Annotated in this window: 61 protein-coding genes and 1 pseudogene (1 of these 62 cut by a window edge); 26 read left to right on the top strand and 36 right to left on the bottom strand. The window is 62.4% G+C overall.

Features of this window, described 5'->3' with window-relative positions; translation table 11 throughout:
- A partial coding sequence (locus I6F38_RS06180) for a GDP-mannose 4,6-dehydratase (protein ID WP_225159476.1) occupies positions 1–243 on the bottom strand: 243 nt, incomplete at its 3' end.
- 574 nt (positions 244–817) lie between these two features.
- Between I6F38_RS06180 and I6F38_RS06185 the strand changes: the two genes are divergently transcribed.
- Positions 818–1,003: a hypothetical protein gene (locus I6F38_RS06185; protein ID WP_038375575.1), complete on the top strand. Its 186-nt coding sequence runs from the start codon at positions 818–820 to the stop codon at positions 1,001–1,003.
- A gap of 99 nt (positions 1,004–1,102) precedes the next feature.
- Here I6F38_RS06185 and I6F38_RS06190 read toward each other — a convergent pair whose 3' ends face one another.
- The gene (locus I6F38_RS06190) at positions 1,103–1,405 is read right to left on the bottom strand and encodes a hypothetical protein (protein WP_075968249.1); all 303 of its coding nucleotides are present in this window, start codon (positions 1,403–1,405) and stop codon (positions 1,103–1,105) included.
- Between the two features lie 213 nt (positions 1,406–1,618).
- On the opposite strand from I6F38_RS06190, the gene I6F38_RS06195 reads away from it, so the two are divergent.
- The gene (locus tag I6F38_RS06195; RefSeq protein ID WP_050383887.1) at positions 1,619–1,879 is read left to right on the top strand and encodes a hypothetical protein; all 261 of its coding nucleotides are present in this window, start codon (positions 1,619–1,621) and stop codon (positions 1,877–1,879) included.
- 27 nt (positions 1,880–1,906) lie between these two features.
- Here the strand turns inward: I6F38_RS06195 and I6F38_RS06200 are convergent, their stop codons facing one another.
- Positions 1,907–2,260 (bottom strand): phasin, encoded by a 354-nt coding sequence (locus I6F38_RS06200; RefSeq protein ID WP_249794084.1) that lies wholly within the window; start codon positions 2,258–2,260, stop codon positions 1,907–1,909.
- 218 nt (positions 2,261–2,478) lie between these two features.
- Here I6F38_RS06200 and I6F38_RS06205 point away from each other — a divergent pair, with 218 nt between their 5' ends.
- The gene (locus I6F38_RS06205; protein WP_016847365.1) at positions 2,479–2,664 is read left to right on the top strand and encodes a hypothetical protein; all 186 of its coding nucleotides are present in this window, start codon (positions 2,479–2,481) and stop codon (positions 2,662–2,664) included.
- 13 nt (positions 2,665–2,677) lie between these two features.
- Here the strand turns inward: I6F38_RS06205 and I6F38_RS06210 are convergent, their stop codons facing one another.
- From I6F38_RS06210 to I6F38_RS06220, 3 genes are all read right to left on the bottom strand, one after another.
- Complete coding sequence (locus tag I6F38_RS06210) at positions 2,678–2,881, bottom strand: hypothetical protein (protein ID WP_016847364.1); 204 nt, start codon at positions 2,879–2,881, stop codon at positions 2,678–2,680.
- Between the two features lie 143 nt (positions 2,882–3,024).
- On the bottom strand, positions 3,025–4,158 hold the full coding sequence (locus I6F38_RS06215; protein ID WP_075968248.1) for an alpha-hydroxy acid oxidase: 1,134 nt from the start codon (positions 4,156–4,158) through the stop codon (positions 3,025–3,027).
- 165 nt (positions 4,159–4,323) lie between these two features.
- Positions 4,324–5,343 (bottom strand): AraC family transcriptional regulator, encoded by a 1,020-nt coding sequence (locus I6F38_RS06220; RefSeq protein WP_018272820.1) that lies wholly within the window; start codon positions 5,341–5,343, stop codon positions 4,324–4,326.
- Positions 5,344–5,406: 63 nt separating this feature from the next.
- On the opposite strand from I6F38_RS06220, the gene I6F38_RS06225 reads away from it, so the two are divergent.
- The 4 genes from I6F38_RS06225 (at position 5,407) to I6F38_RS06240 (ending at position 8,510) form a co-directional block, all read left to right on the top strand.
- The gene (locus I6F38_RS06225) at positions 5,407–6,120 is read left to right on the top strand and encodes a hypothetical protein (protein WP_225159478.1); all 714 of its coding nucleotides are present in this window, start codon (positions 5,407–5,409) and stop codon (positions 6,118–6,120) included.
- The gene (locus I6F38_RS06230) at positions 6,120–7,412 is read left to right on the top strand and encodes an MFS transporter (protein WP_225159479.1); all 1,293 of its coding nucleotides are present in this window, start codon (positions 6,120–6,122) and stop codon (positions 7,410–7,412) included. The genes I6F38_RS06225 and I6F38_RS06230 overlap by 1 nt, the downstream gene beginning before the upstream one ends.
- Before the next feature lie 94 nt (positions 7,413–7,506).
- Positions 7,507–8,193 carry a YqcI/YcgG family protein gene (locus I6F38_RS06235; RefSeq protein WP_225159481.1) on the top strand — a complete coding sequence of 229 codons (687 nt, stop codon included), beginning with the start codon at positions 7,507–7,509 and terminating at the stop codon, positions 8,191–8,193.
- Entirely contained in the window at positions 8,190–8,510 is a 321-nt protein-coding gene (locus I6F38_RS06240) for a cupin domain-containing protein (protein WP_075968246.1), read from the top strand. The genes I6F38_RS06235 and I6F38_RS06240 overlap by 4 nt, the downstream gene beginning before the upstream one ends.
- Positions 8,511–8,535: 25 nt before the next feature.
- Here the strand turns inward: I6F38_RS06240 and I6F38_RS06245 are convergent, their stop codons facing one another.
- Positions 8,536–8,718 (bottom strand): hypothetical protein, encoded by a 183-nt coding sequence (locus I6F38_RS06245; protein ID WP_016847357.1) that lies wholly within the window; start codon positions 8,716–8,718, stop codon positions 8,536–8,538.
- Between the two features lie 25 nt (positions 8,719–8,743).
- On the opposite strand from I6F38_RS06245, the gene I6F38_RS06250 reads away from it, so the two are divergent.
- A complete protein-coding gene (locus I6F38_RS06250; RefSeq protein WP_016847356.1) occupies positions 8,744–8,929 on the top strand; it encodes a hypothetical protein in 186 nt (61 codons plus the stop codon).
- 246 nt (positions 8,930–9,175) lie between these two features.
- On the opposite strand, the gene I6F38_RS06255 is transcribed toward I6F38_RS06250, so the two are convergent.
- The 5 genes and pseudogenes from I6F38_RS06255 to I6F38_RS06275 all read right to left on the bottom strand — a co-directional run bounded on the left by I6F38_RS06255 (position 9,176) and on the right by I6F38_RS06275 (position 13,886).
- A complete protein-coding gene (locus I6F38_RS06255; RefSeq protein ID WP_225159628.1) occupies positions 9,176–10,438 on the bottom strand; it encodes a CoA transferase in 1,263 nt (420 codons plus the stop codon).
- A gap of 293 nt (positions 10,439–10,731) precedes the next feature.
- Positions 10,732–11,154, bottom strand: a complete 423-nt coding sequence (locus tag I6F38_RS06260; protein ID WP_038376562.1) for a GFA family protein — start codon at positions 11,152–11,154, stop codon at positions 10,732–10,734.
- Between the two features lie 341 nt (positions 11,155–11,495).
- Positions 11,496–11,780, bottom strand: a pseudogene (locus I6F38_RS06265) (hypothetical protein); the annotation flags it as partial.
- Positions 11,781–12,116: 336 nt separating this feature from the next.
- Positions 12,117–13,004 (bottom strand): recombinase family protein, encoded by an 888-nt coding sequence (locus I6F38_RS06270; RefSeq protein ID WP_225159483.1) that lies wholly within the window; start codon positions 13,002–13,004, stop codon positions 12,117–12,119.
- Between the two features lie 342 nt (positions 13,005–13,346).
- Positions 13,347–13,886 carry a GcrA family cell cycle regulator gene (locus I6F38_RS06275; RefSeq protein WP_225159485.1) on the bottom strand — a complete coding sequence of 180 codons (540 nt, stop codon included), beginning with the start codon at positions 13,884–13,886 and terminating at the stop codon, positions 13,347–13,349.
- A gap of 128 nt (positions 13,887–14,014) precedes the next feature.
- Here I6F38_RS06275 and I6F38_RS06280 point away from each other — a divergent pair, with 128 nt between their 5' ends.
- From I6F38_RS06280 to I6F38_RS06290, 3 genes are all read left to right on the top strand, one after another.
- Positions 14,015–14,653 (top strand): XRE family transcriptional regulator, encoded by a 639-nt coding sequence (locus tag I6F38_RS06280; RefSeq protein ID WP_016847350.1) that lies wholly within the window; start codon positions 14,015–14,017, stop codon positions 14,651–14,653.
- A 162-nt stretch (positions 14,654–14,815) separates the two neighbouring features.
- Positions 14,816–15,091, top strand: a complete 276-nt coding sequence (locus tag I6F38_RS06285) for a hypothetical protein (protein WP_225159488.1) — start codon at positions 14,816–14,818, stop codon at positions 15,089–15,091.
- Positions 15,092–15,255: 164 nt separating this feature from the next.
- On the top strand, positions 15,256–16,407 hold the full coding sequence (locus tag I6F38_RS06290; protein WP_225159490.1) for an OpgC domain-containing protein: 1,152 nt from the start codon (positions 15,256–15,258) through the stop codon (positions 16,405–16,407).
- A gap of 86 nt (positions 16,408–16,493) precedes the next feature.
- Here I6F38_RS06290 and I6F38_RS06295 read toward each other — a convergent pair whose 3' ends face one another.
- From I6F38_RS06295 to I6F38_RS06340, 10 genes are all read right to left on the bottom strand, one after another.
- Positions 16,494–17,348, bottom strand: coding sequence for a CoA ester lyase (locus I6F38_RS06295; RefSeq protein WP_225159492.1), 855 nt, complete (start codon positions 17,346–17,348; stop codon positions 16,494–16,496).
- Between the two features lie 3 nt (positions 17,349–17,351).
- Positions 17,352–17,807: a MaoC family dehydratase gene (locus I6F38_RS06300; protein WP_016847346.1), complete on the bottom strand. Its 456-nt coding sequence runs from the start codon at positions 17,805–17,807 to the stop codon at positions 17,352–17,354.
- Entirely contained in the window at positions 17,807–18,583 is a 777-nt protein-coding gene (locus I6F38_RS06305; RefSeq protein WP_225159493.1) for an enoyl-CoA hydratase/isomerase family protein, read from the bottom strand. The genes I6F38_RS06300 and I6F38_RS06305 overlap by 1 nt, the downstream gene beginning before the upstream one ends.
- Positions 18,584–18,599: 16 nt before the next feature.
- Positions 18,600–19,799: a CoA transferase gene (locus tag I6F38_RS06310; protein WP_016847344.1), complete on the bottom strand. Its 1,200-nt coding sequence runs from the start codon at positions 19,797–19,799 to the stop codon at positions 18,600–18,602.
- A 111-nt stretch (positions 19,800–19,910) separates the two neighbouring features.
- Complete coding sequence (locus I6F38_RS06315) at positions 19,911–20,627, bottom strand: ABC transporter ATP-binding protein (protein ID WP_075968245.1); 717 nt, start codon at positions 20,625–20,627, stop codon at positions 19,911–19,913.
- Positions 20,624–21,382, bottom strand: a complete 759-nt coding sequence (locus I6F38_RS06320) for an ABC transporter ATP-binding protein (RefSeq protein WP_075968244.1) — start codon at positions 21,380–21,382, stop codon at positions 20,624–20,626. Before I6F38_RS06320 ends, I6F38_RS06315 begins: the two co-directional genes overlap by 4 nt.
- A 2-nt stretch (positions 21,383–21,384) precedes the next feature.
- The gene (locus I6F38_RS06325; protein WP_069275405.1) at positions 21,385–22,164 is read right to left on the bottom strand and encodes an SDR family oxidoreductase; all 780 of its coding nucleotides are present in this window, start codon (positions 22,162–22,164) and stop codon (positions 21,385–21,387) included.
- Complete coding sequence (locus I6F38_RS06330; RefSeq protein ID WP_225159495.1) at positions 22,161–23,189, bottom strand: branched-chain amino acid ABC transporter permease; 1,029 nt, start codon at positions 23,187–23,189, stop codon at positions 22,161–22,163. The genes I6F38_RS06325 and I6F38_RS06330 overlap by 4 nt, the downstream gene beginning before the upstream one ends.
- Entirely contained in the window at positions 23,186–24,088 is a 903-nt protein-coding gene (locus I6F38_RS06335; protein ID WP_225159497.1) for a branched-chain amino acid ABC transporter permease, read from the bottom strand. Before I6F38_RS06335 ends, I6F38_RS06330 begins: the two co-directional genes overlap by 4 nt.
- Before the next feature lie 98 nt (positions 24,089–24,186).
- Positions 24,187–25,446: an ABC transporter substrate-binding protein gene (locus tag I6F38_RS06340; protein WP_038383532.1), complete on the bottom strand. Its 1,260-nt coding sequence runs from the start codon at positions 25,444–25,446 to the stop codon at positions 24,187–24,189.
- 171 nt (positions 25,447–25,617) lie between these two features.
- On the opposite strand from I6F38_RS06340, the gene I6F38_RS06345 reads away from it, so the two are divergent.
- The 5 genes from I6F38_RS06345 (at position 25,618) to I6F38_RS06365 (ending at position 31,594) form a co-directional block, all read left to right on the top strand.
- A complete protein-coding gene (locus I6F38_RS06345) occupies positions 25,618–27,114 on the top strand; it encodes an AMP-binding protein (protein ID WP_225159500.1) in 1,497 nt (498 codons plus the stop codon).
- A complete protein-coding gene (locus I6F38_RS06350) occupies positions 27,111–27,755 on the top strand; it encodes a TetR/AcrR family transcriptional regulator (RefSeq protein ID WP_225159501.1) in 645 nt (214 codons plus the stop codon). Before I6F38_RS06345 ends, I6F38_RS06350 begins: the two co-directional genes overlap by 4 nt.
- A complete protein-coding gene (locus tag I6F38_RS06355) occupies positions 27,752–28,525 on the top strand; it encodes an SDR family NAD(P)-dependent oxidoreductase (protein WP_225159502.1) in 774 nt (257 codons plus the stop codon). The genes I6F38_RS06350 and I6F38_RS06355 overlap by 4 nt, the downstream gene beginning before the upstream one ends.
- A 9-nt stretch (positions 28,526–28,534) precedes the next feature.
- Positions 28,535–30,457: an NAD(P)-binding domain-containing protein gene (locus I6F38_RS06360; RefSeq protein WP_225159503.1), complete on the top strand. Its 1,923-nt coding sequence runs from the start codon at positions 28,535–28,537 to the stop codon at positions 30,455–30,457.
- A 507-nt stretch (positions 30,458–30,964) separates the two neighbouring features.
- A complete protein-coding gene (locus I6F38_RS06365; RefSeq protein WP_225159629.1) occupies positions 30,965–31,594 on the top strand; it encodes a DsbA family protein in 630 nt (209 codons plus the stop codon).
- Between the two features lie 39 nt (positions 31,595–31,633).
- On the opposite strand, the gene I6F38_RS06370 is transcribed toward I6F38_RS06365, so the two are convergent.
- Together I6F38_RS06370 and I6F38_RS06375 are read right to left on the bottom strand one after the other, a co-directional pair.
- A complete protein-coding gene (locus I6F38_RS06370; RefSeq protein WP_225159504.1) occupies positions 31,634–32,644 on the bottom strand; it encodes a glutathione S-transferase N-terminal domain-containing protein in 1,011 nt (336 codons plus the stop codon).
- The gene (locus I6F38_RS06375) at positions 32,641–34,137 is read right to left on the bottom strand and encodes a M81 family metallopeptidase (RefSeq protein WP_225159505.1); all 1,497 of its coding nucleotides are present in this window, start codon (positions 34,135–34,137) and stop codon (positions 32,641–32,643) included. Before I6F38_RS06375 ends, I6F38_RS06370 begins: the two co-directional genes overlap by 4 nt.
- Positions 34,138–34,323: 186 nt before the next feature.
- On the opposite strand from I6F38_RS06375, the gene I6F38_RS06380 reads away from it, so the two are divergent.
- From I6F38_RS06380 to I6F38_RS06390, 3 genes are all read left to right on the top strand, one after another.
- Positions 34,324–35,118 (top strand): class II aldolase/adducin family protein, encoded by a 795-nt coding sequence (locus I6F38_RS06380; RefSeq protein WP_021080321.1) that lies wholly within the window; start codon positions 34,324–34,326, stop codon positions 35,116–35,118.
- Positions 35,119–35,590: 472 nt separating this feature from the next.
- On the top strand, positions 35,591–35,782 hold the full coding sequence (locus I6F38_RS06385; protein WP_016847329.1) for a hypothetical protein: 192 nt from the start codon (positions 35,591–35,593) through the stop codon (positions 35,780–35,782).
- Positions 35,783–36,072: 290 nt separating this feature from the next.
- Positions 36,073–36,477, top strand: a complete 405-nt coding sequence (locus I6F38_RS06390; RefSeq protein ID WP_212056196.1) for a response regulator — start codon at positions 36,073–36,075, stop codon at positions 36,475–36,477.
- A gap of 74 nt (positions 36,478–36,551) precedes the next feature.
- Here the strand turns inward: I6F38_RS06390 and I6F38_RS06395 are convergent, their stop codons facing one another.
- The gene (locus I6F38_RS06395; protein ID WP_016847327.1) at positions 36,552–36,752 is read right to left on the bottom strand and encodes a hypothetical protein; all 201 of its coding nucleotides are present in this window, start codon (positions 36,750–36,752) and stop codon (positions 36,552–36,554) included.
- A 152-nt stretch (positions 36,753–36,904) separates the two neighbouring features.
- Here I6F38_RS06395 and I6F38_RS06400 point away from each other — a divergent pair, with 152 nt between their 5' ends.
- Positions 36,905–37,099 (top strand): hypothetical protein, encoded by a 195-nt coding sequence (locus tag I6F38_RS06400; RefSeq protein ID WP_016847326.1) that lies wholly within the window; start codon positions 36,905–36,907, stop codon positions 37,097–37,099.
- A 196-nt stretch (positions 37,100–37,295) separates the two neighbouring features.
- The gene (locus I6F38_RS06405) at positions 37,296–37,724 is read left to right on the top strand and encodes a DoxX family protein (RefSeq protein ID WP_016847325.1); all 429 of its coding nucleotides are present in this window, start codon (positions 37,296–37,298) and stop codon (positions 37,722–37,724) included.
- Positions 37,725–38,665: 941 nt separating this feature from the next.
- Here the strand turns inward: I6F38_RS06405 and I6F38_RS06410 are convergent.
- The 3 genes from I6F38_RS06410 to I6F38_RS06420 all read right to left on the bottom strand — a co-directional run bounded on the left by I6F38_RS06410 (position 38,666) and on the right by I6F38_RS06420 (position 41,787).
- A complete protein-coding gene (locus tag I6F38_RS06410; protein ID WP_225159506.1) occupies positions 38,666–38,848 on the bottom strand; it encodes a hypothetical protein in 183 nt (60 codons plus the stop codon).
- A 496-nt stretch (positions 38,849–39,344) separates the two neighbouring features.
- Positions 39,345–40,751, bottom strand: coding sequence for an adenylate/guanylate cyclase domain-containing protein (locus I6F38_RS06415; RefSeq protein ID WP_225159507.1), 1,407 nt, complete (start codon positions 40,749–40,751; stop codon positions 39,345–39,347).
- 403 nt (positions 40,752–41,154) lie between these two features.
- Positions 41,155–41,787: an invasion associated locus B family protein gene (locus I6F38_RS06420; RefSeq protein ID WP_225159508.1), complete on the bottom strand. Its 633-nt coding sequence runs from the start codon at positions 41,785–41,787 to the stop codon at positions 41,155–41,157.
- 110 nt (positions 41,788–41,897) lie between these two features.
- On the opposite strand from I6F38_RS06420, the gene I6F38_RS43950 reads away from it, so the two are divergent.
- From I6F38_RS43950 to I6F38_RS06430, 3 genes are all read left to right on the top strand, one after another.
- Complete coding sequence (locus I6F38_RS43950; RefSeq protein WP_016847319.1) at positions 41,898–42,026, top strand: hypothetical protein; 129 nt, start codon at positions 41,898–41,900, stop codon at positions 42,024–42,026.
- A 64-nt stretch (positions 42,027–42,090) separates the two neighbouring features.
- Positions 42,091–42,555 (top strand): GNAT family N-acetyltransferase, encoded by a 465-nt coding sequence (locus I6F38_RS06425; protein WP_225159510.1) that lies wholly within the window; start codon positions 42,091–42,093, stop codon positions 42,553–42,555.
- Positions 42,556–42,631: 76 nt separating this feature from the next.
- A complete protein-coding gene (locus I6F38_RS06430; RefSeq protein ID WP_225159512.1) occupies positions 42,632–43,666 on the top strand; it encodes an AI-2E family transporter in 1,035 nt (344 codons plus the stop codon).
- Here I6F38_RS06430 and I6F38_RS06435 read toward each other — a convergent pair.
- The 7 genes from I6F38_RS06435 to xoxF5 all read right to left on the bottom strand — a co-directional run bounded on the left by I6F38_RS06435 (position 43,663) and on the right by xoxF5 (position 52,162).
- Positions 43,663–45,381 (bottom strand): metallophosphoesterase, encoded by a 1,719-nt coding sequence (locus tag I6F38_RS06435; RefSeq protein ID WP_346657094.1) that lies wholly within the window; start codon positions 45,379–45,381, stop codon positions 43,663–43,665. The genes I6F38_RS06430 and I6F38_RS06435 overlap by 4 nt on opposite strands.
- Positions 45,382–45,447: 66 nt before the next feature.
- Positions 45,448–46,587: an epoxide hydrolase family protein gene (locus tag I6F38_RS06440; protein WP_225159516.1), complete on the bottom strand. Its 1,140-nt coding sequence runs from the start codon at positions 46,585–46,587 to the stop codon at positions 45,448–45,450.
- Positions 46,588–46,898: 311 nt separating this feature from the next.
- Complete coding sequence (locus I6F38_RS06445; RefSeq protein ID WP_225159517.1) at positions 46,899–47,852, bottom strand: hypothetical protein; 954 nt, start codon at positions 47,850–47,852, stop codon at positions 46,899–46,901.
- Positions 47,853–47,993: 141 nt separating this feature from the next.
- Positions 47,994–48,557, bottom strand: a complete 564-nt coding sequence (gene gfa, locus I6F38_RS06450) for an S-(hydroxymethyl)glutathione synthase (protein WP_225159519.1) — start codon at positions 48,555–48,557, stop codon at positions 47,994–47,996.
- 33 nt (positions 48,558–48,590) lie between these two features.
- A complete protein-coding gene (locus I6F38_RS06455; RefSeq protein ID WP_092083078.1) occupies positions 48,591–49,700 on the bottom strand; it encodes an S-(hydroxymethyl)glutathione dehydrogenase/class III alcohol dehydrogenase in 1,110 nt (369 codons plus the stop codon).
- A 50-nt stretch (positions 49,701–49,750) separates the two neighbouring features.
- On the bottom strand, positions 49,751–50,233 hold the full coding sequence (locus I6F38_RS06460) for a c-type cytochrome, methanol metabolism-related (RefSeq protein ID WP_038376554.1): 483 nt from the start codon (positions 50,231–50,233) through the stop codon (positions 49,751–49,753).
- 123 nt (positions 50,234–50,356) lie between these two features.
- On the bottom strand, positions 50,357–52,162 hold the full coding sequence (xoxF5, locus tag I6F38_RS06465; protein WP_225159521.1) for a lanthanide-dependent methanol dehydrogenase XoxF5: 1,806 nt from the start codon (positions 52,160–52,162) through the stop codon (positions 50,357–50,359).
- A gap of 420 nt (positions 52,163–52,582) precedes the next feature.
- On the opposite strand from xoxF5, the gene I6F38_RS06470 reads away from it, so the two are divergent.
- Both I6F38_RS06470 and I6F38_RS06475 read left to right on the top strand, forming a co-directional pair.
- A complete protein-coding gene (locus tag I6F38_RS06470) occupies positions 52,583–53,557 on the top strand; it encodes a helix-turn-helix domain-containing protein (RefSeq protein ID WP_016847804.1) in 975 nt (324 codons plus the stop codon).
- 30 nt (positions 53,558–53,587) lie between these two features.
- Positions 53,588–54,022, top strand: a complete 435-nt coding sequence (locus I6F38_RS06475) for a YkvA family protein (RefSeq protein WP_225159523.1) — start codon at positions 53,588–53,590, stop codon at positions 54,020–54,022.
- Here the strand turns inward: I6F38_RS06475 and I6F38_RS06480 are convergent.
- Positions 54,019–54,247 carry the end of a histidine kinase gene (locus I6F38_RS06480; protein ID WP_225159525.1) on the bottom strand. 1,136 nt of this gene lie beyond the right edge of the window, so only the last 229 of its 1,365 coding nucleotides appear in the window; its start codon lies off the right edge, out of view; it ends in the stop codon at positions 54,019–54,021. The two genes, I6F38_RS06475 and I6F38_RS06480, sit on opposite strands and share 4 nt — an antisense overlap.

The raw sequence follows: 54,247 nt of genomic DNA on the forward strand, positions 1-54,247 counted from the left end.
GAAGCGATAACGCTCGAACAGCGCCTTCATGCCGGCGCGGTCGGCGAGGTCGAGCTCCACGAAGGTGAAGCCACGGTGCTGCTTGAGCAGATCGAGGCGCGCGCGCTTGAGCGCCGGGTCGTAATAGTCGTTCAGATTGTCGATGCCGATGACCGGCTGCCCTGCCCGCAACAGCTGCTCCGCCAGATGGAAGCCGATGAAGCCGGCGCAGCCCGTGACGAGTAGATTGCCTGCAATCACCACGTCCTGTCTCTACCTTTCGTCTTGCGTCGGAATAGGGGAATACGCCGTCACGCGGGGATACGCAACGACTGCCTTCACGTTACGGTCACCGATCCGCCAGTTGCGACGGCTGGATGTTTGCAATCCAGATGGCGGCTCAGCACCGCGGCCTTCATGTACTTAAAATGCGCAGTCTCGGCGCCGTTGCCTTAGGTCATGTCGGTGTGGCCACCCCGATCGAAGCCGCGAGCAAGAGCGAGAACCGAAGGTCCCGGCCGGACTGACGCCTCGGCCAGGGTTTCAATAATCTGGCCCGAGCTCAACCCCTTTTGTGGGCTGAATGCGATCGATAAAATATGATGAGTCGACTTCGACGGTAAGAAACCGCCTTGAGCGAAAGTTTGGGCATTGATGCGGAATCGCAATGCGAGCCGGCGCCAATCGCCTATGCTTGCTGCGATGATGCCAGTGTGCCGCTGAGCTGCCCGAACCGTCAACCGGGCAGCTCACAATATTTGAATCGACATCAATACGGTTTTGGCTCGCGTCGGTCGCACTGACCCGCGCCGCATTTGATTGCAGGGAGGAAGCGTCGATGTATTTCGTTGCTGCCGTGCTCGCGGTCCTGTCCGGCCTGTTTTACGCCGCGGGCCATCATCAGATCGGCTCTCTCGGCGTCACCATGTGCCAGTATGGCGGCATGTTCTGCGACAGCCCGGTGCTGGTTCTCGTCGGTGCGGGATTTGCAGCAGCGTGGGGCATGCTGGTCAGCGTTCGCTGATCATCCCGCGATATTTTCGACGATGATTTTGTGCCGCTGATTTGTCCAAACGAGTCAAATTCCTCCGCTCTCCGTCGGGATGTGACCCCACGCCCGCATCTATTGCGGCGTGCCCGGATTTGCCGGATGAGCGGGCTTCGGGCCGGGTGGATCAGGCTCAATCGGTGCCTTGGGCTCGGTCGGTATGACCTTTGCGCCAGCCGCGCGCGCCGCCTCGCCGGTCGTTGAGTAGTTGGCCGAAGCGGCCGGCTGCACGTTCGGCTTGTTCCACGGACCGTGATCCACGATCAGCATGCCGAGCACGCCGAGGATCGCAACCACGGCCGCGACCAACAGCGGCGTACCACCATGCCGATTTCGATGCTTGACCGAACCGCCATCCGCAATGCCATGCGCCTGCATTGTCATCATTGTCTCCTCCACAGAAACAAGCCGCGACCCGCGCGTAAGTTTCCGGTTCCCCGACGTGAAAGCGAGGCATGTCGGTGGAACCAATCCGCCGCTGCGGAATTTCTCGGATATGTGGCCGCCACCGCCGTTCAAGACGTGCGGATAGCGAAGGCGTCGGTCACCTGACGTCGGTCACCCCGCCTTCAATAAATCGCGGCACAGCACATGAGCTCCGAAACCCCCGAGTTCCCGCTTCAACCCACACTCGGTGAACGAGCGATCGACACCGCGACGGACGTCTCGCGTACGATCACGGAGGTGTCGGATGGACTCCGAGCCGCCGCCGATCGCCTCAGCGATGCCATCGCGACCTCGCGCCGACCGGGCGGAGCCCTGGCCACCGTGAGTGCGGTCACGCGCGAAGCGCCGCTCGCAAGCCTGTTCGTCGCGTTTCTGCTCGGCGTCGCCGTCGCGCGCCGGCGCTAAACCGTCGATGGGGCCGCGAACGCCGTCCTAGAACTTGCCCTTCGTCGCGTCCTTGGTCGCCGACATCACGCTACCGCTGATCTGGCGCATATGTTCGCCGGCATTGGTGAACTGGCTGCGCAGGAATTCCGACTGGATCCGCATCGCCTCCTGCAGATCCGTTGCGTGCACGAGCTTGCGCGCATGCTCGAACGCCGCCTTCATGTTCTGCTCGGTGAACGACAGCGCTTGTTTGGAGATCTCGGTGCCGGCGCCCGGCATCGACGTCATCGACTTGCTCGCGGCATCAAAGAACAGATTGAAGGCCTGTTCGGCCTGGTCGATGGTCTTTTCCGCGAGATCGCGCAACTCGGCGGGAACTTCAAGCTTCGGCTCAATCATGATCGCGCCCCCTGAAATCAGCGTCAGGCGACGTTAGCATAGATTGTGACGGCGTCAGCGCCGGATCGCGAGCTCTGAAGACCCACCCGCTCCGACCAATTGAGGAAAAATTACCTAGCCACGACCCGACAGCCGATTCCAATTATGTCAGCACTGTGGCATAGTGATTCGGCTTCTTCGTCGGTCGCGTTCGCGTCTCTGGGGAATAAGGGGATCCGATGCTGCGCGCCGTTCGTCCGACACCAACCTGCACCCGGTTCAAGACCAGCATAGAGATGCCGTGCATAAAGTGCGGCACGCAAATGCGGCTTGCCTTGATCGAGGCGCGCGATCAAGTCTACGACGTGCTGACCTATCAGTGCACGCCTTGCAATTCCGGTGAAAGCTTTCTGAACGCACGCTAGGCTGCGCGCCTGTTCAATCGCTCAGCACGTCGGCTCCCGCCTCCGTCAGCCCGGGCTCGTCGTCATGCAGTTCGACAAGACCTAGCTCAGCGAGGATGTGCAGATCCTCGTCGCTGACCGGTGACAATTTGAGCCTGCCGGCCTGAATATCCCGCAAGGTCCAGCGCAAGTCGATCGCGCGCTCGAGTGAAAATTCCGCGAATGGATTATCTGCCATCCGCCTCGACTAGTGCGGCATTTGGATCAGACTTTGTCGTTGCCACGGCGGCTTCATGGACACCACAGATAGATGGCGGCTGGCGCGATCGAGGCGCACAATGCCTCGATCGCGCCGACGCTTCATGCTTTGCTCGCAGCGGTTCAGTAGCGGTAAGGATCGATATCGAGAAGCGGGAATGCGCTGAACACGCTCGGCAGATTGGTCGGCATCGCCGGATGCAGGTAGGATTTGTCCAGTTCGGCAAAGCTGGTGACGCCGAGCAGACCGAGGCAGCGGATCACCTCGTCCTCCAGCAGTTCAAGCATCCGGACAATGCCGGCCTCGCCGGCTGCGGCGAGCGCCCAGCATTGCAGGCGGCCGATGCCGACAAGATCAGCGCCCGAAATGATCGCCTTCACAATGTCGGTGCCGCGGCAGAACGAGCCGTCGACCATGATCTTGGCACGGCCCGCGACCGCCTGAACGATCTCGGGCAGGACATGCATGGACCCACGGCCATGGTCGAGCTGTCGGCCGCCATGATTTGAGACGTAGATCCAGTCGACCCCGTGGTCGAGCGCGATCTTGGCGTCTTCGGCGGTGGCGATCCCCTTGAGGATAAGTGGAATCTTGAACTTGTCCTTGATCAGCTTCACCGTCCGCCATTCCAGACCCTTCTGGAAATCGCCACCGGTGGCGCGGATGCGGCTCTCGCGGACATAGCGCTTGGCTATGTCGCGCTCGCGCCGGCTGTAATGGGCGGTGTCGACGGTGAGGCAGAACGCGGCGTAACCGTTGTCGATGCTGCGACTGACCACATCCTCGACGAAGGCATCGTCGCCGCGCACATAGAGCTGGAAGATGCGAAGCGCATCCGGTGCCGCCCTGGCGGTGTTCTCCAGCCCGGGCTCGGAAACCGAACTCAGCATGTGCGCCGCGCCGAACGTTCCCGCTCCACGCGCGACGGCCGCGCCCGCATCCGGATCGAAGATCTCGAGCGCGCCGACCGGGGCGATCATCACGGGAAGCCGGAGCTTGCGTCCGAATACCTCGGCAGAAGGATCGACGTTGATGACGTTGCGCAGGACGCGCGGCCGGAACGCGATCTCGTCGAGCGCCATTCTGTTGCGGCGCATCGTGGTCTCGGTCTCCGAGGCGCCGACGATGTAATCCCAGGCGTTCTGATTCAGCTTGGCGCGGGCCTTTCGCGCGAATTCGTGCAGGTTCTGGAATTCCTCGCCGCTGGCGCCGAGTTCGACATTGCGCGCCTGCCGAATGGGGGTCCCGTCATTCATGGTGTTTCTTCTCCCGATTTGGCCGGCACATTAGCCGCAGACAAACCGGAAAAGCTACCACCTTGAGCCACGAATCCTGCCAGCGAAGGCCAGCTATTCGCTCGTGAGATAGATCGACTTTCGACGCGAGGCGGTCCGCATCCGGACGGCCTCGCCCGAGGTAAGCTAGCTGCCCGAGAACCGGTTTCGGTACTCGGTCGGCGATACGCCGAGGTGGCGCAGGAAGGCCCGCCGCATTCGCTCGTCATCGCCAAATCCCGCGCGCTTGGCGACCTCGACCACGCCGCCGATCTGGCGGCTTTCAAGCAGCAAGCGCGCCGTCTCCACGCGCAGCGCCTCGACGCCGCTTGCGGGCGTCATGCCGGTGCGGCTGACATAGGTCCGGGCAAAGGTGCGTGGCGTCATCCCCGCCTTTTCCGCGAGGGTCTCGACCTTGAGGTCGCTCGTGATGTTCTCGATGATCCAGGCGTGCAGCGCGCTGAAGCGTCCCTCGACGTCCGATGCCTGGGCAGCAAGGACGGTGGAGAACTGGCTCTGACCGCCCGGCCGTTTCAGAAACACCACAAGTCTGCGCGCAACATCGAGCGCGATGGTGTGGCCGAAATCCTCCTCGATCATGGCGAGTGCCAGATCGATGCCGGCGCTGACCCCGGCCGATGACCAGACCCGTCCGTCCTTGACGAAGATCGCGTTGGGCTCAACCCGGATATTGGGAAAGCTATCCTGCAGACGGGGACAATAACGCCAGTGCGTTGCTGCCCGCTTGCCGTCCAGAATCCCGGTCCAGGCCAGCGCAAATGCGCCAAGGCAAACCGACGCGATACGACGCGCCTTCGGCAGCGCCTCCGCGATCCAGTTCATCAACTTCGCGTCGTTGCGGATCTTCCAGATGCCGGGTCCGCCAGGGATCACCAGCGTGTCGACCTCGGCGGGCGCAATACTGTCGATCGGCGCCGTGTCGATCATCATGCCGACATCGGTCGGCACCAACCCACCGGAGGTCGACAGGTAAGACAGCGAGTAGTCCGGTCCCGGCAGCTCGATCGCTTCCAGTTCTGCAAACACCTGCGCCGGTCCCGAGATGTCGAGCAAGGTCACACCCGGAAAGGCAACGATCGCGATCCGCCGCGTTGCTTTCTTGTCGCGCGGCTCAGGCCGGGGCGCTTTGGCAGTTTTCGAGGGCATATTGTCCTTTAAGCCATTCGAGGCTGCCCTGTATAGCTCGCAATGGAATTCTGGAGTTCTGCCATGCCGCGAAATCTGGGCAGCGGATACGAGGCGATCAAATCGCCTTGGACGGATTACGCGATCTACAGTCTACCCGATGCCTCCCGGGTCGAAGCCTGCGACCGTCAGCCGCTGATGGACGCCATGAACGGCATCATTGCCGTCAACTGGCAGGCCACCGAGCCGCACTGGACAGCAACCTCCTCGCCCTTCGACAAGAAGTATAGCCTGATCCTTGTCTACGATCGGTCCGGCCTCATTGCCTTCTCGGTCTACCGCATCCTGGAGATGTCGGCCGGACTTGGAATCTATCGCAGCGGCACGGAAGTGCTCCCGGCGCACCAGGGCCGCGGCTTCTACGGCTTCTTCACATCGGAAGTGCTGAAATGCTCCGGCGCCGCCGCGAGAGCCGAGGGCAACGTGCTCTACGGCTGGCGAACCCGCAACCCGATCGTCTGGGCGGCGAACGCTAAGATTTGCGAAAAAGTGACTCCATCTTTGCTCGACGATACGCAGGATCTCGCCCTGCAGGCGGCCTGTATCGAGATGTGTACCTCGCTCTATCCGGGCAAGCCGCTCGAATTGCCCGACATGATCATGCGCGGCGCCTACGGCCACATTAAGCACCATCGGCAGGCCTATCATGGCGCCGCGTCGCTGGTCGATGCCGCGATGTCGCGGAAGATTCCGAATTCTGCGGATGCCCTTTTCTCGGTGGGTTACGCGAGGGTGTGATGTCGATGCTCGGACAACAAGCTGTTTATGCCCCGACGTCGCGCTTCACCGATCGCGCCTATCTCGCGTGGACGGCGGTGGCCATCGCCTACGCCATCGCCTTCCTGCAGCGCGTATCGCCGCAGTCGGTCAGCCTCAATTTCATGCACGACTTCAACACCGACGCGGCCGGTGTTGCGATGCTCGCCTCAAGCTACTTCTGGGGCTACACCTTGATGCAGATTCCGGCAGGCCTTCTGGTCGACCGTTACGGCGTCAAGCGCGTCGTCCTCGTCAGCATGATTGCCTCCTCGCTCGGCAGCGCCGCGTTCGCGCTGGCACCGAACCTGCTCGACGTTTTTGTTGCACGCCTGATCGTCGCCTGCGGCGATGCGCTGGTCTTCACCGCACTCCTGAAGCTCGTGGCACAGAGCTTCGCGGATGAGCGGTTCGGCATGATGTCGGGCATCTCGCAGGTCTCCGGCTATGTCGGGGGCGTGATCGCGACCACGCCGCTTGCAGCTGCGGTCTCAGGCTTCGGCTGGCGGGCCTGCTTCCTGTTCATCGCCTGCATTGGCCTCGCCAACCTCGCTTTCGCCAAGCTCGCGCTCAAGCCCGATCCGGCCTCGCACAGCAACAAGACGCTGAAGGGCGTGGTACTCGCCGCGCGGCGATCGCTGGTCCATGTCGCGAACTGGGGTTGCGCAATGACGTTTGCGTCGCATTTCGCGGTGGTGACGACGCTGTCGGGCGTCTGGGGCATTCCGATGGTCGCGCACTTCTTCCATATCTCCCCGACAGCGGCCGGCACGCCCCTGCTCGCCTTCATGATCGGCAATGCGCTCGGCTCGATCTTCCTGGGTCACGCTGCCGATCGCGCCGCGGCGGCGCTTGACCGCGCGCTGATCGGCATTTGCGTGCTGCGCATGCTGCTGATCGCGATGCTGCTGCCGACGATCGCCCAGACATTTGGACTCGCCTACGTCACCGTCGTGTTCACTGCCTTGGGGCTCGTCGCCGGCGGCACCGTCCCGCTGGTGCTAAAATGCGTCAAGAAGCTCTACACCGCCGATCTGATCGGCGTGGGCGCATCCGTGAACACCACAGCCGCCGGAATCTTCGCCGGCATCTCGCAGCCCATCATCGGCTTCGCGATGCTCGCCGCCAGCAACACCTCGGGGACCGACGCCGTACACAACACGGCCGCGATCGGCGACGGCGGCTACAGCGCCTTGATTGTCATTCTGCTTCTCATGTCGCTGCCGGGCATTGCCGGACCGCTGTTGATGAGAAGCAAGTTGATAGCTCGTTAGTGTCGTTATGAGTGTAGGGGGTGTTATGGAGCGCTTGTTCTTGAGAAGAGGCGAAGTCGCGTCAAACTTTCCGGTCAGCAGCTGGCAGAGCGTGATGTTCTCCGAGTTTGAAGCGCAGATGAGCAGCGAGGCAAGGCCGTTCCCTTGCGTGTTCGGTGTGACCGGACATCGCCAGGATCAACTCCGCTACCTTTTCCTCGATCCCTATGATGTGGCGGTGCTGGGCGAGCAACTCGGGCAGTATGTCTCGCAGGCGCGCTCGTTCGGTCCCAATACCTCGTTGATCGTATTCACGCGGCCCCGCCCGGTGCAGACGCTCGATGCCTATTATCGCAAGATGTGGCTGACGCTCGATCAGCTCGCGCGGCTGGACAAGAACCCGTGGCCATCAGAGATTCCGGAACAGATCGACCACCCGATGTGGGAGTTCTCGTTTGCGGGCGAGCCGATCTTCGTGGTCTGCACGACGCCCGCGCATGTGATGCGGCAGAGCCGCCGGTCCAGCGCCTTCATGCTCACGTTCCAGCCGCGCTGGGTGTTCGAGAAGATCCTCGGGACGGAGAAGGCTGCGAACGCCGCGTTCGCGGAGGTGCGCAAGCGCCTGATCCCGTACGACAGCGCGAGCCCCTCTCCGCTTCTTGGCCGCTACGGCGCAACCGACGGCCGCGAGTATCTGCAGTACTTCCTGCACGACGACAACAATGCGAGCTCGGGCTGCCCCTTCGCCAAGCTCGCGCAGAACAAGTCGCAACCGATCGCGAACAAGGAGCAGGCAGCATGACCCAGATCATCGCAGGCACGAAGACTGAATTTGCCATCGACACGGAGATTTTGGACCTGCTCCCGGCCCAGGGCTCGGTCGAACTGCAGCATGATGCGGCCGGCAAGGTGCATCAGTTTCATACCCATCCGGTCGACGAGATCCTGATGATCATCAGCGGCCGGCTGAACTTCATCTGGGATGGCGGCGAGCGCGTGGTCGGCGCCGGCGATACCATCCTACTGCCAGCCGGCACCCGGCATCAATCCGAAGCGCTCGAAGGCGGCGCAATCTACGTGATCGCGACGCAAACACCCGCCAAGCCGATGAACAACTAACGCACAGGAAGGATTTGCGAGCACCTCAGGACAGTGAGGGATCGCGCGGCGGCTCAACCGCCAAACGTTCGACCAGCTCGATGACCTCGGAACGCTGGTCGGGCGCAAGTCGAAGGAAAGCCTTCAACAGTCGCAGGCTTTCCAGTGTTTCGCTCGATGGAGCTCCGAGCTTCTTCTGCAGCTCTGCAACGTATGTGGGATTTTTCATCTCGCACCTTAAGTGAGGATTACGAATGGCATACCCAGGTAAACGTGAAGGCTTGGCCCAGAAGGTCGACACCGCAGCACAAGAGGCCGAACGCCTCGGCCTGACCACGGCAACCCTCATCCTCCGGATGGCACGCCTCGAGATTGATCGGGCGGAGCCCGAGGAAGTTGAAAGTATGCCAAGGAACAACTTGCGCAGCAAGCCGAACTGAGTTCCGAAACGGACCGGCTCCAGGGCCGCTGGCGACGTGCCGGAGCCTGCGACGCCTGAAAGATATCTCGCCAGGCGAGAGGCTTTCCTCTCGCCTGGCGTCAGGTTGGTTTGCGAATAGTTGATCTTTGTGCAGGCCGAGCACGCCCGAGCGTTTTCGAGCGAAGCGGACACCGGTTCGCGTCAAGGAAACGCGTCTAAACTAGAATCCAGAGCCCGTTCCGATTCCATCGGAACGGAAAAGGCCCTAGCCGGTGTTGCCTGCCTTGCCGAACGCGCCGGCCTCGGCCAGCGCGGCGATGCGCCGGTCGTCGTAGCCGAGCGTCTTGCTCAATACATCCTTCGTATGCTGACCGAGCAGCGGAGCCGCAACAGGATCAACGGTCGGCGTCAGGCTCATATTGACCGGCGACTCGATGTTCGGAACCGAGCCGGCGGTTGGATGCGCAATGCTGCTCAGGCGATGCCGGTCGCGCACCTCGGGCGCGTTGAAACCCTCCTCGACCGTCCGCAGATAGCCAACCGGAATGTTGGCCTTCTTCATCTTCGCCATCCAGTTCTCGAGCGTGTCGCCCGCAAACACGCTGGCAATGATCGCGCGCAGCTTCTCCTTGTTGGCCGTGCGCGCCTTGCGGTGAGCAAACTCGGGATCGGTGACGAGATCCGGACGTTCCAGCACGTCGGTGACCAGCCGGCGATACAGCCGGTCATTGGCGCAGGCCATGTAGAGCGGACCATCGGACGCCCGGTAGACGCCGACGGTCGGCGAACCGTTCGGAGAGTTGCCGAAACGGCCGGGATTGTTGCCGTTGATAAGATAGGCCATGCCGTAAAAGCCGGTCATTGACACCGCGGTGTCGATCAATGCGACCTCGACCTGCTGACCGCGACCGAGCCGATCGCGCGCAATCAGTGCCAGCAGGATGGCGTTGCAGGCCGACATGCCCGTTGCCATGTCGACGATCGGCGGCCCGGTGCGCACCGGCTCGCCATCCGGAAAGCCGTTGAGCGACATGAAGCCGCTTTCGGCCTGCGTGATCGGGTCGAAGCCCGGGCGCAGCGCGAAATCGCCTTTGCGGCCGTAGGCGGAGATCGAGCAATAAATCAGCCGCGGGTTGGTCGGCGCCACCGACGCATAATCGAGACCGAATTTCCTCATCACGCCGCCGGAGAAATTCTCCACCACAACGTCGGCCTTGGCAATCAACGCGCGCGCGACCTCGAGCGCGGCCGGATTGTTGAAATCGAGCGCAATGCCACGCTTGTTGCGGTTGAGGCTCAGATACGCCGCGCTCTCCCCGCCGATTTCGGCGTGCTCATAGGCGCGCGTGTCATCACCGCCGTCCGGATTCTCGATCTTGATGACTTCGGCCCCGAAGTCGGCCAGCGTTTGTGTGCAGGCCGGGCCGGCCACGACGCGGGTGAAGTCGACGACCAGCAGGCCGTCGAGCGCCGTCGGAACTCCCTCCCCGCGCGGCGTGCGCCCCGGCAATTCTGGTCTGGTCATGATCTGACGCTTCCTCTTATTTTATCAGGCGATATACGACGGTCCCTGCCAAGACCGGCACTGCTCGCCTTTTAGCGGAAGCTCGTCAGCAAAACCAAACCCGGATTTTGCAGGGCGGGACCTTCGTCCGACATGGCTGTCGATGGCCCAAAGACGATCCGGCGGCCGCCGACATGGTCGGACGCCTCGCATCCGAAGCAAGTCTGCCGGATACCGAACTATGGGGCGCGGAGCCCATACGCAGGCGGGTGGCGGCACGCCGCCGCCACCCGCTTCCGTGATGGGGAGCGTTCGGGCTATTCGGCGATCATTTCGCCGGAGCCGCCGAACTCAGCCGGGAAATCCTTCAACTTCGGCAGGCCATCGCGTATCTGCAGCACTGCCTCGGAATAGTTGACGTGAACCCCTGGGTTGAATTTCAGCGTCGGGATCGTTGCGGTGAACACGTCGACGAGCCCGAGCGTCGGGTGGTTGGTCATAAGGTGACCGCCGCACTTCGTGCAATATTTGCGCTGGCTCATCGCGGTCTTCTCGAATGTCGCGATGTGGTCGGCGCCCTTGGTGACCTCGACCGCCTCGGGCTTCCAGAGGCTGAACGCATTCACCGGGCCACCGGACCAGGAACGGCATGAACGGCAGTGGCAATAGCCCATTGCCTCAGGCTCTCCGCTGACCTTGAGTTCGACGGCGCCACAAAAGCAGTTTCCAGTGTGATTCATCGGTCGTTTCTCCCTTGGGTTATTTTGATTGGGCTCCGCGTCGGCATCGATCCACGTTGCTCGTGGTGTTCGTGATACAGAGAGGATGTAGACAGGTAGCCGCGGCGAACTCCCTTGCATGGACGTACCAGACCCTTCCCTGCGCGAGAGGCTTCGAATGCAGGCAGGTCGTCGACGCGACGGAAGTTACATGAGAGTCCTCGCCGCTGTCGACCATCTTCGATACGGCCTGGCCGGGCCCAACCCCGACCGCACACAAGGAAGGAGTTCAGTGTGAGGCAAGGCACGTCATGCGATGAGTTGCTGCCGTGCCGGATTCCAGCGCGGCAAACCGCGTCAGCTCAGCGTGGACAGTCCTTCACCGGAACCCTGCTTGCCGTCGCAAGCCCGTGCATCAGCGCCAGCCGATCCAGGCATTTCTTGAGACGCCGCGCAAAATAGTCCTGCCAGCGCTGCGTACACAGTCCGCGCCGCTGTCCAACCTGCTCCATGGTCATGCCGAGGATCAGGACATCGTGCACCAGCGCCGAACCGTCGGCGCCGAGTTCATGCTCGGCGCGATTGAGGCGCAGCGTCGTCTGGCGCCGCCCCTCGGTGATCGGCTCGCGCCGCAGGCCGCCATCGACATCTGGAAGCTCGTCTCCGAGTTCAGATATCACCCCTTCATACTTAGATACTTAGCTGGCTCTCGGTGCTCCGGCGCTTAATGGTTTTTCTTGGCAGCAGGGCTGGGGCGACCAAGACAATCCGCGCATTGGTACTGACGTCGATCACAATGGACCTTCGGACTATCTTGGCAAAAGAATCGGGGGGCTTGCGAGCGTGCATGCCAGAGCAGTGGTCTCGTAAGCGAGGCCGCTGTTCTTGGTCATCATCGTGGTGAGTGTAGTGCGCACAACGTTGCTCAGTCGAGCGGTACTTGGCCGCTCCAGCTCCTTTTTTGTCTGCTTTGTTTTGCTCGCTTAGACGCGCTTTACTAACGATCGAGACAGCGCCTCGAAAGTCTGAAAGCGCTCGATTTTGTAGGCTGCGCGTGTGTCCTCAGAAAAAGAGAATACGTGGCTTCTGAACGAAAGTGGCGCCGACGGCAATAATAGATAATCCAGGACCGTCTCGTTGTTCTCACCCATCCTTAGCGCGACGACCCATCCCTTCTGCAATGCCACGCGACCAACCATCGCCCAGCGCAGCGGCTGGCGCCCATACTTTCGCCATTTGGCCAATCGGAAGCAGATATTCACGGCGTTATCTATCCGCAAACATTCGGTCGACTGATCAAGTGTGGCGCGCCTACCCGCATCCTCAAAGGCTTCGCGAAGACGGCTGGCATTTTCGAGGTGGAAATTGACCCACTTTCTGTGCGCGTCAAGCTTGTCGAAGCGGTCTTGGCTGCCCGTGTAGCCGATCAATCGATAGAGATTTCGAAGCGTGCCAAAGTGAACTAGATAGGTGGTGAGCGAAGGTAAACCGGGGCTTGCATCAATAATCGAGGCGTTGAGCTTGCCGTTCTTCATCAGAAGGCGCACGAGCATCTCCTTCTCGGAAATACAGACGCAACGCTCCTCCATTGTCTTCTTTGCGCGCAGAAATGTATCACGCTTAATGATTGGCTCGATCGCGCCCTTACGTGTGATCCAGAGCTCTCTCGGATTGCGTGTTCGCTTCGCTCCTAGTTTCGCAGTGTCACGATTGTAGATGGAGTTGCCGATATACGCTTCGTTATGAAGAAGCGCACTTATCGCACTTTGCTGCCATCGGTAGTCGGTGGACATGCGGACATATTGTGCCGCTTGATGCATCTTTTGCGACTGAGGCAGCCGGTCCTTGTGTACAATGAGAGCTTGCACCATAAGGCTGCTCCCGCGCTTCTCTCTGCGCAAAAACAATAGCAAAGCGCAGCAGCCTCGTCAGCGTGGTTGAGGATGCTAATCACGTGAGAGGCAGTTTACCTGACATATCGACCCTAAGCCGCAGCCCCGCTCGCTTTCCGCCTCTATTACTGCAGTCACAGCTTTTTTTCGAACCACCCAACCATGCACGTCACGCATTGACCGCTTCGCGCGGAATCGTACGGCTTCCGGCGCTTGGCTCGCGGCATTAGTAACCTCCAAAATGTCTGATGATGGGCGCGCGGAGGCTTCCGCGCGATCGCGATTGCGGACCGATGTCCGTCGGTCAGATAATGAATTGCCTCAACCGGCCCCGATGGCTTGAGGCCAGGCGGCGCTCAATGCCGGCCTCGCCGCGGCCTCAGGATCGCGACTCAGGTGAAAATGCGGAGTGCAGTGGCTCGAGCCCGACCGGCACGGATGACCGCAGAAGGTCATCGTCTCGCCCTCGCTACAGTCTCCGGGCTTGAGGTCGAGCAGCGAAAGATGCCGCGGCACGACCGTGGCGCAACGAAGTTGCGGCATCTCTACCGTTTCAGTGAAGATCTTTGGTCCGCGAAGCAGATCCGGCGTCAGTTCGGCGCGCCCTTCACGCAGCCGCCCGATCCTTGGGAGCTCCGGCAGGGACGGTTTGGGCGGATCGAGCTGCCCCGGCAGGGACGGCTCGAGCCTTTCGAGGCCCGCCAGCCCCATGCGCTGCGCTCGGCTGAGCGCCGCGTTGCGCGTATAGGCCGTATTGAAGGTAGCGTTGATCGTGTCAGCGATTTCCGAATAGGACAAGCCGCGGGCGCGGAGATCCTGCAGGGCTGCCGGATGCTCCGGCAGCCAGTTCATCACTTCCATTCCAAATTCCCGTTTCTGTCATTCCGCCGGCGCCTCGCGCGCCTTCCGATATTCCGAAGAAAAAAGTCAAGCTTGTTTCTGATAATCGTAACGGATATAGTATCTCCGGGTTTGGGAAAGGATGAAACATGCTGGACGCGGCGCTGATCGAGCGAGCACTGGAAAAGACTGGGAAGAGCAAAGGCGGGCTTGCCCGCGCGATGGGGGTTCGGGCCGGGGCGGTCTCCGAAATCCTGTCGGGAATAAGGTTGATCAAGGCATCCGAGATCGCCCCGATCATGGAGTATTTGGAGCTGAATTCGGTGCCGATCGTGGGCCGGGTCGGCGCCGGCGCCTCGATCCAGCCGGAGCTGGAGCAGGTCCCGCCGGAGGGTCTCGGCGAAATCGAACTTCCGTTCCCGATGACGGAGGAGACCGTCGCTTTCGAGGTCTCGGGCGATTCGATGCTGCCGAAATACGAGAACGGCGACGTCATCGTGGTGTATCGCGAGCAGCGCTATCCGCTGTCGAGCTTCTACGGAGAGGAAGCTGCGGTGCGGCTGAAGAGCGGCGAGCGCTATCTGAAGACGATCGAACGCGGCAGTTCGTCCGGTACAGTCAACCTCAAGAGCTTCAATGCCAAGCCGATCAACGGCGTAAAGCTCGAATGGATCGGCGAAATCTGCGTCACCCTGCCCCGCGGCCAGATCGAAAGGCTGCGCGGCAAGTCGGCGGCGAAGGGTCGCAAATCTGCCCGGACGCAGGGCGGGCGATCGTCCGAGAAGTAACCGCGCCGCTTCATGGACCGGCCGGACCGATTCGGACGCCTTCGGGCCGAATCGGGCCGGCCGCCGCACGCCTGAATTTCGGTTTTCGACAATTCACCTTGACATACTTCCGATTATCGGAAATAATACACAGTGACAGTCAGAACATCGAACGATCAGGCAATGCAGTATTTCGTCGTGATGATCGACTATGGCCGCCGTGGCCGCGAGGCGATCGTCGATCCCGACATGAAACGACGCGACGTCGTCTCACGAATCGCCTCGGGCGAATATACGAACATCAGCTTCATTCACGAGATTGCCGAGCGTTCGGTCGAGGATGTTACGGACGACCTGCTGGCCGAGGCCGCCTTGCCGGAACTCCCCGTGACCGGCGCGAACCTGCAAGCCAATACGCTGGATCATGCCCGCGACCTGCGCAAACACGGGCCGGTCTGACACCGCTCACGAGTTGATTGCGGAAACGTGATCTTTCTTGAGCCGGCCACTTGGCCGGAACCCGAAACAGACTAGATAGGGTTCACGCAAAGTCTATTCGGACCAGGCGCGGGTTCCCTCTAGACTAGCGATTCGTTTCTCGGGCCGGCAAATTTCAGCTTCAGATGACTTCGACAACAAACGCCGAGATCGCGAAAGCCGATGGCGATCTCAGGATCGCGCTGCTGCTTGGCATCGCAAACTGGTTTCTGTTTCTGGACCATATTCCGCACAACGTCGTCGGCGCGCTGACCATGCGCAACTTCGGCTTCAGCGGCGCAACCGACCTTTTTGTATTCGTGGGCGGCTACGCAGTGACGCTCATCTACGCCAGGATGACGCTGGAACGCGGATTCCTGGTGGCCGCAACCCGCATCTTCAAGCGCGTATGGCAGCTCTACGCCGCCTATATCGTTCTGTTCGTGATCTATGTCGAGTTGATCAGCTATGTCGCCACCCGGACCGCGGCGCCCGAGATCATCAGCGAGTTCAACATCACCGGATTCATCGACCACCCGATCCGGACGTTGATCTACGGCCTGTTCCTGCAGGCCAAGCCGCTCAATCTCGACGTGCTGCAACTCACCATTGCCTTGATGGCGTTCCAGCCCATCATCGTGTTCGGGCTGTTGTACGTGCCGAACGCGACGGTCGTCGCGTCCGTGACCCTCTACGCGGCCGGCCGGCTGCTCAACTGGAACCTGTCGTCATATCCGTATGGCGACTGGTACCTCAATCCGTTCTGCTGGCAATTGCTGTTCGTGATGGGCGGCTGGCTCGCGCTGATCGGCGCGCGATATACGCCCGCGATCCGCGCGATGCAGGCGGCTCCCGCGCTGCGCGCCATGGCGTTGCTGTATCTGCTGTTCGCCCTGACAATTGTCTCGATCAGCGATATCCCGGCACTCGCGCAAATGATGCCGAGTGGGCTGAGCGATGTGCTGCTGCCAAACGACCGGGAGGAGATCGCGCCTCATCGCATCCTGCACTTCCTGGTCCTGACATTCCTGTTCAGCTGGCTGGTGCCGCGCGATTGGGAATACCTGCGATCTCCCGCCTTGCAGCCGATCATCAAGTGCGGCGAGGAATGGCTGGCCGTGTTCTGTGCAGGCGTCTTCCTCTCATTCGCTGCGCATCTGATCCTGATTACGGGCCCATACTCACTGGCAAGGCAGGTCGCGGTCAGCATCGCCGGTATCGCGGCGATGACGGCCGTCGCCTACTACGTCTCGTGGTCGAAGCAGCAGGACGGCAAGTCGGCCGTCGCTCATTCCTGATTCCTGCGGTTTAGTCGATCGCCAGCGACCGCCGCAGCCGCGCCTCGCTATAGCGCAACATCGCGGTATCGAGCCCGCCTCCCCGACTATTTCCTGCGCGACGCCAGGATCTTCTCGGCGGCGCGCAGATGCGGCTTGTCCAGCATCTTGCCGTCCATCTTGGCGACTCCCGATGGATTATTGGCGAACGCGGCGATCACCCGCTCCGACCATGCGATTTCCTCATCCGTCGGCATGAAGGCCGCATTGACGATGTCGACGTGCTTGGGGTGGATCACGGCCTTGGCGAGGAAGCCATCCTGGCGCGCGGCGACCGCCTCGGCCTTCAAAGCATCGAGATCGTTGATGTCGGTCGCGATGGTGTCGATCGCGACGACGCCGGCGGCGGCCGCGCCGATCAGGCAGAGATCGCGCGCCAGGATGAAGGGCGAGTGATAGCGGCCATCACTGCGGTTGCGCGTTGCCCCGAGCGAGGCCGCGAGATCCTCCGCGCCCCACATCATGCCCCACAGCCGCGGGCTCATGTTCTCGAAATCGAGGATTTTCAGCACCGCCCGCGCCGTCTCGGTCGCGACCGTCACGATCCGCGTGGTGCCCTGCGCGATGTCAGAGGCCGCCTCAAATGCGTCGAGATAGAGCGCGAGCCGGTTGACGTCGGCGGCGCCGGCGCATTTCGGCAGCACGATTCCATCGGGTTTGCCGGGCATCACGGCGGCGAGATCGCCGAGCGTCAGATCGGTGTCGAGCGCGTTGACGCGGATATAAAGCTTCTGCTCCGGATTGCGCGCATCGAGCATCTGGCGCGTGATGCCCCGCGCAACCACCTTCTGGTCCGGCGCGATGGAATCCTCGAGGTCGAGGATCAGCGCATCGGCTGCGGTCTTCTTCGCGCTTTCATATTTCCGGGTGCTGTCGCCGGGAACGAACAGGAACGATCGCATCGCTTACGCCTTCGGCTTGCAGTGCATCAGGCCAGTGCGGCGGCAGCTCGCCACCACCTCGCCGCGCTGGTTGGTCATGGTGTGCTCGAACTCGACGATGCCCTGGGTCGGCCGCGACTTGCTGGCGCGCTTGCCGATGATTCTGGTGTGCGCCTTCAGCGTGTCGCCATGGAACACCGGCTTGGGGAACTTGACGTCGGTCATGCCGAGATTGCCGACGGTGGTTCCCAGCGTCGTGTCGTACACGCTCATGCCGATCATGATGCCGAGTGTATAGAGGCTGTTGAACAGTCGCTGGCCGAACTCGGTCTTCTCGGAGAAATGCGCGTCGATATGCAACGGCTGCGGGTTCATGGTCAGGAGGCTGAACATGGTGTTGTCCATCTCGGTCACGGTTCGGCTGAATTCGTGATGGAATTCCTGCCCGATCTCGAACTCCTCGAAATACAATCCAGCCATTACCGTCCCTTGTAGTTGGGCGCCCGCTTCTCGACGAACGCATTCAGCCCTTCCTGGCAGTCTTCCGTCGATGCGACCACAACAAAGCTTTCCGCCGTATTTTCTACCGAGCGGCGGAAATCGGCATCGACCGCCCGCATGAAGGCGTCGCGGCCGATCTTCATCACGATCGGCGATTTCGCCGCGAGCTTGCGTGCGATCTCGCGGGTGCGCGCGAGCGCGGTGCCCTTCGGCACCACCTCGCTGAGCAGCCCCATGCGAAAGGCGGTCGCGGCATCGAAGGGCTCGCCAAGGAACAGCGGGCCGAATGCCTGGTGCTTTCCGACCAGCCGCGGCAACTGCACGAAATGGATCGCCGGGATCAGGCCGACATCGATCTCGGGATAGCCGAAGGTCGAGCCGTCGCCCGCGACAATCATGTCGCAGGAGATCGCGATCGTCATGCCGCCGGCGCGTACCGCGCCATCGATCGCCGCAATGGTCGGCTTGCCCATGCGATACTGCGTATCGTTCAACGCAAAGTATAGCCGCTCGAGGAATGTCTTGGTCTCGATCGCGGGCTTGCCCCTGACGATGTCGAGATCGAGGCCGGCGCAAAACACCTTATGGGCGCTGCTGATGACGACGGCGCGCACTGCGTCGTCATCGCGCGCTTTCGCCAGCGCCGCCAGCAGCGCATCGATCAGGGGAATGCTGAGTGCGTTGACCGGCGCGCGATCCAGCACGATCTCCGCAATCTGGTCGGTGACCGAGTAACGAACGAGGTCGGTGCTCATGATGTGTTGCCTCCCGTTAGCTCTTGGCCTGCCGCACGGCGCCCGACAGCAGCAGGCCGTCGATCTCAGCGGAACCGAAGCCGGCCTCCGTCAGCACGGCGCGGCTATCCTGCCCGACGTCAGGCGCGGGGCAAAGGTGATCCTCGGACAGGCCCGCGATCCCCGGCGTGCGTGGCGTGTAGACCGCGCCGACGCCGGGTGTGTCCTGACGCACCGACGCCCTGGTCGCCTCGACATGGACGTTGCGCAGCCATTCGCCGGGATTGAGGATCCGCTCGGCGATGATATCGGCCGCATGCAGCCGCGTCAGCCAGGCATCCGTCGCCTGGGTCAGGAACACCTCGCGCAATTGCGGGATCAGCGCGTCGGCCGCGTCGGCGCGGCGGGCGAAGTCGGCAAAACGCGGATCGCCGGCGAGGTCCTCACGACCGATCGCACCGCACAGCCGCTTGTATTGCGGCTCGTTCACAAGGGTGACCATCATCCAGCCGTCCTGGGTCTGGTAGGTGCCGGCCGGAACGTTCAGCGCGCGCGGCGCGCCGCCCTCGAGGATGAACTCCGCCACCTTGTGGCCGAGCAGCGCCGACGTCGACTGGCAGAGATTGACGTCGATCCAGCGGCCGGTGCCGACGGTCGCACGCGCGAACAGCGTCGTGGCGATGGCCTGGAACGCATAGACGCCGGTGACGACATCGGAGATCGTGGTGCCGACCCGATGCGGCACGCCATCGGCGCCGACATTGACCGAGACCAGCCCCGAGAACGCCTGCGCCACCGAATCCGAGCCGGGCCGCTTGGCGTACGGGCCGCTCTGCCCGAAGCCGCTGACCGACAGATAGACCAGGCCGGGATTGCCGCGCGACAGGCCCTCATAGCCGAGCCCGAGCCGCTCTGCGACACCGGGACGAAAGCCCTCGATGAGGACATCGGCCTCGCGCGCCAGCCGCTGCGCGATCGCGATCCCGTCCTTGTGCTTCATGTCGAGGCACAGGCTGCGCTTGCCGCGGTTGTAGACCGCCGACAGCGTCGTGTGATTGCCGTAGGTCGTGCCGAGATAGCGCGACCAGTCGCCCTCCGGCGGCTCGACCTTGATCACGTCGGCGCCGTAGACACCGAGCAGCATCGCGCAATAAGGCGAGGCAATCCCCTGCCCGAAATCGAGTACCTTCAGCCCGCGATACGGCGCTTCATGCGTCGGCGTCAGCTTGCCCGCCATTTGTCCTCCCATCGCTGTCGAAGAGCCCTGTCCTTTGGGCATGATCCCCGCGCAAACGCTGCGCGTTTGTCGCGAGGCAAAACCGCCGCGCGCTTTTTCCCGGATCACGCCCTACAGCGCCAGATAGCGCTGCCGGATGTTGTCGTTGGCCTTCAGCTCTTCGATGGAGGATGTGTAGACGATCTGTCCCTTGTCGATAACCGTCGCGTGGCTCGCAAGGCCAAGGCAAAAATGCATGTTCTGCTCGGCGATCAATACTGTGGCACCGGTGCCGCGGAGCTGCCGCAGCAGTTCGCCAATGCGCTGCACGATGATCGGCGCCAGCCCCTCGCTCGGCTCGTCCAGCAGCAGCAGCACCGGATTGCCCATCAGCGTGCGAGCGATCGCCAGCATCTGCTGCTCGCCGCCGGACAGCCTTCCGGCGATCCGGTGCCGCAGCGGCTCGAGCAGCGGGAACACGTCATAGACGCGGCGGATCGACCACTCGTCCTCGCCATCCGGCCCCTTCTTCTGGCCGATGACGAGATTGTCCTCCACCGTATGCTCGGGAAAGATCTGGCGGTCTTCCGGCACGAAGCCGAGCCCGGCCCGCGCGATGTGATGCGGCCGCATTCCCGAGACCACCTGGCCGCGCAGGGTCACCCTGCCGCGGTGCGCCGGCGCCAGTCCCATGATGGCCTTCATGGTGGTCGACTTGCCGGCGCCGTTGCGGCCGAGCAGCGCCATGGTCTCGCCCTGCCGCACCGACAGGCCGACGCCGAACAGGATCTGGCTGGTACCGTAATAGACGTCGAGGTCCTCGACCTGCACCACCGGCTGCGCGCTCATGCCACCGCTCCCGCGTGGTCGTCGCTGCCGAGATAGGCCTCGATCACGGCATCGTTCCTGCGGATCGCGTCCGGCGTCCCGGTCGCCAGGATCCGGCCGTAGCACAGCACGACGATTTGGGGCGCAATCTTGAACACGATGTCCATGTCGTGCTCGATGAATACGACGGTGATCTTCTGCTTTTCCCAGAGCTCGCGCACCTTGTCGATCATGCGCCAGCGCTCCTCGGTACCCATGCCCGCGGTCGGCTCGTCGAGCAGCAGCACCTTGGGCTCGAGCACCAGCGCGAGCGCGATATCGAGCAGCTTCTGGTCGCCATGCGACAGCGTCGCCGCGGTCCGGTTGCGCTTACCGGCGAGGCCGAGCAGCTCCATCGCATGCTCGGCGCGGTCGCGCGTCTCGGCCAGCGGAAACCGGCGATGCATCACGCCGGCGCGGCGCTGATCGGCACAGACGGCAGCGAGCATCGTCTCCTCCACCGTCAGCGACGGGAAGATGCTCGCGACCTGGAAGGCGCGGCCGATGCCATGGCGCACGATCTCCGGCGGGGCCTTGCCCGCCATGTCGACGCCGTTGAGCAAGATTTGCCCGGCATCAGGTTGCAGCGCGCCCGTGATCAGGTTGAAGAATGTGCTCTTGCCTGCGCCGTTGGGACCGATCACGGCGGTGAGCGAACCGTCGGCGAAGTCGAGCGAGACGTTGTCGGTCGCCTTGACGCCGCCAAAGGATTTCGAGAGTCCGCGAATCTCCAGCATGGCTAGCCACTCGCCTCCCGTAGACCGCCATACGTGCTCCACGACGTGCCGGCAAGCCAGCCGCAATCGACCGGCACGTTGGCGCCGGTCATCGCCGAGGCCGCGTCGGAGGCCAGGAATGCGACGACGCGGCCGATCTCCGAGGGATCGACGAGGCGGCGAAGTGCTGCATTGGCAGCCAGCGCCGAGACATCTCGCTCTCCCCGATCGATGGCATTCTTCAGCGCCGGCGTCAGCGTATAGCCCGGGGACACGGCATTGACGCGGATGCCGGAGGGCCCCCATTCGGCCGCGAGGCATTCGGTGATGGCAATCACCGCCGCCTTGGCGGGCGCATAGGCATGCAACGGCATCGAGCGCATACCGGCAATCGAGGCGATGTTGACGATGCTGCCGCGCTTGCGCGCGATCATCTGCCGCGCAAAGGCAACGCAGGCGACATAGGTGCCGCGCTGGTCGACGCGCACGACGTCGTCCCAGGAGGTCATCGGCAGATCGTGCGGCCGGACCGGCACCTGGATGATGCCGGCGCTGTTGACCAGCACCGCGACCGGGCCGCAGTCGCGCTCGATCGCGGCGGCACAGGCCTCGACGCTGCGCTCGTCCGCCACGTCGGCCGCGAACGCCTTGCCGCCGACTTCCGCCGCGACCGTCTGCGCCTTGGCGAGGTCGCGGTCCAGAACGGCGACGAGATCGCCGGCCGCCGCGAGTTCACGCACGCACGCCGCGCCGATGCCGCTGGCGCCGCCGGTTACGACGCTGATCCGCGTCTGTGCACTCATGGCGCGCGCTCCCCGGCCTCTCCGCGACGCTGCGCGAACCATTCGACGACAAAGTCCATCAGGCCCTTTCGCAGGCCGATGGCAAAGAACAGGATCACGATGCCGAGCACGATGCCGTGATACTCCGTCAGGCGGGTAACGGTATCGTTGAGAATCAGCAGCAGCACCGTGCCGACCATCGGTCCGAGGAAGGTTGTCACGCCGCCGAGCATGTTGATGAAGATGCCCTCGCCCGAGATCGTCCAATAGGCGAACTCGGGATAGGCGCCGGAGACGAACAGCGCCATGATGATGCCGCCGGTCGACGCGAACAGCGCAGCGAGCACGAAGATCGTCAGCTTGGCGCGCCAGACATCGATGCCGATGAAGCTCGCCCGCGTGGCGTTGTCGCGGATCATGCGCAGCGTGTAGCCGAACGGCGATTGCGCGATCTGGCGCATGAGCAGCAGGCCGATCACCAGCAGGGCGCAGCTCGTGATGTAGAGATGCAGATGATTCGACAGATCGATGCCGAGAAACGGCGGCCTCGGGATCCCGCCGCGCAAACCCTGGTCGCCGCCGGTCAGCGACTGCCACGACAGGATGGTCGAGTGAATCAGCATCTGGAATGCCAGCGTGACGAACGCGAAGTAGATTTCCTTCAGCCGCACGCAGATCGCGCCGATGACGACGGCGACGACCAGGGTCATCGCCAGCGTGGCGACGAAGGCCACCGGGATCGGCACGCCGGTCTTCTGCATCATCAGCCCGAAACCATAGGCGCCGAGGCCGAAGAACATGCCGTGGCCGAACGAGATCAAACCGGTGTAGCCGACCAGAAGGTTGAGCGACGTCGCGAACAATCCATAGGCCGCACAGCGGATCACGAAGTCGAGCAGCTGCTTGCTGCCAAAGATGAACGGCAGCAGCGCGAGCAGGACAAAGGCCACGAGCGCGATCAGCACATCGCGGTACCGCTGCGGCCTGGCGTCGATCCGGGTAACATCGAGGGGCTGCGTGCTCTGCCCGGCCTGCAATTCGGTCATGCGACCTCCTTGCCGAACAGCCCGGTCGGGCGCGAGACCAGCACAATCACCATGAAGAGATACATCAAGCCCTCGGTGAACAGCGGGAAGCCGAGCGATCCGAAGGAGCGGATCAGGCCGATCAAAAGCGCGCCGATCAACGCGCCGAGGATCGAGCCCATGCCGCCGATCACGGTCACGATGAAGGACTCGATCAGTACCGAGAAGCCCATGCCCGGCGTCAGCGAGCGCACTGGCGCGGCAAGCGCTCCCGCCAGTCCCGCCAGCATGCCGCCGAGCGCGAATACGCCGCCATAGATCAGCCCAGTATTGATACCGAGCGCCGAAACCATTCCGGGATTATGCGCAGCCGCACGGATCACCTTGCCGATCCTGGAGCGCGCCAGCCCCAGGCCGAGAACAACGGCCGCGGCGAGCGCCACCCCGATCAAGAGCAGATAGTATGGCGGCACCACGCCGCCGGCGACGAACAGCGGCGGCACCTGGAACGCGGCCGGCATGCCCATCGACTTGAATTCAGGCCCCCAGATCATGCGGACGACATCGTCGAAGATCAGCACGAAGGCGTAGCAGACCAGGAGCTGCATCAAGACGTCGCGGCCGTAGACCCGGCTCATGAACACGCGCTCGAAGATCAGGCCGAGGATCGCGGTGCCGGCGGCGCCGCTCAGCATCGCCAGCGCGAAGCTGCCGGTGAGCTGATAGGCCGTCATCGCGAAATAGGCGCCGAACATATAGAAGGCGCCGTGGCTGAAATTGACCACCTTGAGCACGCCGAAGATCAGCGTCAGCCCAACGGCGACAAGGAACAGCAGCATGCCGATGATCAGGCCGCTGGTGGTTTGCGTCACCAGACAGGCAGAACTGGCGAGGCAACTGGCGAGCGCGTCGAGGTCCACGGAAAATCATCCATCACGGCGGGCCGCAACGTCGGCGCGCGACAAACATCAGATGCGAGGCGAAGGCAGCAGATTGCCGCCTCCGCCCGACATGCGGATCAGGTGTAGCCCTTGCTCTTCTTCCACTCGGCTTCGAGCTCAAAGATGGTCTTCCAGTCTCCGGCCTTCACATCAGGCACGTAGGGCTCCTGCGGGATCGTGGTGCCCCAGCCGATGGCGTAACCGACCAGCGTGTGGTCGTCGGCGCGCATAGTGACGGTGCCGTCGGCGCCGAACGGGCACTTGATGGTGAGGCCGGTGAGCGCTTCCGCGACCTTCTTGCCGTCGGTCGAGTTCGCCTTCTTGACGGCCTCGTTGAGGAACATGACCGCCGTGGCGTTCTGCCACGACCAGTTGGTCGGATACTCGTTGTACTTGGCCTTGTAGGCATCGCCCCAGGCCGCATTTTCGGGCGTCGGCGGGAATGTCTTGATATAGCGGTCGCCGGAGTGGATGCCCTTGGGCAGGTTCTTCACCACCGTGAGTGCGGTGTAGTCGGCCATGTTGACCGCGAACACTTCCATCTGGGTGAACATCGCGTAGATGTTGGCCTGGTCGATGTAGGAGGTGAGATCGCCGCCCCACAGGCAGGAATAGAGCGCCTGCGGCTTGGCCTGCAGGATCTTCGTCACCACCTCGGTGTAGTCGGGCTGGAACAGCTTTGGCCAGGACTCGCTGATGATCTCGACGTCGGGCGCGAACTTCTTCAGGTACAGCACGAACTCGCCGGTGGTGTCGCGGCCATAGGCGTAGTCGGGCGAACACGTCGCCCATTTCTTCAGGCCCTTGGCCTTGGCGATCCCTGCCGCGTAGCTGGCGCCGACGATCGAGTCGTGAATGCCTTGCCGCACGCAACGGAAGGCGTTCGGGATGTGCTGCTTGGGATCGGCGGTCAGCGATGACGCTTCCGAGCAGGTGTGGATGCAGAGCACGCCGAGATCGCGCGCCACTTCGTGAACCGCGAACGATCCCGAGGACGCTTCGCCGTCGAGCAGCATCTCGCAGCCGTCGGTGTTGACGAGCTCGCGCGCGATGCGCGCGGCCTCCTGCGGCTGTCCCTTGGAGTCGCGAATCACCATCTCGATCTGCCGTCCGGCAAGGCCGCCGGCGGCGTTGACCTTCTCGACCTCCAGCAGCACCGCGTTGCGCGAGGACGTTCCGAGTTGCGCGACGCGGCCCGACAGAATGGTCGGCATGCCGATCTTGATCGTCTTGGCCTGTGCGCGCGCCACCCATGGCGCGGCAAAGCTCACCGCACCGGCGCCCATCAGCGCAAGCGTCGAGCGCCGGGTGATGCCCGGTTTCCGGGTCCTCTTCATCATTCCCCTCCCTGTCGGGTTCGCGTTCCCAAAATCCCTGCCGGAGATCGTTTCGTCTCCATGGCCACGATGTTTTCAGAGCAAGGGGGGTGACGTCAAGCCAAAGATGAATTACGACTCATAATTCATCTAGGGAGAAAACGGCGCCGGAATCGGCCCCGTGGGCGGCAAATGATCAACCTTTCCAGCTTCATCGCATTTCATGCCCGGCGGACTCCGGACCGCTGTGCGCTGAAATATCGCGGCGAGGACGTCTCCTATGCCGACTTTGATCTGCGGATCCGGCAGGTCGGCGGCTGGCTCGCGGCGCGCGGGATCGCGCCCGGCGACGTCGTCGCCGTGCTGATGAAGAACAGCACCGCCTTTCTCGAGCTGGTGTTCGCGACCAGCCATATCGGCGCGGTGTTCCTGCCGATCAACTATCGTCTGTCGGCCGATGAGGTCGCCTACATCGTCGGCAATTCGGGCGCGCGCCTCCTGGTCGCCGACGAGGAGTTTGCCGCGATCGCAACCGGCGGCGCGCCGGTCGTGCTGCTCGATGAGGTCGCGCAGTCCAGCGTCACCAACCTTGCGCCCGACATCGCGCCGGCGCCGATCCATGTGCGCGGGCCGCGCGACCTGATGCGGCTGATGTACACCTCGGGCACGACGGATCGTCCCAAGGGGGTGATGCTCAGTTACGAAAACATCTACTGGAAATCCGCCGACCAGACCTTGGTGCTCGGGCTCAACGCCGACACGCGGCTGCTCGTCGTCGGTCCGCTCTATCACGTCGGCGCGCTCGACCTGCCCGGCATCGCGGTGCTCTGGCATGGCGGCATGCTGTGCATTCACCGCACCTTCGAGCCTGAACCCGCACTCGCCGCGATCGAGCGGGAGAAGCTCAACGCGGCGTGGTTCGCGCCGGTCATGACCACGGCCCTCCTCACCTGCCCGAACCGCGAGCGCTACGACGTCTCCAGCCTGCAATGGGCGATCGGCGGCGGCGAGAAGACACCGGAAGTCCGCATCCGCGCCTTCTCTGACTATTTCAAGAACGCGCGCTACATCGATGCCTACGGCCTCACCGAAAGCTGCGGCGGCGATACCTTCATGGACGCCGGCCGCGAGATCGAGAAGATCGGCTCGACCGGCCGCGCCATCGCCCATGTCGAAATCGAGATCCGCGACGATGCCGGCAAGCGCCTGCCGGCCGGCCAGAACGGCGAGATCTGCCTGCGCGGCCCGAAGGTCACGCAGGGCTACTGGAAGGATCCGGAGAAGACCGCATCCGCGTTCTTCGGCGACTGGTTCCGTACCGGCGATGTCGGCTATCTCGACGACGACGGCTTCCTGTATCTCACCGATCGCAAGAAGGACATGATCATCTCCGGCGGCGAGAACATCGCCTCCTCCGAGGTCGAGCGCGTCATCTACGAAATGCCTGAAGTGCGCGAGGTCGCGGTGATCGGCCTGCCGGACGCGCGCTGGGGCGAGAAGCCGGTCGCGATCGTGGTGCTGGCCGACGACGCCAGGCTCGACCTGGCCGGTCTCACCGACCACTGCCGGACACGGCTCGCCGGTTTCAAGGTGCCGCGGCAGCTCGTCATCCGCGACAGCCTGCCGCGCAATCCATCCGGCAAGGTGCTCAAACGCGTGCTCCGCGCCGAACTCGAGGCCACCGCATGACCCAAGCGACAACCGCCAAAGTGACAAAGCTCAACCGGGTCGAGCGCAACGCCTGGACCAAGCAGAAGATCTTCGACGCCGCGACCAAGGTCGTCGGCAAATACGGCTATGCCGAAGCCTCGGTCGCGCGCATCACGGAAGCTGCCGGCGTCGCGCAGGGCACCTTCTACAATCATTTCGAGAACCGCCAGGAGCTGCTTGACCAGCTGCTGCCGAAGATCGGCCTCGACATGGTCCGCTTCATCCATGCGCGCACCGGCACCGCGAGCGAGGCCCGGCAGGAGGTCGAGCGCTTCGGCGCCTTCTTCGATTTCATCCGCGAGGTGCCGGAATTCCTGCGCATCCTCAACGAGGCCGAATTCTTCGCGCCGATCGGCTACCAGAAGCATTTTGACAACATCTCGAGCGCCTATGTGCGGATCCTGCAACGCGCGCGGGCTGCGGGTGCGACCAACGCGTTCAGCGACGAGGAATTCGAGGCCATCGTCCAGGTGCTGATGGGCGCGCGCGGTTATCTCAGCCGCCGCTATTCCTATTCCGAGCGCGGCGTCACCGCGGTGCCCGACTACGTGATCACGGCCTATCAAAAGCTGGTCACCCGCGGCCTTTTCACCACCAGCGACAAGGGAAGAAAATCATGAGCGCTGAGGGCAGCATCCTCGTCACCGGCGGCAGCCGCGGCATTGGCGCGGCGACCGCGACACTGCTCGCCGATCAGGGGCATCGCGTCGTTATCGTCGACATCGCGCCCGAGCCGCTGGTTGGAACAGCCGCCGTCCTGTGGCCGACGCCGTTCGACGTCGCGAGCGAGAGCGCCGTTGTCGCAGGCATCGCCGATATCGAGACCGCGCATGGTCCGATCACCGGCCTCGTCAACGCCGCCGGCGTGTTCGGCAAGATGCACACGATCGATCGGGTGCGGATGGAGCAATGGGACCGCGAGGTCAATATCGACCTGCGCGGCACCTTCTTGGTCGCGCGCAGCGTCGGCATTGCCATGGCGAAGCGTCGGCATGGCGCGATCGTCAACGTCGCCTCGGTGGCCGGCATGACGTCGGGCCCGATCCACGCCTATACCGCGGCGAAGGCCGGCGTCATCCAGATCACGCAGACGCTCGCCGCCGAATGGGGCCGTTCCGGCGTCCGCGTCAACGCGGTGTCGCCCGGCTTCACCCGCACGGCAGCGCTCGAGGCGGGCATCGCATCGGGCGCCCTGAACAAGGATCTGCTGGCGCGCCCGACCGCGCTGAACCGGCTGGTCGAGCCGATCGAAGTGGCGCAGGCGATCGCATGGCTGCTCTCGCCGCAGAGCAGCGGCGTCACCGGCATCAACCTGCCGGTCGATGCCGGCTACATCGCAGGCACCACCTGGGCCGCCTATGGCGGCCTGCCGGAAGCCCCACGCAGCTGAGGACAACGCATGAATATCGAGCTTCCGCGCAAACACCTCGATCTGTCCTCCGCCATCGCCGAGGGTGACATCCGCGTGCTGCTGATGGTGCTGGTGCATATGACCGGCGACGAGAAGTGGCTCGAGCCGCCCTACAAGCCGAAGCGCGACGTCCGTCTGATCCCGGATCCCGACGCCGGTGTGCCTCAGGAGATCCAGGACGAGATTCGCGCGGCGGTCCTGAACCTGTTCGCAGACGGCACCCCGAAGCCCGTCATCACCGATCCCGGCAATGAATTGATGCTGCGGATGATGCGCGCGACGCTCGGCGACAATGTCGCGCCGGAATATGCGCCGCTGATGCGGGAGGAGATGGGGTTCATCCCACGCGACGCGCGCTGGCGCGAGCGCCCTTCTGGCGAGAAGCTGGCACAGCAGCATGTGCTGATCGTCGGCGCCGGGGTCTGCGCGATCGCGCTTGGCGTCGCGCTCGGCCGGCTCGGCATCCCCTATACGATTGTCGAGAGGCAGGACGAGATCGGCGGCACCTGGTACGTCAACCGCTATCCCGGCTGCGGCGTCGATACGCCGAACCACTCCTATTCCTTCTCGTTCGGCCCCCGCAATCCGTGGACCCGCTATTTCGCGCAGCGCCAGGAGCTGCTCGATTATCTGCTCAAGGTCGTGCGCGAATACGACATCCGCAAGCACCTCCGCCTCAATACCGAGCTCGTCGCCTCGCGCTGGGACGAAGGCAAGCGGCGCTGGATCTCGACATTGAAGACCGCCCGCGGCGAAGAAACTTTTGAATCCACCGCGCTGGTCAGCGCGATCGGCCAGCTCAATGATCCCTTGCCTGCCCGCTTTGAGGGAGATGAGGACTTCACCGGTTTGAAGGTTCATTCGGCGCTGTGGTCCGACGACATCAAGCTCGACGGCAGACATGTCGCCGTGATCGGCACCGGCGCAACCGCGATGCAGCTGGTGCCGTCGATCGCCGACCGCGTCGCCTCGGTCACCGTCTACCAGCGCACCGCGCAATGGGCGCGGCCGGTGAAGGGTTATTCCGATCCGATCACCGAAGGTGCGCAGTGGCTGCTCGCGCATCTGCCGTTCTATGTGCAGTGGTATCGCTTCAACATGTTCTGGCGTTACGGCGACGGATTGCTGCCGTTCCTGCGCAAGGATCCGGCCTGGCCGCATCCGGACCGCGCCGTCAACAAGGGCAACGACCGGCATCGCCAGGAGCTGGCCGACTTCATCCTGTCCGAGCTGAAGAATCGCCCCGACCTGATCGAGAAATGCATGCCGACCTATCCGCCCTACGGCAAGCGCATCCTGCTCGACAACAACTGGTTCAAGACGCTGACCAAACCGAATGTCGAGCTGGTCACCGACAAGATCGACCATTTCGATCGACACGGAATCGTCACGGCCGACGGCACGTCGCGGCAGCACGACGTCATCGTGATCTCGACCGGCTTCAAGGTCTCCGAGATGGCGGCACGCCTCAACATCACCGGGCGTGACGGCAAGAACCTCAAGCAGGCGTGGAGCGACGACAATCCCACCGCCTATCTCGGCCTCACCGTGCCTGATTTCCCCAATCTCTTTCTGATGCTCGGCCCCAATTCGGGGCCTGCGCATGGCGGCAGCGTCATCTTCCAGTCGGAGTGCCAGAGCCGCTACATCTCCGCCTGCCTTGTCGAGATGATCGAGAACGACATCGCCGCCATCGACGTGCATCCCGACGCGCATGACGCGTATATCCGCGACGTCGACGCCGAGCACGAGCAACTGATCTGGACGCATCCGGGCATGACGACCTACTACCGCAACAGAAGCGGCCGGGTGTTCTCGGCCATGCCGTGGCGTTTCGTCGACTACTGGAAGATGACGCACGATCCGGATTTCACCCAATACCGAAAGACCAAGTCGCGACAGGACTCCTGACCTGAATTCCCTCGCTCGTTAACTTGACAGATGGCCATAACTGCCGCAGCATTTCGCTGACTGCACCTGTTGGGGTGCTGGAGCGCTTGCTCCTCGCGTCGCAGGAATTGATGGACGATTATGGGATCGGCCGTCAGGCAGCAGAAGCGGACAGATGTCCGTCGGACCACCCCTTGGAGAGGAGCATGACGCCACCGGCGCAAGCCAGCGACCTTGCTCAGCGGCAAGGTCCCGGTGCACGTTGAGGCAAACAGCAGCTGCTAGCCGCGTGCGCCACCGACAATCTGAACATATCCGCAGGACAGGAGCGCAAAGGCCACGCGCTTTTAGGTCCCGAAACACCACTGGTCGATACCAGACATCCTTCGCTAAAACGAAGTAGCAGGGCCCCGCGATGCTTGACTGCACCGGGGCCCGTTCGTTTGCCCGCGATCTCCCCTTCGTCACGCCGCATTGCGCCCCTGCACGGGATCGGGAACAATTGTCGCGACGAGATGGGGAATGATGATGGAAAAGCCGCGGGTCCGAATCTACACCGACTACAAGTCTCCCTATGCCTATGTCGCCAACAAGCGGCTGTTCGAACTCGAGGAGACATACGCCGTCGAGCTAGAATGGCTGCCCTACACGCTGCGCATTCCGGAATTCATGGGCACAGTCGAGGAGCGTACGCCGCACTTTTGGCGCAAGGTGCGCTACGCCTACATGGATGCGCGCCGGTTCGCCAACGCGCAGGGACTGACCATGAAGGGCCCGCGCCGGATCTACGACGCCTTCTACGCCAGCGCCGGGATGCTGTTCGCGCAGCGTCACGGGCTGTTCCGGCCTTATCACGATACGGTGTTCCGGAGGTTCTGGAACCACGAGCTGGAGATCGACGAGCTGGCGGAGATAGCCGGCGTGATCACCGCGGTCGGTGGCTCCGCCGAGGCCTTCGAGGGCTATGTTCGCGGCCCTGCCCGCGCCGAACATGATCGCATCATCGACGAGGCCGAAGCCCTCGGCGTGTTCGGCGTGCCCAGCATGGTGTTCAACGGCGAGTTGTTCTGGGGCGGCGACCGCATCGATATGCTGATCGAGCGGATCAAGCAGCCGGAGACGATTGCGATCGCGCTTGGCGACCGGCACCGGACGTAGGCGCCGACCGTTTCGAATCGGCCTATCGTCGCTGATCGATCAGCCTCCGTTCAGGATCGCCCAGCACCCGGTGCGTTCCAGCACCGGTTTCAACGCCGCGCGCTCGCCGGCATCGAGCGCGGCAAACTTCTCGCGCAGCTGCTGCAGGCATTTGACCTGATATTTGAACGGCGCCAGTGCATAGGACAGTCCCCAGACATTGATTTCGAGCCGCTCAAGGCCCTTCGCGAATGCATCCGCGTTGGCCGCAAGGAACGGCAGATAGAGCTCACCGGCAATCCGCAGCAGCGCCTCGGCGAACCCGCCAAGCGCCTGCTCGCGAGGATACCAGTCACCCTCGACACCTGATGCATCGTCGAGCCGCCGCACCCAGTGATCGGTGAACGGCGCGCGCTCGCGCATGATCCGCATCGGGGTCGGGTCGGTCGCCATCTCGCTGAGCTGGCCGAACCAGGCAAAATCCGCCAGCGACGGCCGGCTGCCGAACAGATAGCTCCTCATGCCGACATGCGGCTCGAACGCCGCAAGCATCCGCCGGTAGCTCTCCTCCAGCAGCGGCCTGTTCTCATCCGTCGCGCCGAGAATGACCATGCGCGAAATCTGCCGCTGCCGGAACTCTTCGATTTCCTCGCGGCTGCCGGCCTCGGCCTCCGATGTCGACCACTCCTCGCCGGCCCAGCGCGAGACATAGGCCTGATCTTCCGGATCCCACCAGCGATAGAGAAACAACGGCTTCACCGCCCATTCGTCGGCGAGGTCCTCGAGCAGATCACAGATGAAAGCGATGGCCCTGTCTTCGGGGATCACCGACCGTCCCTGATGTCGCGCCTCCAGATCATAGGCCAGCGTCGTGGTCTCGCCGCGGTAGCCGCCGTCGGGATATTGCAGCACCGGGATCAGCATCGGCTTCAGATGCGCGGTTGCCTCGCGCAAAGCCTTGGTCATGATCACCCAGTCGTGCGGGATCCGGCGGTAGCGCATCAGCGCGCGCAACTTGATCGCATAGGGCGAGGCGGTCGAGCCGATCAGGCGATAGCGGTTTTCCGTCATGACGATGCCTCCGAAAATGCCGGATTGCCGTACGGGTAGAACTGCGCGAGATCGACGTTCTTGTACGGCAGCTTGTCGAGACGCGTCGTACCGAGGAACGGCTCGTCGGGTTCGACCAGGAGGATCGTCTTGGCAAATCCATTGTCGTCGAAGCCGCGCCGGAAATGGACCCGCGACTTGATCGCCATCACGTCGAAGGCGCCGATGTCAGGCACCAGCGCCTTCAGCGAAAACGGCTCCATGACCTGCACCAGATAGGTGGACAGGATCAGCACATTGTTGCGGCCGAAGCGCACGCAGACCCAGAACTGGCCATAGCCCTCGCCCGCCGCCGAAACCGTGCCCTGGATCCGAACCGGATCGCCTGCCGACTCGTCGGCGCGGCCGCCGATCTCCATGTCGAAGGCGTCGCCGGCCTTGGCGCCGGCGGCCTTCAGGCTTGCAGTCGCCCTGGCGTCGGCAATGGTCGCGATCACGGTGTTGGCAAGGTCCTGCGCGATGATCTCACGCAGTAGCCAGGTCGCCGCCCCCGACCGGTCGCTGTGATCGGCCAGCACCACCGGTGTGTTGCCAGCGGCGACGGCCTGCTTGGCCAGCGCGACGCCCTCGGCGATGCTGTGCAATTTGGTCGATTGCAGCAAGGCTTCGCGCAGCCGCCAGATCGTGCCGGCGAGATCGCGCGCGACCTGCTCGGCGAGCTTTGGATTGTCGTTGGTCAGAACCTGAACGGTCATTCCGACATCGGGAACGTCGGCGAACGGGAAGCCGAAGAAGATGTTGACATAGACGTCGACCTCGCGCGCCTCCCAGACCAGCGCGCGCTGCACGAGGTCCATCCAAGGCCGCGCCCCGGTCCATTGCAGCACCGTGGGCGAGATCACGGGAACCTTGATCGTCCTGTGCGCCGGCTTGTAGTCGCCGCGGATCGCCCGCACCAGCATGCGCGCCGCGCGTTCACCCTGCAGATGCGCGTCATAATGCGGAAAATATTTGACCGCGAACGCCATGTCCGCGTGCTCGAGGAACGCCTCATCCTCGTTGCCGTGAGGATCGAAGGTCGCCGCAATGAAGGCGGAGCGGCCGACCACGTCGCGGACCTGCCGCGCCAGATCGGCCTCCGGCCGCGGGACGCCGCGCACGGCCATCGCGCCATGCAGGCACAGATAGACGCCGTCGAACGGTCCCTCCTCCTTCAATCCGGTGATCATCTTGCCGGTGAAGGTGCGATAAGCTTCCTCTGTGATCCAGCCGGATCCGGTGTAAGTCTTCGGCCAAAGCGGGGATTCGATGCCGATCAGCTCGACCTCGGAGAACTCGCGCGCCACCTGCACGAAGCCGCCCATGTAGTTCTTAGGATCGAACTGCAGCAGCGCCTCGCCTTTGGCCGGCGAGCCCGGATAGATGAAGTCGTCGAGCGTGGTCTCGTTCGGCAGGAACGAGACGGTTTCGTGGGAGAAATGCAGGACGGCGATACGTATCTTGCGATCGCTCATTTTGGTGCGCCTCGGCTGTTTTCCGCATTGTGGCATTGAAGGCGCGGCGCGCCAATCCGCATTCGGTTTTTGCCCGCCAGACCTGCAAATACGCAGGCGCAGCGCTGCTTGCCGCCGCGCGGATTCTGCTATGGTCGCCGCAACAATCGGGCCGCGGCCCCGCAGATATCTCAAGGAGAGAGCGCCATGAATCCCCCCGTCAGCTCGCCCGCGATCAAGGTCGTCAAATCCGTCCGCGAGCAGGTGAGCGCAGAGGAGTGGCAGGCCCGCGTCGATCTTGCCGCCTGTTATCGGCTGACGGCGATGTACGGCATGACCGAGATGATCGCGAACCACATCTCCTGCCGCGTGCCCGGCACCACCGACCAGTTCCTGATCAACGCCTACGGCATGCTGTATGAGGAGATCGACGCCTCCAGCCTGATCAAGGTCGACGTCGAGGGCAACACGCTGCTCAACGCCACCGACTACGACGTCAACGTCGCCGGCTTCGTCATTCACAGCGCCATCCACATGGCCAAGCACGACATGGATTGCGTCGCGCACACCCATACCCCGGCCGGCATGGCGGTCTCGGCGATGGAATGCGGCCTGCTGCCGCTGGCGCAGACCTCGATGCGCTTCCTGCACATCGCCTATCACGACTTCGAGGGTATCGCCGACAATGTCGACGAGCGCGAACGCCTGGTCCGCGACCTCGGTGACAACGAGGCGATGATCCTGCGCAATCATGGCCTCTTGGTCGTCGGCCGTACCGTGCCCGCCGCCTTCAACGTGCTGTTCCGCCTCGAGCGCGCCTGCCAGACCCAGGTGATGGCGCTGTCCTGCAACACCAAGCTGATCTATCCGCCGCAAAATATCCTCGAAGACACCTATGAGCGGATGCTGCCGAAGCCCGGCCGCGCCGCCCGCAACGGCGAACTCGCCTGGCCCGCGCTGCTGCGCAAGCTCGACCGGGCGGATCCGTCGTATCGGGATTGAAAGCGAAAGCCGGCGCAGGCTTTCTCCATTCGTCGTCCCGGCGAAGGCCGGGACCCATAACCACAGGGTAGCCTTGTTGAAAAACAGGCCGTGGCCCCAGCGTCGCGCAACAATTCGCATTCGTGGTAATGGGTCCGGCCTTCGCCGGGATGACGCTGAAATTGTTGCACGATCTGTGAGTCACAAATCCGCGTTCTCGCGGCGTGTTTCGCCCGAGCTTTGCTCTTCGTTCCGCCCTCCCTGTTGAAGAGAGCGTAGGGAAAGTTGGGAGCCGATCGCACCCATGGGCCCCGAGCAATGGGTAGAACTTGACGTACCCCTCGAGCGGGTGAAGAAGCGCCGAGTGATCCAGCAGCCGCTGTGCCGACCTGGCGGTCGAGATTGCCCGCGAGGCGCTCAGGGCATCGAACGAGCAATACGTCTTCGCCTGCCCGCTCGGCGATCAGCACGATCTACGCGGACGGCGGCGACCTTGGCCGGCGATCTTGGCTTTGATGATGCGTGGATCGCACGTTGCCTCGATCATTCCTCGAGCAAGAAGGCCGAGGTCGCCGTGCCCACCGTCACCGGCAAGGTCTACAATCATTCGACGCGAATGAAGGAAAATCGACGGCGTCGCGGCCGAGTTGCGACGGATCATTGGCAGCCTCGCAAAGCAACCTGAGACCAATCTACGTCTCGTCGCCTGAATTACGTGCGGAATACCAGGCGGGCGTCTTGGGACCCGCACGTGTGGGACCCTTTCTTTGTAAAGCGGTGCGAAGCCATTTGGCTTACCCAAGGCCCCCGGCAGATGAGATGTCCATCTGGATCGACACGGGAGAACACCGCCGGCCCCTCGAATGATGAAACGCAAGAACCGAGGGGAGCGACTTTATGCGTCCCGAAGGGAACCATCTTCCTGCCAGGGCGTCAATTTGGAACTCGCTCAACGCTGCGGCGGGAGGTGGCCCCTTGGACACTATCGATATCCTAATCGTCGATGACGAGCACTTGGTCCACAGCTTCATTAGCGGTGCTCTTAGCGAGGCGGGCTTTGCGCCATTTGGCGTTTCGTCGGGCGATGAGGCGTTGAGCTTGTTGCGAGACAGCGGAGATAAGTACCGAGCCCTCGTCACCGATGTAAATCTCGGCGCGAATACGATGGATGGCTGGCAGCTTGCTCGCCGTGTCCGAGAAATGCATCCCGATTTTCCGATCGTTTACATGACCGGCGCCAGCGCCGAGCAATGGACTGCGAACGGCGTGCCCAACAGCATCCTTTTGACGAAGCCATTTGCGCCTGCCCAATTGGTGACTGCCGTCTCTCAACTGTTGAATGTTGGCACGTCTCCGCTCTGTCCAAAAGACTTGCCATAGCCGCGCCACCGGGTTTGCGACACAGATGGCGGCATTCTAGGCTGCGTCATGTTTCGCCCGAGCCCATTTGCGGCTTAGTGCACCGTCTGCCGTCGATGCCGCGACACATGCTCGATCAGTTCCGCGTTCAAACAATTTAGGATGCGCTCCAACTGCTCGTTGACCAGCAAGAGAGCCCTCAGAGCGCTGCGCACATCGCCGTCGCAGGCGGCAACGATCTCGTCTAGCTCCCGATCATATTCGTCCAGATAGTCGTTGGTCGTTGGGTGCGGCATACGAACAACATCCAAACAGAAAATACCGTCTCGGGATCGACGAGCACGCGGCTTGTCCTTGATATTCACAGGCGAGCGCCAAAGACCCGGTTGCATTTCGGCGAACGGCGATCTGCTCTGGACCAATACTTTCAACGGTTTTGGGAGATTGCATGGTCGAGGTGTATTTCAATGTCAGACATGATCTGCTCGTCGTGAGAAAGGGTTTTCCGGTGCCGGCTGTCAGCGCTCAAGGTAAGTGGCGCAAGAGCAGAAGGAGGGTCGTCAGGGTCAGCGAGGAGATCAGACAGGCGGTCCAGAGCCACGGCTACTACATGCGTAAACTGCGCGATCTCAAGAAGAACTAGCACCGATCGGCACACAAAAGCCCGGCCGCCAATTAAGACGGCCGGGCGTCCGGGTTTTTACGGATAGACTGCATCGCGCGCAGCGCCTCCAATGGCTGCATTCTTTTATTAGTATTTGCGGTCGCGCCGTTCCGTCGGACGATCTCCTGCCAGTAGACCTTCGGACCATGCGCTTCCGCTTCATTGGGAGCATACGATGATCGACCAAAGGACTGCGCCTTACGCTGCGTTCATTTTGCGGATTACGATTGCCGGGCTGTTCCTGGCGGCGCTCTACGGCAAGTTCATCTTGAAGCCGATCAGTCTTTGGTGGAACGGCCTATTGAAAGCCGGATATCCAGAATGGGTGCTCACATACACGTTGAGCGCGGAATTCGCGGCGAGCATCCTATTGCTGCTCGGCGTCTATACCCGCTGGGTGAGCTTGTACACGCTGCCGATGATGCTCGGTGCCACGCACTTCTGGATGGTCCGTAAGAACTTCTGGTTCGTCGAAGGCGGATGGGAAATGCCCTTTGTCTGGGCGGTGATGCTACTCGCCCAAGCACTGCTCGGCGATGGCGCCTTCGCATTGAAGGTGCCGGCGCTGCCTTGGGAGCGACGATTGCAAAAGGCGCCTGCATGAACTTGAGCGACGTCATGTGAGGATCGACGAGCCGAGGAGCGGCCCTAGCTCAGGTAGCTAGGGCCGCCGGTAAGCCCAAGGCGCAGTACATCCTGCGCTCGTCCTCACTAGAGCGGAACCCCTAAGGTTGCATAGAGCCCGGGACTGCTAAATCCCAAAGGAGTGCCTCATCTGTCTCACCATCATCATGGTGGCGTCGGTGTATCGGCCGTGGGTGAGATACTGGTCTACCTGCGATGCACCTAGCAGCGCGAGGGCTGCAATCGCAAAACCTTTGATCATCGTGGGCCCCATAGGGAGACCGCCAACCGGGCTGGTCAGGTTGAGGATTCCAGAATGCGTTGTCGCTCGTCGCGACCGAACCGCAATGACCTAGACTGACACCAATTGGTAGAAAACCGTTAATCGGCAACGCCAGTCTGGGTTGCCGGCAGTGATATCGCGCGAGAGGCTTGATACTGCCGATCCCGTTAAGGTTTTCGGTGCGCGAGCGGGCCGGCTTTCAGGACATTCGACGGCGCGGCCTCTCTTTTCTACATGAACAGGGCAATAGCCACGATTGCGATGGGGCTTAAGCCCGAGCGCCACGATGAGCGCGCTAAAAGGTAGGTCACTGCAACACCCCTGCGTTTGGAGTTGGAACTCTACGCCCGGATGCTAGGGATCGCCGGTGCAATTTGTGCACGGCAAAGCACCGTGGGGTGGTAAATAGCTGGTTCTCGGAGCATATTAGCCTTTATGAGACCGTGGCTAAAAATGGCGCTGATAGTTCTCGGCTTGTGCGCAGGCTGGATGGTCATCGGTTTATTGACCGTAGACGATGACGACGAATTCCACCAAGTCATCACGGCGTACAAAGCGCGCTAACTGGGACTGGCACTCGGTTCACCCACGGACCCCGGACCGGCAGAACTACGACGCGAACACGGCAACCAAAACTCCTATGTGTTCTGCGGTTTGGAAGCATTGATCGTCCGTTCCACCTCATCAGCGAGCGCCCGATGATGGGCGGCTAGCTTAGCAAACAGGTCTTTCTTAGTCTCGTTGGTCGCGAGCTTGCTGATGAGTTCGCACTCCTCGGCCTCGACCCGAAGCTTCTCCAAGTGCGCCTTCATGTCCTTCATTTGAGGTTCCCCGATGCCGGGAACCATTTGAAGAGGGCGCTAGCGGACGTCAATACCCTGCGCTAATCGAGATATGAAACTCTGTTCACCCCGGAGAACATCGGTAGTCCAAACGGGTAAGAACAGATGGTGTCCAATGGAAATTGATGGGGCCAGAACATCTGATGGCGCCTCGTCAAACGAGTTCGTGGCCTAATCGGCAACGGGACCTAAGCTAAGGTACTTTGAGCCGTGCCCTCGAAAGGCGGTACGCGGGACGCCGGGCCTTTCGCGTATTTGGCCTCGTCTTTTCGCGATTTTGCTGCGCCGGGTTATCGTTGCGACTTCCGTAGGATAGCGCGATGAGCGATTTGGAACTGGTATGGCGATCATGGCGGGCGCTTTCGCGGCTTGACCGGCGGCGATCTATCGAGATGCTTCGGTCGCATTGCGCCGAGGAGCGCGCAACGGTGCTGCGCCGGAATGGCAGCGCCGTCTATGGCGTCAAGGCGGCCTACTATTTGCTCGCGGCGAAAAGATCCCATTTCCCGGGCAGCCCCTTTAATTCGTATGAGCCTCGCTCGGAGAACTTCAGATCGGTGCCTGCTACGAGGTCGGTGACCACCCGCGAGACAAATACCTCATTGCTTCCCGACTGCGACATCACCCGCGCGGCTGCGTGGACGGCAATGCCACCGATGTCGTTGCCTCTGATTTCGACCTCGCCGCAATGAAGACCCGCGCGTACTGGCAAACCAATGCTTTTGCTCTCCTCACTGAGCGCCAAGGCGCATCGCACAGCCCGTCCCGGTCCATCAAATATTGCCAGAACGCCATCCCCTGTGCTCTTCACCAAAGTGCCGCGATGCTTGCTGACAATCCGGCCGGAACGATCGTCGTGATTGTCCAAGAGGTCACGCCAACGGTGATCGCCGAGTTGCAAAGCAAGATTGGTCGACCCAACGATATCAGTAAAGAGAACGGTAGCGAGTATGCGCTCCAGATCAATTCCCTCGCTGGCGCGTTGTCCAGTGATGAATTCTTCGATGTCTCCGGTAACTCGCTCAATGTCTCCCGTCCAGAACGCGTGATCGCCCGACGGATATTCAATGTATTTCGCTCCCGGGATACCGGCGGCGAGCTTGCGGCCTAACGTTACAGGCACCTGCGCGTCGGTTGTTCGGTGCAGCACTAGGGTTGGCGTGCGGACGACTGGGAGGATGGGGTTGATGTCTATCCGTCGGTTCGAAAGTATGTAGGATTTTAGTGCGCCAGGACTGCTGCCCAACTTTTCGAATTTTGCGATGCGAGCGAGTATCTCCGGATTGCCAGCATCACTCGCGAAAACTCGCTTGAGGAAGTCCCCGTTTCCCCAACTCTTTACGACGTAAGCTAACCGTTCCTGAACCTCGGATGGCGTGAGGTTGGGCGGGAGCAGGTCTGATATCCGCGCCAGCCCTCCGAATAAGACCAAGTGGGACACGCGCTCTGGGTAGGTCGTCGCGAATAGAACGCTCATCGACGCGCCTTCAGAGAAGCCGACTAGCGCAGCACGCTTGGAGTTGATGGCGTCCATGATCGTGCGGACATCGTCGATACGTTCCTCAAGAGACGGTACGTCGGCCAACCGATCTGATAGTCCTTGACCTCTCTTGTCGAACGTGACGACCCTTGAGAACTTCGCCAAGCGACGAAGAAAGCGCGTATAGCCCGGGAGTTCGTGCTGAAAATCGATGTGGGATATAATGCCCGGAACTAGGATAATGTCGGTGGGCCCATCGCCCATGACTTGATAGGCGATGTTGAAGTCGCCGCTCTGCGCATACTGCGTCTCGGGCAACGCTACTTCCGTCATCGCGGCCCCCACCGTTTGTTCGCGTTTCCAACTATCTTCCAGATCAGGCCGGACATCAACGGACGTCATCCACCGTAAATGCCCGGTATTTGCCCGTCACACGATGGGCCGAAGCTATGGTCTGGCACCGGCGGACCTGAAGGTGAACGGTCTAAGGGCCTGTTGGGACCCAGCTCAAGCGGCTCTGTTTAAGCCATTGACAGACATGGCTTTTATTCGTTCTTTGGATCATGAAAAAAAGGCTTGGCATCAGGACCACACGACTTCACCGTCCACGTCATGCGCACTCGTCAGTTGCGCAATCGGCGTCCACCGCATCTCGACCCACGTTCGTGACGACCGCGAAGCGCCCCTCAATCGGGTGAGACGGGCGGAATTGGATCAATGATTTGCCCGACGACGGAAGCGGGATTTTGCCCGTCGGGGTGATTTGTCGCAGCCATCGTGCGGTGGGCGCGGAACGTCGTGCCGCTCAGCTTCCGAGCTGAATGGTGCGCTCCAGCGCCGCGGCGAAGCCGTTGAGGGGGACGTTAAAGACGACAGCCTGCCCGTTGCTGATGCTCTGTGCGGCAACGGTGAGCATTTTGGCCTTGCTGATGGTGTCGGTCACGGCCGTGGGAAAGGATACCGGCAGCAAGCAGCCTTGCGCCGTGCAGGTGGAGAAGCGCGTCTGCTCCAGATCCTTGCCGTCAAGCTTGAGGACGGCCCCGGCGTCGAACTTCAGCCCGAACGGCATCAAGATGTTGCCTTCGGCCTTTCCGTCCCTGGGAATCAGTTCGATGGCGAAGATTTGCTGATTGGTTTCCTTGGCGAGCTGTGTCTGCCCGAGGGTACACAGCTTGGCCCCGCCGTCGAGCTGGCATTTGACGATCCAGTCTCCGTAGGTCTCGCTGATCGCGGAAGCGCCCTTGGGAAGCTGGACGGCGCGGACCACGCCGTCCATCGCGGACGTCTGGCTCCGTGTGTCGATCGGCATGGAGATCGTGCTCCCACTCGCATCCGACACATCGGGAGTTCGGGCGGCTTGCGCCGAACCGACGCCGACCATGACGACGAGAGCAACGATCGCCCGAAGACGCCTGTCTGCTGCGCTGACCGTCACCATTGCATTCACTCCGCCTCGTTACGTCCCGAAACCGATCTGCCTCTTCGTCGGCGTATTCGTGGGCATAATTCCCACATGAACGAGATACACTCACTTGGAGAACCGCTGATATGCAAGAGCTGATCGCCGCCGGCGTGATTGTCGCGATCGTTGCATTCTGCGGCGGGTATTTCTGGGCGATTGCACGTGAAGCCATGACCTCGAACAAGGCCGCGAACAAGCAGCAACGCAAATGGTAGTCGGGCGCCGCCACCTTGCTCCCGTGATTTGCCCGCGGGATGCGTTTTCAACTAAGCTCGCCGGATGGACATGCTCGTCAAGCTCTACGCCCTGCCCGATTCCCGGCCCGCCTATGATCGATTGCTCAAGGTCGGAATTGTGATGCGCCGCGCGCTCGCGCCTGAAAAGCACAAGGTCGTGGCCTGGGTGCGGGAGACATTCAGCGAGGCGTGGGCCAGCGAAGCCGAGGTCGCGTTCAGCCGCCAACCGGTCTCCTGCTTCATCGCGATCCAGCAAAAGAAGATCGTGGGATTTGCCTGTCACGACGCAGCCTGTCGCAACTTCTTTGGCCCGACCGGTGTCGCGCCGAAGGCGCAGCAGGGCGGAATCGGCAAGGCGCTGCTGTTCGCCTGCCTCGAGGACATGAAACACCAGGGGTTTGGCTATGCCATCATCGGCGGCGTCGGGCCGGCAGAATTCTATTCGAAGGCCGTCGGCGCGGTGGCCATCGAAGGCTCCGCGCCGGGAATCTATCGAGGATTGCTGTAGCTGCGCCTTTCCGGTCTTGTCGCGCTACGAGACAGACTGACAATCTCTGCGTTCACGGAGGTCGGACAATTCCAGGATGGCGGGCGGGTTGAAGATCACGACCGGCATCATCGCCGCGGTGCTGGTCATTGCGGCGGTGGCTCAGGCGCGCAGCGTGCTCGCCCCGCTTGCGGCCGCCCTGTTCATCATCGCGATCGTCTGGCCCGTTCAGCAACGGCTGCAGTCGTGGCTGCCGAAACTCCTCGCGCTCGCCATTACCGTCGTTGTTACGGTTGCCACCTGCATCGCGTTTGCCTCGCTGGCAGCATGGGGGTTTGGCCGCGTCGGGCGCTCCTTGATTACGGATGCGGCGCGGTATCAGGCCTTCTACGATGCCGCGGTGATCTGGCTCGACGGCCATGGCGTCTCGTTCGCCGGCGTCTGGGCGGAGCATTTTAATGTCGGCTGGCTGCTGCGCACCACGCAATACGTCACCGGGCGCGTGAACACCACGTTGAGTTTCTGGCTCATCGCGCTGGTCTATGTCGTGCTGGGACTTCTCGAGGTCGAAGACGCTGGTCAACGAATCCAGCGGTTGGAGAATCGCACAGCTGCCCGCGTCTTGCTCAAGGGCAGCAAGGCGACGGCCGCCAAGTTTCGTAAATATATGCTGGTGCGGACGCAGATGAGCGCGGTCACGGGTCTCTTGGTCGGCCTGTTCGCCGCTGTAACCGGGCTGCCATTCGCATTCGAATGGGGCGTGATCGCCTTTGTCCTCAACTACGTTCCTTTCGTCGGTCCTTTCATCGCGACGCTGTTCCCCACGCTACTGGCCATGACGCAGTTCGAGAGCTGGCCCGCGGTGTTTGGCGTGTTCGCCTGTCTCAACGTCATCCAGTTCGTGGTAGGCAGCTATATCGAACCGCGGGTGGCCGGCTCGACATTGTCGATCTCGCCGTTTCTGGTGCTGTTTGCGATCTTCTTCTGGAGCTCGCTTTGGGGCCTGTTCGGGACGTTCATCGGCGTGCCGATCACGCTCGCTATTCTGACCTTCTGTGCCGAGAGTCCGTCGGCCGCATGGATAGCCGATCTGTGCGGCGGATCGCACGAAGACAAGCCGGCAGCGTCCTAGCTTGCGGCAATCTCAACCCGCTCGGGCTCGGCGAGGCAGAGCTTTCGGTCCGGGCCGACCATCATTCTGTGGATATAGAAATAGCTGGCTGCATCGTCGGCCCCCATTACCGGCGACGGGGCCGAGACGATCCTCGACGCACCACATGTACCGATCCAATCGATATGCCTGTGACCGTGCATCACCACCGAGCGATCGGAAAACCTTTGCAACCTGCGTACAAACCAGCTGCCGTTGATCAAGGCTGTCCCAATGCGCTCGGCAAATGTCTTCACCGGCATGGGATATTCCATCACGTGATGATGTAACGCGATGGTCCAGCATGCCGTCGGAAAATGACGGATCGCAGCCTCCAACCGCCGCGTTTGCGCTTCCGAAACCAAACCGAGCGCGTTGGTGAAGGAGAAGTGGGTTTCGGCGTTGGAGTTGAGAATGGCGATCCCGAGGCCACCGTCCTGGTCCGGCGGCAGGATCATCGGGAATTGATCATCGAACAGGCCACGGAGCGCGGCTGCGCGGCGCACGCCCCCGTGCTGCGCAAACTGTGTTATCCGATCATGATAAGGGGCCAGCGCCTGGTTCAGCGTCGCCGACGGTTTGCCGGAAGGGTCGATGACGCGCACGCGATCGCCCTGGACGGCCGCGATCGCCGACAGGGTACGCATCTGCCGTAGCCGCTTGCCTGGGCTGCACGGCAGGTCGAGGCGCGCAGGATTGGCACGATCGACGACGTTAACGTCATGATTGCCCGGAAGCATGATGATGCGTGCTGCAAGCTCGGGATGACCTGCCAACGCATCGAGAAATTCCGCCCATTCGCCGGGCCGGCCGGCGTCCGTCATATCGCCGCTGATCAGCACATGGTCGAGCGGATCAATGGTGTGAATTTCGGCAAGGCGAGCCAACACGCGATTGAAGTGCTCGTTTCCCTGCGGACCGGCGGTCCCGCTTTCGATGCGGAAGCCGTACCGCTCGCCGACCACGTGAAGATCGGACAGATGCGCAAGGCGCCAGCAGCGTCCTCCGGACGGCGTCGCGTCGAATCCGGCCAGGTCGGCCGGTTGTTCCATACTGGCGTCGGCCACGCTCCAGGCCAGTGACGCGACCGCAAGATAGCAGGACACCAGCACCACGGCGTTCGCGAACGTCGGCAACACCAGATGATGGATCAGAACCAGGTCATTGACGGTCGCAGTCCATCGCGAGGCAGGCCAGGCCAGGGCCGCTATCAATGCAGCCCCCGCGGAGAGCAGTATGCCGGCGCCGACCGAGCAACCGCGGCGCAGCCTCGTGCGAGAGGCAGCAGTTGCGCCGGTGCGCCAAAGCAGCTCCGCCAGATGGCCCAGCGCCTCGCGCGTGAAGGCATAACTCGGTTGCACCGCGAGCGCGTTCAGCGACCAGAAGCTTGTTTCCGCGATTTGAAGCAGCGGTCGTCCGCCGAGCCATCCCAAGGCCGCGATCACAATCAGCATCAGCACGGCGCCCACTTCGGACAGGGCAAGAGCGTGTTGCGAAAGGCTCGAAATCCAGGCGGATGCGACGAGTGGCGCAAGGCCGAGCAGCACGCCCGGAAGCAGAAGCGAAACCGTCCAGGCGAACAATAGTTTCGCCGGGCTTATCTCAACCAGAAGGCTACCCAAGATCGCGAACAACGAACGCTGTTCCGGGCTGGCGGCATTGTCCTCAAAGTCGCCGAGGCGGGGATCAAGCAGCACGCCGACGTCCTCCGTTGCACGGCGCATTCTGTCACAAACCGCTTCAGACCAACATACGCGTCAGGCTTAGCGCAGCTTCCCGAAGAACTCGCGCACCTCGCCGATGAACAGCTCGGGTTGCTCGAATGCCGAGAAATGTCCGCCTTTCGGCATCTCGCTCCAGTGCTGGATGTTGGTGAAGTTTGTCTCCATCCATTTGCGGACCGGCGTGACGATCTCCTTGGGGAACACGGCAACGCCGGTCGGCACGCTCACCTTGTGCGGGGTTCGCTTGCCCGGCCCAAAACTTTCCCAATAGAGCCGCGCCGACGACGCAGCCGTTGCGGTGACCCAGTACAGCATGACGTTGTCGAGCAGTTCGTCGCGGCCGAGGATGTTTTCCGGATGGCCGTCGCAATCGGTCCAGGCCCAGAACTTTTCGAGAATCCAGGCCGCCTGCCCGCTGGGCGAATCCGTCAGGCCATAGCCGAGCGTCTGCGGCCGCGTGGACTGCTGCTTGGAATAGCCGGAATCCCAGTCGGCATAATATTTGATGCCGTTGAGCGCCCTCGTCTCCTCCGGCGTCGGCTGCCCCTCGACATTGGGCCGGGTCGACATCGCAAGCGTGATGTGGATGCCGGCGCAATGTGCAGCATCCTGCCCGCCGATCGCGGTCGTGACCGCGGAGCCCCAGTCGCCGCCTTGCGCGAAATAGCTGGCGTAGCCGAGCCGCTGCATCAGGACGGCCCAGGCCGTCGCGATCCGGTCGACGCCCCAGCCCGTCGCTATAGGCTTGGCCGAGAAGCCGAAGCCCGGCAATGACGGGCACACCACGTGGAAGGCATCGGCGGCGCGGCCGCCATGCGCGGTCGGATCGGTCAGCGGCTCGATCACCTTGTGGAATTCGACCACCGATCCCGGCCAGCCATGGGTGATGATCAAGGGCCGCGCCTCCGGATGCTTCGAGCGAACATGGATGAAGTGGATGTCGAGCCCGTCGATTTCGGTGGTGAACTGACTGAAGCGGTTGAGCCGCGCCTCGCGCTGCCGCCAGTCATAGGTCTCGGCCCAATAGTGGCAGACGTCCTTGATCCATTGCAGCGGCGCGCCCTGGCTCCAGTCGTCGACCAGTTCGGCTTCCGGCCAGCGGGTCCGGCGCAGCCGATTACGCAGATCCTCGAGGACATCGTCGCTGACGGCGACGCGGAACGGGCTGATGGCGGTCATGGCGTCTCCCCGGGGATGCTGAACTTTCGGGGAAAGATAGGCTGGCGCGGGTCGCCGATCAAACCCCGCGCCGCAAACCCCGCCTGCACGAACCCTGCACGACTAGCCGCGAAATCTGACGACAAGAACCATTATCGGCACCGCGATCTTGCTAAGACATCGGCCACAATAGATCGACATCACGCGCAGGCGATCGAAGCGCTGATGTCGCAGAGGACGGAGCTTGTTGTGGCAATCTATCTGATTAGCATTCATGACAGACAAGATGCCGTGTTGAAGTTGGGATTGCCGCTGGTCAATAGCTCGCTGAGCTATTTGCCGATCGCCGCCTCGAGCAGCGCTTGGGCTTGCCTGGTGGCCGCGGCGAAGGCCGGCTGTTGCGGCGCGCGCTCGGTGAAGCAGCGTTTGAACGCATCCTCGCCCTGCTGGTGCAGGTCACCGAGCTTGTCATAGGCCTGCCTGCTGATCTGCTTGCGCTCGAGCTTCTCGGCCGCCACATCGGCCTTCTTGTCGTAGTCGGTGCGGACCGCGGTGCAGGCCGGCACTTGCACCGCCGGCTCGATCTCGCCATAGGCGACATACATCTTGCCGCCGGCGAGCGCCGCCACGAACACCTCGTCCGCCTTGTCGGGAAACGAATCCTGGGTGCGGCCGGCCAGGAAGCCGTAAGCCAGCGTGGCCGACGCCGGCTTGGCGATCGGCAGCTCGTCGAAATTGACCACCGCGGCATCGGTCGAGATCGCCTGGGTGTAGAGGCCCTCGAACTTCAGGGCGGCATCGACCTGCTGCGGCACGTTCTTGCTGCCCTTGTCCCACCAGGTCTTGTGTTCGTGCAGCCAGCGCGTGAACAGAAACTCGGTGGTGACGATGATATGGGCTTTCGGCTCGACGAAGCTGCCGTCGGCACGCTTTTCTCCGATCTTTGCCTCGTCCCTGCCGGTGTCGGCATCGAAGCGCAGGCCGTCCAGCATGCCGAACCCCATATCGCCCTTGTATAGAGTGTCGAGGTTGAGCTGGGCGGGAGCAAAGCCCGGCCGGGCGGGCTGGGACAGGATGGCCGTCAGCTGCGCCTTCAGCTCGTCGCGCGCGGCCGCCTCGGCCTTGTCGACGGCGTCATTGATCTTGTTGTCGTTCGACAGCTTGGCGAATTTGGCGATCGCAGCGTCACGCGCGGCGATATAGCGGTCTTCCGGTGACGCGGCGCGGGCCGGCGAAAGCAGCAGGATCGGGGAAAGGACGAGGGCAAAGCGGAAAATAAAATGCATGCCCTGTGGTCGTCCGCAGGGCATGCAAGGTTCAAGGTCACGGGTACTACCAGCATATCCCTCGCCGGCAGAGCCTCTGCCGGCGCAGGATCTCGTCAAGGCGAGCCGGTCAGGCCGCCTTTGTCACGGCGCCGTCGTCAGTCAGGCCGCCTTGGACTTCGCCACGTGGGTAGCGATCGCATCCATCAGCGGCGGCGACAGGCAATCATAGGGCTCGAGCCCAAGCTCCTTGAGCCGCGACCTGATCCCGGCCATATCGGCCGGCTTGACGCCGGACTCGATCACCGACGACACGAAGGCAGCAAATCCGGGCGCAGCCGAGCCGGACTCCTGGAACAGCTCGGGATGGATGAAGTCGAGGCCATAGAACGGATGGCCCTTGTTCTCGATCCGGCCGTACATGTGGGTGCCGCATCCGGTGCAGGCATGGCGCTGGATCACCGCCGCGGCATCGACGATCTTCAGCTTGTCGCCGTTCTCCAGCACGGTGACGTTCTCGCGCGGCACCACCGCGACCACCGAGAAGGTGGCGCCCGAAGGCTTCCAGCACTTGGTGCAGCCGCAGGCATGGTTGTGGGCGACGTCGCCCTTGATGCCGACCTTGACCTGCTTGTCCGCGCATTTGCAGACCAGCGTGCCGCCGGCAAAACTGCCGGAGCCTTGCTTGACGCCATTGTCGACCGACGGGTGGATATGAACAGTCATTGACCTATCCTCCTAGTGCTTGGTGTTTTGATTTCAGAATACGACGACCGAACGGATCGATTTTCCCTCGTGCATCAGGTCGAAGCCCTTGTTGATCTCGTCGAGTTTCAGCACGTGGGTGATCATCGGATCGATCTGGATCTTTCCGCCCATGTACCAGTCGACGATCTTCGGCACGTCGGTGCGGCCGCGCGCGCCGCCGAAGGCCGTGCCCTTCCAGACCCGTCCGGTGACGAGCTGGAACGGCCGGGTCGCGATCTCCTTGCCGGACTCCGCGACACCGATCACCACCGAGACGCCCCAGCCGCGATGGCAGGCTTCCAGCGCCTGCCGCATCACGTTGGTGTTGCCGGTGCAGTCGAAGGTGTAGTCGGCACCGCCATCGGTCAGGCCCACCAGGTGCTGGACGATGTCGCCGCCCACCTTGGTCGGGTTGACGAAATGCGTCATGCCGAACTGTTTGCCCCAGGCTTCCTTGGAGTCATTGATATCGACGCCGATGATCTTGTCGGCGCCGACCATCTTGGCGCCCTGGATCACGTTGAGGCCGATACCGCCGAGGCCGAACACCACCACGTTGGAGCCCGGCGTCACCTTGGCGGTGTTGACGACCGCGCCGACACCGGTGGTGACGCCGCAGCCGATGTAGCAGCTCTTGTCGAACGGCGCGTCCTCGCGAATCTTGGCCACCGCGATCTCAGGCAGCACGGTGAAGTTCGAGAAGGTCGAGCAGCCCATATAGTGGAAGACCGTCTTGCCCTTGTAGCTGAAGCGCGAGGTGCCGTCGGGCATCACGCCCTTGCCCTGGGTGGCGCGGATCGCGGTGCAGAGATTGGTCTTCTGGCTCAGGCAGCTTTTGCACTGCCGGCATTCCGGTGTGTAGAGCGGGATCACATGATCGCCCGGCTTGACCGACGTCACGCCGGCGCCGACCTCGCGAACGACGCCCGCACCTTCGTGCCCGAGGATCGAGGGAAAGATGCCCTCGCTGTCGAAGCCGTCGAGCGTGTAGGCATCTGTGTGACAGATGCCCGTCGCCTTGATCTCGACCAGGACCTCGCCAGCCTTGGGACCCTCCAGATCGAGCTCGACGATCTCAAGCGGCTTCTTTGCTTCAAATGCGACTGCGGCGCGGGTCTTCATCTTGGTCTCCACTAAACGTCAAACAGGTTTCTCGTTCGCACCGGACGGGCTTACTTCTTGTCGTTGTGCCCCATGCAGGCGTCTTCCGCCTTTCCATAGGCTTCCGACTTGTCTTCGTGCTTGGCCGGCCGAACACGCCCAACCGCGTCATTGGCGCGGGCGCGCAGGTAGACATAGAGGTCGTCCATGTAGCAGGCAACGTTCGGGTTATCGCCGAACGCCGGCATCACGTTCTCCTGCGCCGTGGAAACGTTCTTGCGTCCGCTCGCGACCACGCCCATGAAATCCGCGTAGCTCATGGTCTTCAGCGAATTCGCCAGCGCCGGCGCATAGGTCGATCCCATGCCGTCGGGGCCATGGCAGACATGGCACTCCGAATGATAGCGGCGATAGCCGGAGTAGGTGTACCAGTCCGTCGTGCCGTCGGCCGTAACCTTGAAGGTCGGGTTTCCATCCTTGTCGAGATACTTGCCGTCCTCGGACTTGACGGCGGTCGGGTCGCCAGCGTCCTCGGCGGAGGCAACTCCACCCATTGCCACGACAAAGATCGCAGCACTCACAAACCAGATCTTACGCAAAAGCATATCCTCGCGTGCAGATTGAAGACGGACCGGCGCATGGAGATCGCCCCATGCGCCGGAACGAGGTCGCTCAGCTCACTGCTGCGGCAGCGAGAACACGGTGAGCGTTCCGCCGAGCGCAGTGTAGTTGCTCAGCGCGGCATAGCCGCCGACTGCACCGAGACCGGCCGTCGGATCAGTCAGACCAGCCGCGAGGCCGATGCCTGCCCAACCGCCAACACCCGACAGAATGGCGACGTACTGCTTGCCGCCATGCTCATAGGTGGTGACGTTGCCGATGATGCCGGACGGGGTCTTGAACTTGTAGAGTTCCTTGCCCGTCTTGGCGTCGACAGCCTTCAGGTAGCCTTCCAGCGTGCCGTAGAACACCACGCCGCCGGCGGTCGCGAGCGCACCCGACCAGACCGAGAACTGCTCCTTGTTCGACCACACGATCTTCCCGGTCTTGCCGTCCCAGGCGATGAAGTTGCCCATGTTGGTCTCACCGGGAGGCGGATACATCGACAGCGTCGCGCCGACATAGGGCTGACCTGCGGTGTAGCTCACCTTGAACGGCTCGTAGTCCATGCAGACGTGGTTGGTCGGCACGTAGAACAGCTGCGTGTCCGGCGAGTAGGCTGCCGGCTGCTCGTCCTTCGAGCCGAGCGCTGCCGGGCAGATGCCCTTCACGTTGACGTCCTCGCCCGCCTTGTCGGTCGACGCTGCGTCAAGAACCTTCGGACGACCATAGGTCGGCGAGTCCTTCTTCATGTCGACGCCGGAGGTCCAGTTCACCTTCGGATCGTACTTCTCGGCGACCAGCAGTTCGCCGGTGGCGCGATCGAGCGTGTAGCCGAGGCCGTTGCGATCGAAATGCGTCAGCAGCTTGCGCGCCTTGCCGTCGATCGTCTGATCCGAGAGGATCATCTCGTTGACGCCGTCATAGTCCCATTCGTCATGGGGCGTCATCTGGTAGACCCACTTGGCGACGCCGGTATCCGGGTTGCGCGCCCAGATCGTCATCGACCACTTGTTGTCGCCGGGACGCTGCTTCGGATTCCAGGTCGAGGGATTGCCCGATCCGTAATAGACGAGGTTCAGTTCGGGATCGTAGGAGATCCAGCCCCAGGTCGCGCCGCCGCCGATCTTCCACTGATCGCCCTGCCAGGTCTTCAGGCTCGAATCCTTGCCGATCGGCTTGCCGAGCTCGGTGGTCTTGTCGTCGACCAGAAGCTGGTCATCCGGACCTTCCGAGTAGCCGCGCCAGACCTGCTTGCCGGTCTTGATGTCGTAAGCGGTCACATGAGCCTGGACGCCGAACTCACCGCCGGAGATGCCGAGTAGCACCTTGTCCTTGACCACCAGCGGCGCGGAGGTGCCGGTCGAGCCCTTGCTGGGATCGCCGTTCTTCACCGTCCATTCCACCTTGCCGGTCTTGGCATCGAGCGCAACCAGCGTGGTGTCGGCCTGGTGCAGGAAGATCTTGCCGTCGCCATAGGCAACGCCGCGGTTGACGGTGTCGCAGCACATCACCGGAATGACGTTCGGATCCTGCTTCGGTTCGTACTTCCAGACGATCTTGTTGTCCTGCGAAAGGTCAAGAGCATAGACCTTGTTTGGGAACGGGGTGTGGACGTACATGATGTTGCCGATGATCAGCGGGCCGCCCTCGTGGCCGCGCAGCACGCCGGTCGAGAACGTCCAGGCGACCTGCAACTTTCCGACGTTCGAGGCGTTGATCTGATTCAGCTTGGAGTAACGCTGATTGGCGTAGTCTCCGGCCGGCATCACCCAGTCTTTCGGGTTCTGCGACATCTTGTGGAGTTCGTCATTGGCGTTGGCAGCTCCGACGGCAAATACCGCCATTGCCCCAAGGCCGGTCGCGTAAAGCATCTTGCGCATCGTGGATTTCCTCCCAGGTTCAAGAGCTCAAGGGTTTCCGCCGAAACGGCCCCACTTCTTCCATTTTGGTGCCCCAGTCGTAGTCCTCTCGAAGCACGCTGACTTGCCCAATAGAGAAGAGCCGTTTGCTCAAAAGCGAAGCTTCGTCAGATTTTTGTCGACCGGCCCTGAATTAGCTGGAAAGCTTGCTTCATGTTGCAGGGCATCAATCGCGGCCGGCGCGATCCGGATGCCAGATTGACGCGTGCTAAGGTTGCGCTTGACGAGCCCAGAACTAAGTCGGAGGATCACCCGACATTAACCGGGAAGAAATCCCGCCGTCTCCCTAAGCTATTCAGAATCAGGGAGAAGGCGCATCATCCCGGGCCAGACTTAAGCTCGGTGAGCAGTCACGTGGGGATCGAATCGGTGGCTGGAAAGATGTCCGATACAGTCCATTCTCTCAGCACGAACGGATTGACGCCCAAGCGGCAGATCCAGCGCTGGTCGGATGCGCTCACTGACCTTTGCGGCCAGTTCGACGTCGATGCGCTGGAAGGATCCTCGCTCGAAGCCAGGGTCAATTTCACGACGGTATCGCGATTGAAGCTGTGCCAGATCGAGGCAAGCCAGCACCGCATCGCGCATACCATCTCGCGCATCAAGCTGAGCGAGCACCCCTACATCAAGATCGTGTTCCAGACCCACGGCGTCTCGCATTTCGAGCAGGACGGTCTGCACTTCGACATCATGCCGGGCGACTGCTTCGCCTACGACGTGTCGTGTCCGCACACCATCATCAGCCCGTCGCTGACGCGGCACGAGGTTGTCATCGTTCCAAAGGACCTGCTCAAGGAGCGCGGCTTCCAGCTCTCCAAGATGGCGCCGTGCAAGCTGTCGGCGCGCAACGGCACCGGCCGCATCGCCTATGATTTCGTTCATGCCGCCTTCGGCGAGGCACCGACGCTGACGCCGGTCAACGCCGTCGGCGTGGCCGATGCGCTGATCGACTTGCTGCTGTTGCCGCTGCGCGAGACCGGCGCCATGTTCGACCGCGGCAGCGCCGAGGCCACCTATGTGCGGGCCCAGGGCTTCATCCGCGAGCATCTGCGCGATCCGGATCTCTGCATCGACCGCATTTCGGCGGCGCTCGGCTGTTCGAAGCGCTATCTGCACATGCTGTTCAGTGATCGTGGCATGACGGTCAGCGACTACATCTGGAAAGCCCGGCTGCAGAATTGCCGGCAGGAGCTGGAGTCCCAGAACGGCAAGACCATCACGGACGTCGCGTTCTCCTGGGGCTTCTCGAGCTCGTCGCATTTCAGCCGCGTCTTCCGGAAGTATTTCGGCATCGCGCCCTCCTCCGTCCACAAGGGCCTGCACGGCGGTATGCCGGCCGATGTGGTGCTGGAATAGCGGTTCCATCCGACGTGCAGGCGTTGCGCCATGCCGTCCGCCAACAGACTTTCCTCAATCAAGTTGTCCTCAACCAAGCTGTCCTCGATCAAGGTTTGGGCACGCAACCTCAAGCGGGACAGCGTTGCGCTGTATCTCGCATCGCGTGATCCGCGCGTGCCCTGGTATGCCAAGGCCCTTGCCGTCGCCGTCGCGGCCTATGCGCTGTCTCCCATCGATCTGATCCCGGATTTCATTCCGGTGATCGGCTATCTCGACGATCTGATCCTGCTGCCGCTCGGCATCTGGCTTGCGATCTCGCTCGTGCCGGACGAGGTGATGGCGGAATGCCGTGCCAAGGCGAGCGCCGTCTTGCAGCGTCCGACCAGCCGGGCGGGAATGATCGCGATCGTCGTGCTCTGGATCGCCGGCGCAGCGGCGCTGGCTTGGGCGGCTTTCAGATATTGGCGACAGCCAATCGTCTAGGACCGCGCGGCCTTTGGCACGAGCGCCTCGACCGTCACGCCATCATCGCTGGAATTGATGTTAAGCGTGCCGCCGAGCGCGAGGATCCGCTCCTGCATCCCGGTCAAACCGCGGCCAAGCCTGTGATCCCTCAGCAAGCCGCGGCCGTTGTCGCGAACCCGCACCAGCGCGCAGTCGCGGCTGCCGCGCAGGCCGGCCTGCCGGTCCGCCGGTTCGATCGTGATA

The organism is Bradyrhizobium sp. BRP56 (genome assembly GCF_020194035.1).
GTDB classification, from domain to species: Bacteria; Pseudomonadota; Alphaproteobacteria; order Rhizobiales; family Xanthobacteraceae; genus Bradyrhizobium; species Bradyrhizobium australafricanum.

What these genes read in the sequence shown, in the direction of transcription:
- I6F38_RS06340 (WP_038383532.1), bottom strand. Translation starts at nt 25,446, where the DNA reads ATGAAGAGGACCCGGAAACCGGGCATCACCCGGCGCTCGACGCTTGCG.
- I6F38_RS06205 (WP_016847365.1), top strand. Translation starts at nt 2,479, where the DNA reads ATGCTGCGCGCCGTTCGTCCGACACCAACCTGCACCCGGTTCAAGACC.
- I6F38_RS06475 (WP_225159523.1), top strand. Translation starts at nt 53,588, where the DNA reads ATGCCGTCCGCCAACAGACTTTCCTCAATCAAGTTGTCCTCAACCAAG.
- I6F38_RS06305 (WP_225159493.1), bottom strand. Translation starts at nt 18,583, where the DNA reads ATGAGCACCGACCTCGTTCGTTACTCGGTCACCGACCAGATTGCGGAG.
- I6F38_RS06220 (WP_018272820.1), bottom strand. Translation starts at nt 5,343, where the DNA reads ATGCCCTCGAAAACTGCCAAAGCGCCCCGGCCTGAGCCGCGCGACAAG.
- I6F38_RS06245 (WP_016847357.1), bottom strand. Translation starts at nt 8,718, where the DNA reads ATGAAAAATCCCACATACGTTGCAGAGCTGCAGAAGAAGCTCGGAGCT.
- I6F38_RS06315 (WP_075968245.1), bottom strand. Translation starts at nt 20,627, where the DNA reads ATGAGCGCGCAGCCGGTGGTGCAGGTCGAGGACCTCGACGTCTATTAC.
- I6F38_RS06280 (WP_016847350.1), top strand. Translation starts at nt 14,015, where the DNA reads ATGCTGGACGCGGCGCTGATCGAGCGAGCACTGGAAAAGACTGGGAAG.
- I6F38_RS06355 (WP_225159502.1), top strand. Translation starts at nt 27,752, where the DNA reads ATGAGCGCTGAGGGCAGCATCCTCGTCACCGGCGGCAGCCGCGGCATT.
- I6F38_RS06395 (WP_016847327.1), bottom strand. Translation starts at nt 36,752, where the DNA reads ATGCCGCACCCAACGACCAACGACTATCTGGACGAATATGATCGGGAG.
- I6F38_RS06400 (WP_016847326.1), top strand. Translation starts at nt 36,905, where the DNA reads ATGGTCGAGGTGTATTTCAATGTCAGACATGATCTGCTCGTCGTGAGA.
- I6F38_RS06415 (WP_225159507.1), bottom strand. Translation starts at nt 40,751, where the DNA reads ATGACGTCCGTTGATGTCCGGCCTGATCTGGAAGATAGTTGGAAACGC.
- I6F38_RS06455 (WP_092083078.1), bottom strand. Translation starts at nt 49,700, where the DNA reads ATGAAGACCCGCGCCGCAGTCGCATTTGAAGCAAAGAAGCCGCTTGAG.
- I6F38_RS06215 (WP_075968248.1), bottom strand. Translation starts at nt 4,158, where the DNA reads ATGAATGACGGGACCCCCATTCGGCAGGCGCGCAATGTCGAACTCGGC.
- I6F38_RS06195 (WP_050383887.1), top strand. Translation starts at nt 1,619, where the DNA reads ATGAGCTCCGAAACCCCCGAGTTCCCGCTTCAACCCACACTCGGTGAA.
- I6F38_RS06320 (WP_075968244.1), bottom strand. Translation starts at nt 21,382, where the DNA reads ATGCTGGAGATTCGCGGACTCTCGAAATCCTTTGGCGGCGTCAAGGCG.
- I6F38_RS06470 (WP_016847804.1), top strand. Translation starts at nt 52,583, where the DNA reads ATGTCCGATACAGTCCATTCTCTCAGCACGAACGGATTGACGCCCAAG.
- I6F38_RS06440 (WP_225159516.1), bottom strand. Translation starts at nt 46,587, where the DNA reads ATGACCGCCATCAGCCCGTTCCGCGTCGCCGTCAGCGACGATGTCCTC.
- I6F38_RS06425 (WP_225159510.1), top strand. Translation starts at nt 42,091, where the DNA reads ATGGACATGCTCGTCAAGCTCTACGCCCTGCCCGATTCCCGGCCCGCC.
- I6F38_RS43950 (WP_016847319.1), top strand. Translation starts at nt 41,898, where the DNA reads ATGCAAGAGCTGATCGCCGCCGGCGTGATTGTCGCGATCGTTGCATTC.
- I6F38_RS06290 (WP_225159490.1), top strand. Translation starts at nt 15,256, where the DNA reads ATGACTTCGACAACAAACGCCGAGATCGCGAAAGCCGATGGCGATCTC.
- xoxF5 (WP_225159521.1), bottom strand. Translation starts at nt 52,162, where the DNA reads ATGCGCAAGATGCTTTACGCGACCGGCCTTGGGGCAATGGCGGTATTT.
- I6F38_RS06285 (WP_225159488.1), top strand. Translation starts at nt 14,816, where the DNA reads ATGCAGTATTTCGTCGTGATGATCGACTATGGCCGCCGTGGCCGCGAG.
- I6F38_RS06300 (WP_016847346.1), bottom strand. Translation starts at nt 17,807, where the DNA reads ATGGCTGGATTGTATTTCGAGGAGTTCGAGATCGGGCAGGAATTCCAT.
- I6F38_RS06375 (WP_225159505.1), bottom strand. Translation starts at nt 34,137, where the DNA reads ATGAGCGATCGCAAGATACGTATCGCCGTCCTGCATTTCTCCCACGAA.
- I6F38_RS06200 (WP_249794084.1), bottom strand. Translation starts at nt 2,260, where the DNA reads ATGATTGAGCCGAAGCTTGAAGTTCCCGCCGAGTTGCGCGATCTCGCG.
- gfa (WP_225159519.1), bottom strand. Translation starts at nt 48,557, where the DNA reads ATGACTGTTCATATCCACCCGTCGGTCGACAATGGCGTCAAGCAAGGC.
- I6F38_RS06210 (WP_016847364.1), bottom strand. Translation starts at nt 2,881, where the DNA reads ATGGCAGATAATCCATTCGCGGAATTTTCACTCGAGCGCGCGATCGAC.
- I6F38_RS06185 (WP_038375575.1), top strand. Translation starts at nt 818, where the DNA reads ATGTATTTCGTTGCTGCCGTGCTCGCGGTCCTGTCCGGCCTGTTTTAC.
- I6F38_RS06405 (WP_016847325.1), top strand. Translation starts at nt 37,296, where the DNA reads ATGATCGACCAAAGGACTGCGCCTTACGCTGCGTTCATTTTGCGGATT.
- I6F38_RS06275 (WP_225159485.1), bottom strand. Translation starts at nt 13,886, where the DNA reads ATGGAAGTGATGAACTGGCTGCCGGAGCATCCGGCAGCCCTGCAGGAT.
- I6F38_RS06190 (WP_075968249.1), bottom strand. Translation starts at nt 1,405, where the DNA reads ATGCAGGCGCATGGCATTGCGGATGGCGGTTCGGTCAAGCATCGAAAT.
- I6F38_RS06250 (WP_016847356.1), top strand. Translation starts at nt 8,744, where the DNA reads ATGGCATACCCAGGTAAACGTGAAGGCTTGGCCCAGAAGGTCGACACC.
- I6F38_RS06230 (WP_225159479.1), top strand. Translation starts at nt 6,120, where the DNA reads ATGTCGATGCTCGGACAACAAGCTGTTTATGCCCCGACGTCGCGCTTC.
- I6F38_RS06460 (WP_038376554.1), bottom strand. Translation starts at nt 50,233, where the DNA reads ATGGGTGGAGTTGCCTCCGCCGAGGACGCTGGCGACCCGACCGCCGTC.
- I6F38_RS06445 (WP_225159517.1), bottom strand. Translation starts at nt 47,852, where the DNA reads ATGCATTTTATTTTCCGCTTTGCCCTCGTCCTTTCCCCGATCCTGCTG.
- I6F38_RS06350 (WP_225159501.1), top strand. Translation starts at nt 27,111, where the DNA reads ATGACCCAAGCGACAACCGCCAAAGTGACAAAGCTCAACCGGGTCGAG.
- I6F38_RS06270 (WP_225159483.1), bottom strand. Translation starts at nt 13,004, where the DNA reads ATGGTGCAAGCTCTCATTGTACACAAGGACCGGCTGCCTCAGTCGCAA.
- I6F38_RS06235 (WP_225159481.1), top strand. Translation starts at nt 7,507, where the DNA reads ATGTTCTCCGAGTTTGAAGCGCAGATGAGCAGCGAGGCAAGGCCGTTC.
- I6F38_RS06310 (WP_016847344.1), bottom strand. Translation starts at nt 19,799, where the DNA reads ATGGCGGGCAAGCTGACGCCGACGCATGAAGCGCCGTATCGCGGGCTG.
- I6F38_RS06430 (WP_225159512.1), top strand. Translation starts at nt 42,632, where the DNA reads ATGGCGGGCGGGTTGAAGATCACGACCGGCATCATCGCCGCGGTGCTG.
- I6F38_RS06240 (WP_075968246.1), top strand. Translation starts at nt 8,190, where the DNA reads ATGACCCAGATCATCGCAGGCACGAAGACTGAATTTGCCATCGACACG.
- I6F38_RS06325 (WP_069275405.1), bottom strand. Translation starts at nt 22,164, where the DNA reads ATGAGTGCACAGACGCGGATCAGCGTCGTAACCGGCGGCGCCAGCGGC.
- I6F38_RS06360 (WP_225159503.1), top strand. Translation starts at nt 28,535, where the DNA reads ATGAATATCGAGCTTCCGCGCAAACACCTCGATCTGTCCTCCGCCATC.
- I6F38_RS06330 (WP_225159495.1), bottom strand. Translation starts at nt 23,189, where the DNA reads ATGACCGAATTGCAGGCCGGGCAGAGCACGCAGCCCCTCGATGTTACC.
- I6F38_RS06260 (WP_038376562.1), bottom strand. Translation starts at nt 11,154, where the DNA reads ATGAATCACACTGGAAACTGCTTTTGTGGCGCCGTCGAACTCAAGGTC.
- I6F38_RS06225 (WP_225159478.1), top strand. Translation starts at nt 5,407, where the DNA reads ATGCCGCGAAATCTGGGCAGCGGATACGAGGCGATCAAATCGCCTTGG.
- I6F38_RS06370 (WP_225159504.1), bottom strand. Translation starts at nt 32,644, where the DNA reads ATGACGGAAAACCGCTATCGCCTGATCGGCTCGACCGCCTCGCCCTAT.
- I6F38_RS06380 (WP_021080321.1), top strand. Translation starts at nt 34,324, where the DNA reads ATGAATCCCCCCGTCAGCTCGCCCGCGATCAAGGTCGTCAAATCCGTC.
- I6F38_RS06345 (WP_225159500.1), top strand. Translation starts at nt 25,618, where the DNA reads ATGATCAACCTTTCCAGCTTCATCGCATTTCATGCCCGGCGGACTCCG.
- I6F38_RS06420 (WP_225159508.1), bottom strand. Translation starts at nt 41,787, where the DNA reads ATGGTGACGGTCAGCGCAGCAGACAGGCGTCTTCGGGCGATCGTTGCT.
- I6F38_RS06410 (WP_225159506.1), bottom strand. Translation starts at nt 38,848, where the DNA reads ATGAAGGACATGAAGGCGCACTTGGAGAAGCTTCGGGTCGAGGCCGAG.
- I6F38_RS06295 (WP_225159492.1), bottom strand. Translation starts at nt 17,348, where the DNA reads ATGCGATCGTTCCTGTTCGTTCCCGGCGACAGCACCCGGAAATATGAA.
- I6F38_RS06365 (WP_225159629.1), top strand. Translation starts at nt 30,965, where the DNA reads ATGGAAAAGCCGCGGGTCCGAATCTACACCGACTACAAGTCTCCCTAT.